Origin of the sequence: Agrobacterium vacciniicorymbosi (genome assembly GCF_040427045.1) — a bacterium.
Lineage (GTDB): Bacteria > Pseudomonadota > Alphaproteobacteria > Rhizobiales > Rhizobiaceae > Agrobacterium.
On record NZ_JBETMF010000002.1, the window covers coordinates 332767 to 387632 of the forward strand.

Annotated in this window: 61 protein-coding genes, 1 tRNA gene and 1 pseudogene (2 of these 63 only partly in view); 39 read left to right on the forward strand and 24 right to left on the reverse strand. The window is 56.8% G+C overall.

The window, feature by feature from the left end; all coding sequences use genetic code 11:
* Both ABUK73_RS04875 and ABUK73_RS04880 read right to left on the reverse strand, forming a co-directional pair.
* Nucleotides 1-12: the 5' end (the start) of a glycosyltransferase family 39 protein gene (locus ABUK73_RS04875; RefSeq protein WP_353576281.1), read on the reverse strand. It extends 1482 nt beyond the left edge of the window; 12 of the gene's 1494 nt are visible here — the first part of the coding sequence; the start codon lies at nucleotides 10-12; its stop codon lies off the left edge, out of view.
* A 6-nt stretch (nucleotides 13-18) separates the two neighbouring features.
* Nucleotides 19-993: a glycosyltransferase family 2 protein gene (locus tag ABUK73_RS04880; RefSeq protein WP_353576463.1), complete on the reverse strand. Its 975-nt coding sequence runs from the start codon at nucleotides 991-993 to the stop codon at nucleotides 19-21.
* A 124-nt stretch (nucleotides 994-1117) separates the two neighbouring features.
* Between ABUK73_RS04880 and ABUK73_RS04885 the strand changes: the two genes are divergently transcribed.
* A complete protein-coding gene (locus ABUK73_RS04885) occupies nucleotides 1118-2068 on the forward strand; it encodes a lysylphosphatidylglycerol synthase domain-containing protein (RefSeq protein ID WP_353576282.1) in 951 nt (316 codons plus the stop codon).
* On the opposite strand, the gene vapC is transcribed toward ABUK73_RS04885, so the two are convergent.
* The 3 genes from vapC to amn form a co-directional block, all read right to left on the reverse strand.
* Nucleotides 2069-2458: a type II toxin-antitoxin system VapC family toxin gene (gene vapC, locus ABUK73_RS04890; RefSeq protein WP_353576283.1), complete on the reverse strand. Its 390-nt coding sequence runs from the start codon at nucleotides 2456-2458 to the stop codon at nucleotides 2069-2071.
* Nucleotides 2455-2685 (reverse strand): type II toxin-antitoxin system VapB family antitoxin, encoded by a 231-nt coding sequence (locus ABUK73_RS04895; protein WP_353576284.1) that lies wholly within the window; start codon nucleotides 2683-2685, stop codon nucleotides 2455-2457. The genes vapC and ABUK73_RS04895 overlap by 4 nt, the downstream gene beginning before the upstream one ends.
* A gap of 63 nt (nucleotides 2686-2748) precedes the next feature.
* Nucleotides 2749-4254 carry an AMP nucleosidase gene (amn, locus tag ABUK73_RS04900; protein WP_353576285.1) on the reverse strand — a complete coding sequence of 502 codons (1506 nt, stop codon included), beginning with the start codon at nucleotides 4252-4254 and terminating at the stop codon, nucleotides 2749-2751.
* A 180-nt stretch (nucleotides 4255-4434) separates the two neighbouring features.
* On the opposite strand from amn, the gene ABUK73_RS04905 reads away from it, so the two are divergent.
* The gene (locus ABUK73_RS04905) at nucleotides 4435-5046 is read left to right on the forward strand and encodes a LysE family translocator (protein ID WP_353576286.1); all 612 of its coding nucleotides are present in this window, start codon (nucleotides 4435-4437) and stop codon (nucleotides 5044-5046) included.
* A gap of 25 nt (nucleotides 5047-5071) precedes the next feature.
* Here ABUK73_RS04905 and ABUK73_RS04910 read toward each other — a convergent pair whose 3' ends face one another.
* Nucleotides 5072-5242, reverse strand: a complete 171-nt coding sequence (locus tag ABUK73_RS04910) for a hypothetical protein (RefSeq protein WP_353576287.1) — start codon at nucleotides 5240-5242, stop codon at nucleotides 5072-5074.
* 318 nt (nucleotides 5243-5560) lie between these two features.
* Between ABUK73_RS04910 and ABUK73_RS04915 the strand changes: the two genes are divergently transcribed.
* Together ABUK73_RS04915 and ABUK73_RS04920 are read left to right on the forward strand one after the other, a co-directional pair.
* Nucleotides 5561-5980 carry a GNAT family N-acetyltransferase gene (locus tag ABUK73_RS04915; protein ID WP_353576288.1) on the forward strand — a complete coding sequence of 140 codons (420 nt, stop codon included), beginning with the start codon at nucleotides 5561-5563 and terminating at the stop codon, nucleotides 5978-5980.
* Between the two features lie 57 nt (nucleotides 5981-6037).
* Entirely contained in the window at nucleotides 6038-6496 is a 459-nt protein-coding gene (locus ABUK73_RS04920) for a type VI secretion system tube protein Hcp (RefSeq protein ID WP_353576289.1), read from the forward strand.
* A 63-nt stretch (nucleotides 6497-6559) separates the two neighbouring features.
* Here the strand turns inward: ABUK73_RS04920 and ABUK73_RS04925 are convergent, their stop codons facing one another.
* Nucleotides 6560-7675, reverse strand: coding sequence for an esterase (locus tag ABUK73_RS04925; RefSeq protein ID WP_353576290.1), 1116 nt, complete (start codon nucleotides 7673-7675; stop codon nucleotides 6560-6562).
* Nucleotides 7676-7962: 287 nt separating this feature from the next.
* On the opposite strand from ABUK73_RS04925, the gene ABUK73_RS04930 reads away from it, so the two are divergent.
* Nucleotides 7963-8175 (forward strand): hypothetical protein, encoded by a 213-nt coding sequence (locus tag ABUK73_RS04930; protein WP_112500132.1) that lies wholly within the window; start codon nucleotides 7963-7965, stop codon nucleotides 8173-8175.
* Nucleotides 8176-8250: 75 nt separating this feature from the next.
* Here the strand turns inward: ABUK73_RS04930 and ABUK73_RS04935 are convergent, their stop codons facing one another.
* Together ABUK73_RS04935 and ABUK73_RS04940 are read right to left on the reverse strand one after the other, a co-directional pair.
* Nucleotides 8251-10161, reverse strand: coding sequence for a PhoX family protein (locus ABUK73_RS04935; RefSeq protein WP_353576291.1), 1911 nt, complete (start codon nucleotides 10159-10161; stop codon nucleotides 8251-8253).
* A gap of 196 nt (nucleotides 10162-10357) precedes the next feature.
* Nucleotides 10358-10696 carry a DUF2147 domain-containing protein gene (locus ABUK73_RS04940; RefSeq protein WP_353576292.1) on the reverse strand — a complete coding sequence of 113 codons (339 nt, stop codon included), beginning with the start codon at nucleotides 10694-10696 and terminating at the stop codon, nucleotides 10358-10360.
* Between the two features lie 508 nt (nucleotides 10697-11204).
* On the opposite strand from ABUK73_RS04940, the gene ABUK73_RS04945 reads away from it, so the two are divergent.
* Together ABUK73_RS04945 and ABUK73_RS04950 are read left to right on the forward strand one after the other, a co-directional pair.
* The gene (locus ABUK73_RS04945; protein ID WP_113087161.1) at nucleotides 11205-11471 is read left to right on the forward strand and encodes an SEL1-like repeat protein; all 267 of its coding nucleotides are present in this window, start codon (nucleotides 11205-11207) and stop codon (nucleotides 11469-11471) included.
* Nucleotides 11472-11625: 154 nt separating this feature from the next.
* The gene (locus ABUK73_RS04950) at nucleotides 11626-12174 is read left to right on the forward strand and encodes an NUDIX domain-containing protein (protein WP_353576293.1); all 549 of its coding nucleotides are present in this window, start codon (nucleotides 11626-11628) and stop codon (nucleotides 12172-12174) included.
* A gap of 3 nt (nucleotides 12175-12177) precedes the next feature.
* On the opposite strand, the gene ABUK73_RS04955 is transcribed toward ABUK73_RS04950, so the two are convergent.
* Nucleotides 12178-13290 (reverse strand): pyridoxal phosphate-dependent aminotransferase, encoded by a 1113-nt coding sequence (locus ABUK73_RS04955; RefSeq protein ID WP_353576294.1) that lies wholly within the window; start codon nucleotides 13288-13290, stop codon nucleotides 12178-12180.
* 134 nt (nucleotides 13291-13424) lie between these two features.
* Nucleotides 13425-13778 carry a hypothetical protein gene (locus ABUK73_RS04960; protein ID WP_113087158.1) on the reverse strand — a complete coding sequence of 118 codons (354 nt, stop codon included), beginning with the start codon at nucleotides 13776-13778 and terminating at the stop codon, nucleotides 13425-13427.
* Between the two features lie 282 nt (nucleotides 13779-14060).
* Between ABUK73_RS04960 and ABUK73_RS04965 the strand changes: the two genes are divergently transcribed.
* Nucleotides 14061-15278: an NAD(P)/FAD-dependent oxidoreductase gene (locus ABUK73_RS04965; protein ID WP_353576295.1), complete on the forward strand. Its 1218-nt coding sequence runs from the start codon at nucleotides 14061-14063 to the stop codon at nucleotides 15276-15278.
* A gap of 10 nt (nucleotides 15279-15288) precedes the next feature.
* On the forward strand, nucleotides 15289-16083 hold the full coding sequence (locus ABUK73_RS04970; protein WP_353576296.1) for an HpcH/HpaI aldolase/citrate lyase family protein: 795 nt from the start codon (nucleotides 15289-15291) through the stop codon (nucleotides 16081-16083).
* Between the two features lie 6 nt (nucleotides 16084-16089).
* Here ABUK73_RS04970 and ABUK73_RS04975 read toward each other — a convergent pair whose 3' ends face one another.
* Both ABUK73_RS04975 and ABUK73_RS04980 read right to left on the reverse strand, forming a co-directional pair.
* The gene (locus ABUK73_RS04975) at nucleotides 16090-16266 is read right to left on the reverse strand and encodes a hypothetical protein (protein ID WP_353576297.1); all 177 of its coding nucleotides are present in this window, start codon (nucleotides 16264-16266) and stop codon (nucleotides 16090-16092) included.
* 102 nt (nucleotides 16267-16368) lie between these two features.
* Complete coding sequence (locus tag ABUK73_RS04980) at nucleotides 16369-16719, reverse strand: hypothetical protein (protein WP_353576298.1); 351 nt, start codon at nucleotides 16717-16719, stop codon at nucleotides 16369-16371.
* Between the two features lie 226 nt (nucleotides 16720-16945).
* On the opposite strand from ABUK73_RS04980, the pseudogene ABUK73_RS04985 reads away from it, so the two are divergent.
* From ABUK73_RS04985 to ABUK73_RS05055, 15 genes and pseudogenes are all read left to right on the forward strand, one after another.
* Nucleotides 16946-17221 (forward strand): annotated as a pseudogene (locus ABUK73_RS04985) (Arm DNA-binding domain-containing protein); the annotation flags it as partial.
* A gap of 27 nt (nucleotides 17222-17248) precedes the next feature.
* The gene (locus ABUK73_RS04990; RefSeq protein WP_353576464.1) at nucleotides 17249-18112 is read left to right on the forward strand and encodes a tyrosine-type recombinase/integrase; all 864 of its coding nucleotides are present in this window, start codon (nucleotides 17249-17251) and stop codon (nucleotides 18110-18112) included.
* 272 nt (nucleotides 18113-18384) lie between these two features.
* Nucleotides 18385-18588: a helix-turn-helix transcriptional regulator gene (locus ABUK73_RS04995; protein WP_353576299.1), complete on the forward strand. Its 204-nt coding sequence runs from the start codon at nucleotides 18385-18387 to the stop codon at nucleotides 18586-18588.
* On the forward strand, nucleotides 18588-19676 hold the full coding sequence (locus ABUK73_RS05000) for an AAA family ATPase (protein ID WP_353576300.1): 1089 nt from the start codon (nucleotides 18588-18590) through the stop codon (nucleotides 19674-19676). The genes ABUK73_RS04995 and ABUK73_RS05000 overlap by 1 nt, the downstream gene beginning before the upstream one ends.
* A 193-nt stretch (nucleotides 19677-19869) precedes the next feature.
* Nucleotides 19870-20160 carry a hypothetical protein gene (locus ABUK73_RS05005; protein ID WP_353576301.1) on the forward strand — a complete coding sequence of 97 codons (291 nt, stop codon included), beginning with the start codon at nucleotides 19870-19872 and terminating at the stop codon, nucleotides 20158-20160.
* Nucleotides 20150-20395: a hypothetical protein gene (locus tag ABUK73_RS05010; RefSeq protein WP_353576302.1), complete on the forward strand. Its 246-nt coding sequence runs from the start codon at nucleotides 20150-20152 to the stop codon at nucleotides 20393-20395. Before ABUK73_RS05005 ends, ABUK73_RS05010 begins: the two co-directional genes overlap by 11 nt.
* 127 nt (nucleotides 20396-20522) lie before the next feature.
* Nucleotides 20523-20852 carry a hypothetical protein gene (locus ABUK73_RS05015; RefSeq protein ID WP_353576303.1) on the forward strand — a complete coding sequence of 110 codons (330 nt, stop codon included), beginning with the start codon at nucleotides 20523-20525 and terminating at the stop codon, nucleotides 20850-20852.
* 209 nt (nucleotides 20853-21061) lie between these two features.
* Entirely contained in the window at nucleotides 21062-22663 is a 1602-nt protein-coding gene (locus tag ABUK73_RS05020) for a terminase large subunit (RefSeq protein ID WP_353576304.1), read from the forward strand.
* 10 nt (nucleotides 22664-22673) lie between these two features.
* On the forward strand, nucleotides 22674-22961 hold the full coding sequence (locus ABUK73_RS05025; protein ID WP_353576305.1) for a hypothetical protein: 288 nt from the start codon (nucleotides 22674-22676) through the stop codon (nucleotides 22959-22961).
* Between the two features lie 241 nt (nucleotides 22962-23202).
* The gene (locus tag ABUK73_RS05030; protein WP_353576306.1) at nucleotides 23203-24372 is read left to right on the forward strand and encodes a phage major capsid protein; all 1170 of its coding nucleotides are present in this window, start codon (nucleotides 23203-23205) and stop codon (nucleotides 24370-24372) included.
* A gap of 1 nt (nucleotide 24373) precedes the next feature.
* Nucleotides 24374-24652 carry a head-tail connector protein gene (locus ABUK73_RS05035; protein ID WP_353576307.1) on the forward strand — a complete coding sequence of 93 codons (279 nt, stop codon included), beginning with the start codon at nucleotides 24374-24376 and terminating at the stop codon, nucleotides 24650-24652.
* Complete coding sequence (locus tag ABUK73_RS05040) at nucleotides 24649-25191, forward strand: HK97 family phage prohead protease (protein ID WP_353576308.1); 543 nt, start codon at nucleotides 24649-24651, stop codon at nucleotides 25189-25191. Before ABUK73_RS05035 ends, ABUK73_RS05040 begins: the two co-directional genes overlap by 4 nt.
* Nucleotides 25178-26383, forward strand: coding sequence for a phage portal protein (locus ABUK73_RS05045; RefSeq protein ID WP_353576309.1), 1206 nt, complete (start codon nucleotides 25178-25180; stop codon nucleotides 26381-26383). The genes ABUK73_RS05040 and ABUK73_RS05045 overlap by 14 nt, the downstream gene beginning before the upstream one ends.
* Nucleotides 26380-26724: a phage head completion protein gene (locus ABUK73_RS05050; RefSeq protein ID WP_353576310.1), complete on the forward strand. Its 345-nt coding sequence runs from the start codon at nucleotides 26380-26382 to the stop codon at nucleotides 26722-26724. The genes ABUK73_RS05045 and ABUK73_RS05050 overlap by 4 nt, the downstream gene beginning before the upstream one ends.
* Nucleotides 26721-27029, forward strand: a complete 309-nt coding sequence (locus tag ABUK73_RS05055; protein WP_353576311.1) for a hypothetical protein — start codon at nucleotides 26721-26723, stop codon at nucleotides 27027-27029. The genes ABUK73_RS05050 and ABUK73_RS05055 overlap by 4 nt, the downstream gene beginning before the upstream one ends.
* Nucleotides 27030-27075: 46 nt before the next feature.
* Here ABUK73_RS05055 and ABUK73_RS05060 read toward each other — a convergent pair whose 3' ends face one another.
* Both ABUK73_RS05060 and ABUK73_RS05065 read right to left on the reverse strand, forming a co-directional pair.
* Nucleotides 27076-27441, reverse strand: coding sequence for a response regulator (locus ABUK73_RS05060; RefSeq protein ID WP_353576312.1), 366 nt, complete (start codon nucleotides 27439-27441; stop codon nucleotides 27076-27078).
* A 382-nt stretch (nucleotides 27442-27823) separates the two neighbouring features.
* Nucleotides 27824-27914 (reverse strand) — tRNA-Ser (locus ABUK73_RS05065).
* A gap of 600 nt (nucleotides 27915-28514) precedes the next feature.
* Between ABUK73_RS05065 and ABUK73_RS05070 the strand changes: the two genes are divergently transcribed.
* Both ABUK73_RS05070 and ABUK73_RS05075 read left to right on the forward strand, forming a co-directional pair.
* Complete coding sequence (locus tag ABUK73_RS05070) at nucleotides 28515-29636, forward strand: porin (protein WP_353576313.1); 1122 nt, start codon at nucleotides 28515-28517, stop codon at nucleotides 29634-29636.
* Between the two features lie 316 nt (nucleotides 29637-29952).
* Nucleotides 29953-31062 carry a porin gene (locus ABUK73_RS05075; RefSeq protein WP_353576314.1) on the forward strand — a complete coding sequence of 370 codons (1110 nt, stop codon included), beginning with the start codon at nucleotides 29953-29955 and terminating at the stop codon, nucleotides 31060-31062.
* 172 nt (nucleotides 31063-31234) lie between these two features.
* Here ABUK73_RS05075 and ABUK73_RS05080 read toward each other — a convergent pair whose 3' ends face one another.
* The gene (locus tag ABUK73_RS05080) at nucleotides 31235-33307 is read right to left on the reverse strand and encodes a lytic transglycosylase domain-containing protein (protein WP_353576315.1); all 2073 of its coding nucleotides are present in this window, start codon (nucleotides 33305-33307) and stop codon (nucleotides 31235-31237) included.
* 378 nt (nucleotides 33308-33685) lie between these two features.
* Between ABUK73_RS05080 and dapA the strand changes: the two genes are divergently transcribed.
* Together dapA and smpB are read left to right on the forward strand one after the other, a co-directional pair.
* Nucleotides 33686-34570: a 4-hydroxy-tetrahydrodipicolinate synthase gene (dapA, locus tag ABUK73_RS05085; RefSeq protein WP_113087138.1), complete on the forward strand. Its 885-nt coding sequence runs from the start codon at nucleotides 33686-33688 to the stop codon at nucleotides 34568-34570.
* 111 nt (nucleotides 34571-34681) lie between these two features.
* The gene (smpB, locus tag ABUK73_RS05090; protein ID WP_113087137.1) at nucleotides 34682-35164 is read left to right on the forward strand and encodes an SsrA-binding protein SmpB; all 483 of its coding nucleotides are present in this window, start codon (nucleotides 34682-34684) and stop codon (nucleotides 35162-35164) included.
* A 33-nt stretch (nucleotides 35165-35197) separates the two neighbouring features.
* Here smpB and ABUK73_RS05095 read toward each other — a convergent pair whose 3' ends face one another.
* The 3 genes from ABUK73_RS05095 to ABUK73_RS05105 form a co-directional block, all read right to left on the reverse strand.
* On the reverse strand, nucleotides 35198-37234 hold the full coding sequence (locus tag ABUK73_RS05095) for a GAF domain-containing protein (RefSeq protein WP_353576316.1): 2037 nt from the start codon (nucleotides 37232-37234) through the stop codon (nucleotides 35198-35200).
* Nucleotides 37235-37475: 241 nt separating this feature from the next.
* Entirely contained in the window at nucleotides 37476-38972 is a 1497-nt protein-coding gene (locus ABUK73_RS05100; protein WP_353576317.1) for a methyl-accepting chemotaxis protein, read from the reverse strand.
* Between the two features lie 175 nt (nucleotides 38973-39147).
* Nucleotides 39148-39720 (reverse strand): LabA-like NYN domain-containing protein, encoded by a 573-nt coding sequence (locus tag ABUK73_RS05105; protein ID WP_113087134.1) that lies wholly within the window; start codon nucleotides 39718-39720, stop codon nucleotides 39148-39150.
* Between the two features lie 283 nt (nucleotides 39721-40003).
* Here ABUK73_RS05105 and rpoZ point away from each other — a divergent pair, with 283 nt between their 5' ends.
* From rpoZ to recO, 11 genes are all read left to right on the forward strand, one after another.
* Nucleotides 40004-40399 carry a DNA-directed RNA polymerase subunit omega gene (gene rpoZ / locus ABUK73_RS05110; RefSeq protein ID WP_113087133.1) on the forward strand — a complete coding sequence of 132 codons (396 nt, stop codon included), beginning with the start codon at nucleotides 40004-40006 and terminating at the stop codon, nucleotides 40397-40399.
* Between the two features lie 131 nt (nucleotides 40400-40530).
* Complete coding sequence (locus ABUK73_RS05115) at nucleotides 40531-42765, forward strand: RelA/SpoT family protein (protein WP_353576318.1); 2235 nt, start codon at nucleotides 40531-40533, stop codon at nucleotides 42763-42765.
* Between the two features lie 188 nt (nucleotides 42766-42953).
* Nucleotides 42954-43100, forward strand: coding sequence for a DUF3563 domain-containing protein (locus ABUK73_RS05120; protein ID WP_077106133.1), 147 nt, complete (start codon nucleotides 42954-42956; stop codon nucleotides 43098-43100).
* A 122-nt stretch (nucleotides 43101-43222) separates the two neighbouring features.
* Nucleotides 43223-43801 (forward strand): DUF2062 domain-containing protein, encoded by a 579-nt coding sequence (locus ABUK73_RS05125; protein ID WP_113087131.1) that lies wholly within the window; start codon nucleotides 43223-43225, stop codon nucleotides 43799-43801.
* On the forward strand, nucleotides 43798-44202 hold the full coding sequence (gene acpS, locus ABUK73_RS05130) for a holo-ACP synthase (protein ID WP_113087130.1): 405 nt from the start codon (nucleotides 43798-43800) through the stop codon (nucleotides 44200-44202). Before ABUK73_RS05125 ends, acpS begins: the two co-directional genes overlap by 4 nt.
* Before the next feature lie 222 nt (nucleotides 44203-44424).
* Entirely contained in the window at nucleotides 44425-45171 is a 747-nt protein-coding gene (gene lepB / locus ABUK73_RS05135; RefSeq protein WP_113087129.1) for a signal peptidase I, read from the forward strand.
* On the forward strand, nucleotides 45168-45887 hold the full coding sequence (gene rnc / locus ABUK73_RS05140; protein WP_113087128.1) for a ribonuclease III: 720 nt from the start codon (nucleotides 45168-45170) through the stop codon (nucleotides 45885-45887). The genes lepB and rnc overlap by 4 nt, the downstream gene beginning before the upstream one ends.
* 10 nt (nucleotides 45888-45897) lie before the next feature.
* Nucleotides 45898-46857 (forward strand): GTPase Era, encoded by a 960-nt coding sequence (era, locus tag ABUK73_RS05145; protein ID WP_353576319.1) that lies wholly within the window; start codon nucleotides 45898-45900, stop codon nucleotides 46855-46857.
* Between the two features lie 80 nt (nucleotides 46858-46937).
* Entirely contained in the window at nucleotides 46938-47690 is a 753-nt protein-coding gene (locus ABUK73_RS05150; protein WP_353576320.1) for a Crp/Fnr family transcriptional regulator, read from the forward strand.
* 148 nt (nucleotides 47691-47838) lie between these two features.
* A complete protein-coding gene (locus ABUK73_RS05155) occupies nucleotides 47839-48201 on the forward strand; it encodes a response regulator (RefSeq protein ID WP_113087125.1) in 363 nt (120 codons plus the stop codon).
* A 62-nt stretch (nucleotides 48202-48263) separates the two neighbouring features.
* Nucleotides 48264-49001: a DNA repair protein RecO gene (recO, locus tag ABUK73_RS05160; protein ID WP_113087124.1), complete on the forward strand. Its 738-nt coding sequence runs from the start codon at nucleotides 48264-48266 to the stop codon at nucleotides 48999-49001.
* A 9-nt stretch (nucleotides 49002-49010) separates the two neighbouring features.
* Here recO and ABUK73_RS05165 read toward each other — a convergent pair whose 3' ends face one another.
* The 5 genes from ABUK73_RS05165 to ABUK73_RS05185 form a co-directional block, all read right to left on the reverse strand.
* Nucleotides 49011-50234 carry an MFS transporter gene (locus ABUK73_RS05165; RefSeq protein ID WP_353576321.1) on the reverse strand — a complete coding sequence of 408 codons (1224 nt, stop codon included), beginning with the start codon at nucleotides 50232-50234 and terminating at the stop codon, nucleotides 49011-49013.
* A 169-nt stretch (nucleotides 50235-50403) separates the two neighbouring features.
* The gene (locus ABUK73_RS05170; RefSeq protein WP_353576322.1) at nucleotides 50404-50886 is read right to left on the reverse strand and encodes a lipocalin-like domain-containing protein; all 483 of its coding nucleotides are present in this window, start codon (nucleotides 50884-50886) and stop codon (nucleotides 50404-50406) included.
* Between the two features lie 242 nt (nucleotides 50887-51128).
* Nucleotides 51129-51974, reverse strand: coding sequence for an MOSC domain-containing protein (locus tag ABUK73_RS05175; protein ID WP_353576323.1), 846 nt, complete (start codon nucleotides 51972-51974; stop codon nucleotides 51129-51131).
* An 8-nt stretch (nucleotides 51975-51982) separates the two neighbouring features.
* Nucleotides 51983-52624 (reverse strand): HD domain-containing protein, encoded by a 642-nt coding sequence (locus ABUK73_RS05180; RefSeq protein ID WP_353576324.1) that lies wholly within the window; start codon nucleotides 52622-52624, stop codon nucleotides 51983-51985.
* A gap of 53 nt (nucleotides 52625-52677) precedes the next feature.
* Nucleotides 52678-54866: the 3' portion of a DUF2339 domain-containing protein gene (locus tag ABUK73_RS05185; protein ID WP_454892329.1), read on the reverse strand. It continues 571 nt past the right edge of the window; the window shows 2189 of its 2760 coding nt (coding positions 572-2760); its start codon lies off the right edge, out of view — the gene reads right to left on this strand; the stop codon is at nucleotides 52678-52680.

The following is a 54866-nucleotide window of genomic DNA, read 5'->3' on the forward strand; positions in this document are numbered from 1 at the left end:
ATACCTGCGCATTGACGATCACTCCGCGGTGTAGACCTTGCCTATGATGTAATTCGGGTTCTGCTCGTCGCGGTAATAGAGCCGCGCGATCATCTCCGCCAGAATGCCCGTGGTGATCAGCTGGACGGAGGACAGTAGCAGCACGACGCCGACCATGAGCATCGGGCGTGTGCCGATATCATTGCCCAGCAGAAACTTATCGACGAAGAGATAGAGCATGATGATGCCTGAGAGGGCACCCAGACCGAGGCCCAGCGAGCCAAAGAAATGGCCGGGCCGTGCCTTGTAGCGCATGAAGAACATGACCGACAACAGGTCGAGAATGACCCGGAAGGTGCGGGAAATGCCATATTTCGATGCGCCGAACTGGCGCGCATGGTGCGTGACCGGCATTTCGCCGATGCGCGTGCTGGGCACCACGCCTGCCACCCAGGCAGGGATGAAGCGGTGCATCTCGCCCATCAGCTTGACCTGCTTGATAACGGAGGCGCGGTAGATCTTCAGGCTGCAGCCGTAATCATGCAGGCGAACGCCGGTAATCTTGCCGATCAGCCGATTGGCGATCCAGGACGGAACCTTGCGAAGGAAAAGCCCGTCCTGACGATTCTTGCGCCAGCCGACCAGAAGGTCGAGTTCGCGCCGCTCCAGCTCCGAAACCAGCATGGGAATGTCTTTGGGGTCGTTCTGAAGATCGCCATCCAGCGTGGCGATCAGGCGGCCCTTGGCGGCATCGATGCCTGCCTGCATGGCCGCCGTCTGGCCGAAATTGCGCTGCAAGGCGACAATCTTGAGGTTGAGACCGGCGCGGCCGACATATTCCCTTGCATTGGCAATGGTCGCATCCGTGCTGCCATCATCCACAAGAATGAGTTCCCACGGCGAGGCGTAACCCAGCATGGCTTCCATGACTCGATCGATCAGCGGAACGACGCTTTCCTGCTCGTTGAAAATCGGCACGACCAGCGACAGTTCCAGCGCTTCTGCCGCGGGCATAATGTTTTCAATGGCGGCAGTTGTCGGCACGGGTGCTTTCTCCTAAAGAAGGCGGCGGAATTATATGCAAGCAAGCCCGATAGACCCCACGGCTATGTTTGTCCAGACGAGGCATATGCCCCACATGACCGGACCCGATATCCCAAAAGCTTCGTGGCTTTCGCGCAACAGGATGACCGTTTTCACCGGACTTATTCTGCTGGCCTATGCCGCGTTCATTCAGACCGTCTGGGGCTGGGGCTCGGTGTTGGCGGTGTGGGAAGGGGCGGGGCTTTCCGCCATCGCACTGGCGCTCGCCCTTTTGCTGGCGACTTATGTGCTGCGCACCTGGCGGGTTTATGATTATTTTCCGCAGGAAACACGCGGCCACTTCATGCCGCTGTTTCGCGTGGTGCAGGTCCATAATCTGCTGAATGTCATGCTGCCCTTCCGCTCCGGCGAAACCAGTTTTCCGCTGCTGATGAAGAAGGAATTCGACGTGCGCTTAGCGCGCGGAACCTCCGCTCTGCTGGTGATGCGCCTGTTCGATCTGCACGCGCTGCTGGCCGCCGCAGGCCTTGGGCTGGTGCTGGAGAAAAATGCCGTATTCGTCTGGATTCTGTGGGCCACATTTCTGCTTTTGCCGGTGGTTGCCTTTGCGGCTAGGAACCCCGTCTTCCGGCTGGCTCGCCATATCGCGCCTAAGAAAGCACAGGGCATCATCCATGAATTGCAGGCGGGTCTGCCGCTTGATGGCCGCGCCTTCACGCGCGCCTGGGGCGTGACCATCATCAACTGGTTCGTCAAGATCGCCGTTCTGGCCTGGGTGCTGGTGCTGATGGGCAAGATAAGCCTGCCCGCAGGTTTCGGCGGCGCGCTGGGCGGCGAACTCTCCTCCGTTCTGCCCATCCACGCTCCCGGCGGTGTCGGAACCTATCCCGCCGGCATCACCGCCGGCGCCCTTGGCTTCGGCGCGGCGGCGGATGAGGTTGCTCTGTCCTCACTCGGGCAAGCCGCCGTCAACGTGCATCTGCTGGTGATAGTGTCGTCACTGGTGGGGACGGCGCTCGCGCTGTTCGTGCGGGTGCGGAAATAGTCAGGCGATGCGCAGGCCGAGATGTTCCGCCATGGGCGTGAAGTCCCGGTCGGAATGCAGCAGAGCGTGGCCGTGCTCTATGCAGTAGGTACCGATGATGAGATCGGTGGTTTTTCTGATGGTGATTCCACGCTGACGCAGGTGCCGGTAGTTCTTCGCAGCCTTGAGGGCCAATGCGGGCGACGACATTGTGGCACAAGGAAAAGCGCGAAACTGCCGCTCCAGCATGTCAGCGTGACGATCGCTCTGCGCACCCTGAAGAACTTCAAGCAGGATGACATCGCCGATCATGATCAGGCCTTCCGGTATATAAGATCGCAGCCTTTCCGTGACATCGCTGTGCGCGTGGCGAATAAGGGAAATCCATACGGACGTATCGACAACGATCATTTGCTGTCTTCAAGGCCCCAATCGACGCTGGGCGACCAGTCGTTGCGCATTTTATCGAGATCGCCTTCCCAACCCATCCCGCTAAGGGCGTCTATGGCGTCTCGTTGTCTTCTGATCCGCACATATTCTTCCAGAGCGCGCTGAACCATCGCCTTTTTCGTGGAAAGGCCAGACATCCCCATGGCCTCAGCCATCAATGCGTCATCAAGCTCAATATTCGTGCGCATAGTCGGCGTCCTTGGTGTATCAATTCTTGAAGTTATACACCAAGGAAATCTCCGCCGCAAATCCTACTGGAATGCCGTCTCGTAGAAGCTTCGCAGCTTGCGCGAATGCAGCGTTTCCTTCTGCATGGCCGCCAGCTTCTGCACCGCGCGGATGCCGATTTGCAAATGCTGAGAAACTTGAGTTTTGTAGAACTCCGTCGCCATGCCGGGCAACTTCAGCTCACCATGCAGTGGTTTGTCGGAAACGCAAAGCAGGGTGCCGTAGGGCACGCGGAAGCGGAAGCCGTTGGCGGCGATGGTGGCCGATTCCATGTCGAGTGCAATGGCGCGCGATTGTGACAGGCGCTTGACTGGTCCTGCCTGGTCGCGAAGTTCCCAGTTGCGGTTATCGATGGTGGCGACGGTGCCGGTGCGCATGATGCGCTTCAGCTCGAAACCTTCGTAGCCAGTGACTTCCGCGACTGCGCCTTCCAGCGCCAGTTGCACTTCCGCCAGCGCCGGGATCGGCACCCAGACAGGCAGGTCGTCGTCCAGAACGTGGTCTTCCCGCACATAGGCATGCGCCAGAACATAATCGCCCAGCCGCTGGCTGTTGCGAAGACCGGCGCAGTGACCGACCATCAGCCAGGCATGCGGGCGCAGCACGGCGATGTGGTCCGTGATCGTCTTGGCATTGGACGGGCCGACGCCGATATTGACCAGCGTAATGCCCGCATGGCCCTTTTTCTTGAGGTGGTAGGCGGGCATCTGCGGCAGACGCCCCAGCGTCATGTCGGTCTCGGGCCGGTCAGAACCAGCATGGGTGACGATATTGCCCGGCTCCACGAACTCCGTATAGCCCTCGCCACCATCCGCCATCATCTTGCGCGCCCATGCGGCGAATTCATCGATGTAGAACTGGTAGTTGGTGAACAGCACGAAGTTCTGGAAATGGTTGGCGCTGGTGGCTGTGTAATGGCTGAGGCGCGCCAGCGAATAATCGATGCGCTGTGCGGTAAAGGGCGCAAGTGGCGCGGGCTCTCCCGGCACCTGATCATATTCGCCATTGGCAATCAGATCATCGGTGTTGTTGAGGTCGGGCGTATCGAACAGATCGCGCAGGGGCACATCCGACAGCGACGAGGCCGCAGCCGCTTCCACATAGGCACCTTCGCCAAAGGCGAAATGCAGCGGAATGGGCGTGGCGGATTCGGCCACCGTGACATGAACGCTGTGGTTCTTGATGAGAAGGCCCAACTGCTCTTTCAGATAATGCCGGAAAAGCTGCGGACGGGTAACCGTGGTCGTGTAGACACCGGGCGAGGTGACATGGCCGTAGGAGAGGCGCGAATCCACATGGCCGAAGCTCGATGTCTCGATGCTGACCTGCGGATAACAGGCGCGGTACCGGCCTTCGATTGGCGCACCCTGCGCCAGATCGGTGAAGGATTTAATGAGGAAATTCGTGTTGCGCTCATAAAGCGCCGTCAACGCATCCACGGCCTCTTTCGGATCAGTGAAAGTCTGCGGCGCGAAGGGCTCCGGCGTGATGAAGGCGAGGGGAGGAATCGTGTGCTTTGCTATTGTCATGGCCTATTATAGAGAGCCAATTTCGACAGGCAAGCGACAGAAATATGAGCGTTTGAAAAAGTAGCGGAAAACTCCTGGAGTTTCAGATCGTCAGAACAAACCCTTCTGTATTGATGAAAAAACCGCGTTACAACCTTTAGCAATACTTGCTTTCGCAGTTGCAACGGATAACGTCTGGCTATGACTTTGATGGCGCTTTTGATCTTCGCCGGAGCCCTGATTGCAGATAGCATCAGCCCCGGGCCTACCGTTGCAGCATTGGTTGCACGCGTGCTGTCCCGCGGTGCACGTGATGTGCTGCCATTTTTGATCGCAATCTGGATTGGGGAGGCGATCTGGCTCAGCGTTGCACTCGCAGGATTGGCAGCGCTCGCTTCGACTTTCTATGTTCTGTTTGAAGTCATCAAATGGTTGGGCGTCGTCTACCTGTTCTATCTAGCTTGGACGCTGTTCACGGCAAAGCCCGATGTTGCGCAGGGAGAGCTTCCTGTCAGAGGACGCGGCCTGAAGGCGTTCCTTTCAGGACTGTCGGTATCTATTGGCAATCCTAAAAACATGCTGTTCTATCTGACGTTGATGCCGTCATTGATCGACATACAGGGTGTAACGGCCATGGGCTGGGCGCAATTGCTGGCAACCCTGCTTATAACGCTGATCGCCGTCGATCTCTCATGGGTATTTCTTGCATCCAAAGCCCGCAGGTTCTTGCAAAATAGCCGCACGATCCGCCGTATCAATCAAATCAGTGGCGCGGCTATGGCATTGGCAGCCGCGGCGATCGCTGCGCGTTGAAAGCGCAAACCTCCCGGTAAAGCGGTTAGAGCGTCATGTGGCAGTTTGCAGAAAGACTGGTCTGGCAGGCAATTGATGCGCCGACATTGACACGCTGAAAGCTGCGATTGGGATTGACCACCAGCGCCGCAAAGGACATCGCGAAAATTGCCATCAACAAAACGATGATGCTGAACCGCCGTACCAAGATTGCCATGCCCGTTCCCCTTTGCGTCACGTTTTTCCCTAACGTTGAACACGACATTGCCACAGTGGGACTGAACCAACCCTGAGGGCGAGGTTCATGTGGGGTTCAGGGTGGTTAATGGGGCCGCAAATACGTCGATGAAACTAATGCCTGGGAAAATTTGTTTTCTGGAACGGTGCAATCCGCCGGACATGGTCCATGTCGGACACGTCATTTTCGAATGAGGTAGTTTCTCAGTCCCACTTTTATGATCGCTGTCGGCCAAAGCGTTCTTTGAACTTACGCAGAGGTCCTCTAAGTTCGGCACGTCAAAAACCGGGTATACAAATGAAGCAAGCCGAATACACCACCATGCCTAAGCTGCCATCCGTCGAAGAATATTTGCATCTTCGTGCGGTGGCGGGTCTCAGTGCGTTTTCCGAAGATGCCGCAAGAGCAGGGCTTCCTGGAACGGTCTATTCTGTGATGGTTATGCGCGATGGAGTGGCGGTCGGAATGGGCCGACTGATTGGCGACGGAGGGTGCTTTTTTCAGGTCGTGGATATCGCCGTTCATCCCGACCACCAGGGTCGTGGAATCGGAAAAACCATCATGGATGCGATCATGACCTATGTGTCGGAGGAGCTGCCCACGACCGCCTATGTGAGCTTGATCGCTGACGTTCCCGCAAACAAGCTCTATGAGAAATTTGGATTTCTAGAGACCGCACCGAGATCGCTTGGTATGGCATTTCGCGTCAAACGTTAGTCGGCCGGGAAGTTTCCTGATAAAAGGGTAAAGTTATCGAGAGAAAAGGAGTGTTCTATGCCGATTTACTTGGAAATTGAAGGATTCCACGGCGATGTCGTGGCCGAACAATACTCTGGTTGTATCAGCGTGGATACGCTTCAGCTCCACGTCAATCGCGACATTCCGAGTTCACTGCGGACAGACTTTGAAACAGCGCCAGTGCCTATCGTCTCTGAGTTGCGAATGGGACGGGAGAGCGATGCGCTTTCAGCCGCCTTATTCAGCATGGCCGAAAGCGGTTATCTGGGCGACAAAGCTGTTGTCCATCTTCTATCAGCGCCGGGTCACACGGATATCAAGTTCGACCTTTCAAATCCGTCATTGGTATTTTCGGCAGATGATACAGGTGCGAGCGAAACCTTGAGCATCGGCTTCAGCAAAATAGACATTTTAACAACGGTTTACGATGATGCTCAGGGCTCTGTTGGGCGTTGGGTGTCTGGGTACGACCTGAGCGCCAACCAAGTTTTCTGATAAGCTCGTGGCTTTGTGGTTGCCGTCTCGCTCTTCTGAAGCGAGACGGCCCGCTGCTTTCCGCTACTTCTTAAAAACCTTCCCCAAAAACGCCTCGAATGACGGACGCCACACATCCATCTCGTGGCCAAGGTCTTTGTATTCCACGTATTCGTGCTTGATCTTGTTGTCGTCGAGGATTTTCTTGAGGCCTGCGATGTCCTTGCCCGTTACCACGTCTTTGGTGCCGGCGGTGACGGTGAAGTTGCGCAGTGCCTTGTTGATCTTGTCGGGCTCGTTCAGCGTGGCTTCCACGATCTTGTTGGGAACCGTTGTGGTGGAGACGCCGCTGAAATTGGCGATCCAGCCGAAGGTGTCGAGGTGGGTGAGGCCGGAGACGAGGGCCTGATAGCCACCTTGCGACAGGCCGACGATAGCGCGGCTGTCGGCGTCGTCGCGCACGCGGTAATGCTGCTTCACGTAGGGAATGAGATCCTGCGTCAGTTCGCGGTCGATGGCATCGGCATTGATCGGGTAGAAGTTCTTGCGACGGTCGGCGCCGGGGAAGTTTTCGGCGATGGCTTCCGGGATATCGGCTTCGGTGTCGGGGATGACAACGATCATCGGCTCGATCTTCTTTTCAGCCAGCAGGTTGTCGAGAATCTCAGGCGCACGTCCCTGGGTGACCCAGGATGCAACCGTATCGCCAAAGCCGTGGTAGAGATACATGACCGGCAGAGGTTCGGACGTGTCGCTATAGCCCGGTGGCGTGTAGACATAGGTCGCGCGCTGCGATTTCAAGGCCTTGGACGGGATGGTGACGAGGCGAAGCTCGCCATGCGGCACATCGCGCACATCCAGAATGCTGCCGGGCACGAGAATGAGGCTGGTGTTCACCTGCCGCTGCGGCTTGGGATAATTGGTGCCGGTATCGATGCTGCGGAAACCGTCTATGTTGAAATAATACTCATAGAGATTGGGCTTTTGCACGTCGCTCTTGACGCTCCAGACGCCACTTTCGGCGCGGTTCATTTCCAGCGGCGCATTGCTGCCGAGCGTGACGGATACGGCCTTGGCTGAGGGTGCGAAGAGGCGGAAGGTGATCGATCCGTCTTTCTCGACAGCCGTGACGAATTCGTTCAGCGGCCTGTCTGCCGGTGGCGATGCGGGCGGTTCAGCAGCGAAAGCGGGTGCGGTCATGATGCAACTGGCCAAAAGGATGCAAGGCAAAAGCATACGCATAAAAATATGTCCTCCAAATTACGTTACCCCCGGGCCGAAATTGACAGATGCCCCTTAGCTTTTCAACCGGGCATTGGCGGAGCGAGAATAAAGGTGGGGCTGCTTGCTGAAACAGACGTTCCCGGCTAGGACCGGGTCTGGCTCCTGCTACAGAGGCTCTCATGCGCATATATTGCGACGGAGTTGGCATGGGTCGACATTCATATGCGTAAGGAAATAGCGTGAAAATTATAAGAGTTCTGACGATGGTCGTGATCTTCGCCGTCGTGATCTTCGGTTACCGCTGGTATAGCTACGTCACCAACACCGAGAGCCCGTACAATGAAGTCGGCATCGAGCTGAACAGCCGCATGCCAGCGCCAATCAGAAAATGGGGCTGTGACAAGCTGCACCAGACCTTCGCCAATGTCCTGCCGCCTTATGGCTGCCAGGCTGGTGACGGCACGCAGTGGCTCTGACGGGTCTTTAAAGTCCTGAAGCAGAATCAAAAAGGCGCCGCATGAACGGCGCCTTTCTTATGTCTGGCGTAGCAATCAGCCGATCATGGCGTTGTCGTCGCGCTTGACGGCGATGAGGGCCGAGCGGGGCAGCTTGCCTTCGCCATCCGGGAAGGGGGCGTCGGGGTGCTGGATACCGACGAAGTGGGTACGCTTGTCGGCAGACCATGTCTGGCCTGTGACTTCCGCGCCCTTCGGTGCCGTCAGGAAGCGCTCGATGCGGCCTGTGACGGGGTCGCCTGCCAGCATCTGGTTGTTGCCCTGTCCGGCATACTGACCGTCATTGCTGTCTTCGCCGTCTGTCTGGATCCACAGAAGGCCAGTCGAATCGAACATCATGCCATCTGGCGAGTTGAACATGTTGCCGGAGTTGATGTTGGAGGAACCTGCATAGGCATCCTTGTGAACATCCGGGTTGCCAGCCATGCAGAACAGGTCCCACTTGAACTTGGCATCCGCGTGATCGTCGTTCTCAGGATACCAGCGCACGATCTGGCCGTATTCGTTCTTTTCGCGCGGGTTTGCGGCGTTGAGCGGCATGGCATCGCCACCGCCATTGGTGCGCAGCTTGCCGTCCTTCATTTCGCCACGGCGGCTGTTGTTGGTCAACGCGCAATAGGCTTCAATGGCCACGGGGTTGATGGCGACCCATTCCGGGCGGTCCATGGTGGTGGCGCCCACCTTGGAAGCGGCCTGACGGGTGAAGACGCAAATCTCATCCATCTTCATGCCGGTCGATTCTGGCGTCAGCGCAACCCATTCGCCATTGCCGTCGTCGGTGAACTTGGCAACGTAGAGCGTGCCTTCGTCCAGCAGCTTGGACGTATCGCCACCCGGCACGTAGATGCCGTTGGAGATGTACTTGTAGAGGAACTCGCCACGCTCGTCGTCGCCCATATAGACGACCACACGACCATCGCGCGCGATGACGACGGCGGCATTTTCATGCTTGATGCGGCCAAGCGCTGTGCGCTTGATCGGTGTGGAGGATGCGTTGGACGGATCGATCTCCACGACGTAACCGGCACGGCGTGGCTCGTTGGGGTGCTTGGAGACATCGAAGCGCTCATCGAAAAGCTCGTAGCCGTAACGGGTTTCGGCAGCGATACCGTAACGCTTGTAGTCGTCTGGCATTTTGAAAGCGGCATCGGTGGAGCCGAAATAGCCGTTGAAGTTTTCTTCGCAGGTGAGGTATGTGCCCCACGGCGTGCGGCCCGCGCCGCAATTGTTGAAGGTGCCGAGACAGTCGATACCGTTCGCATCGGTCTTGGTCTTGACCAGTTCGGAGCCAGCAGCAGGGCCGGACAGCTTCATTGGTGTGTTGTGGTGAATACGGCGGTTGAACGGGCTGCCGACGACGATCTGCCAGCCATCATTGCCTTCTGCCACTTCCATGACGGTGACGCCCTGCATGTGCTGGAGGATTTTGACTTCGTCCAGATTGGCAGGCATGCCCTTTTCACGGTGGGGCAGGTTGGTTTCGTTGTTCACATATTCATGGTTGACGGCAATCAGCTGATGGCTGCCGACCACGAAAAGCTCCATGCCATCGGTGTTTTCGCCGAAAACCTTGTCGGAGTTCTCAAGGCTGACACCCTTGACCGGGTCGATATCTGACACGTTGGGAAATAGCGGCTGGCCCCACTTGGCAACAGGCTTCCAGCTGTAACCCTCAGGCACATGGATGGTGTTGTCAGTGGTGGCAGCGATAGGCTTGAACGGAAAGCGCGAGGCTGCTTCCTGCGCCTGTGCAGATGTGGACGATGCCAGATTACCGAGCGTGCCCAGAGCGGCAGCCGCAGAACCGAATGCCAGAACGCCACTAAGGAAACCGCGACGCGAAATCGCCGATTCCACCACGCGGTCGAAATCCGTCACAGCCGGTGGCGGGTTCTGCAATTCGTCCCACTCATCCCAGCTCAGCTTGCTCGTGTCGATCTTTGTCATAGCGCTCTCCATCCGCTCGTAGTTTGGAACAATTCCAGACAGGGCAACTAAAGAGGGTTTATTACAGCGATATGACGGAGAAAATTCGATTTAACGCATATATTACAACTAAAAGTAATTGTTAGATGGGAGTCAAAACAAATACAGGCGGGGTTGAGCCCGCCTGCAAACATGCGCTTAGTCCATGTCGTGTTGATTACAGACGCGACCATGTCTGGGACTTGCACAGCACCTTCAGCACGCAGCCCTTCATGCTGAGCGAGCTGCCGGAAACGGTGCCGGTGCCGGAATAGGTCTTATCATTGGCAGGGTCGGTGATTTCGCCGGAATAGCTGTTGCCGGTGCCGCTCATCTTGCCGATCTGCTTTCCAGCGTGCTTGCCGGTTTTCAGCGTGACGCAAAAGGCGGAGCCGCAGGGGGCGATGACGGCGGTCTCGCCGCTGGCGGTTTTCCAGTTGCCTTCGATAGCTTCTGCGGCAAAGGCGCTGCTGCCCATCAAAAATGCAGAAACGGCAAGTATCAACGTTCTCTTCATATGGACCTCCCAATCCAGCTTTGGCTTACCCGTGCAATCATTAAGGGTTCAGCGCTCGCAACTCCTCATGCGAATGCGCAGATTTATAGTTGACGTGGACGTAAAAGGAAATATGGGCTGCGGCGAAATTCGGCGCTTTTTCACGCCTTTGCGCCGCGAAAAATCATCCATCGAAAAATGTCGAGTTGGGACGTGGTTACGAAAGGGTTGAATTTCATCCGTAAACTTTTCGTAAAATTGTCCGCAAAGTCCTTAATTTCCGGGCCTTGTGATATTTAACAAAAACCCAACTTTACCAATCGTTTGGACTTTGTTTGTCCCCTATTAATCATGGATTTTAAGCGCCCGTTGAAGCCCGTTTGGCATAGTGGGGACATCGAAAGAGCAGGGAAAACCTGCCGACGGAAAAGGCCAGAACAAGCCGCAGAAGACGGTAAGGCCTTCAAACCGGAAAGCTCCCGCAGAGGAGCCAAGACAGAGAGAAAACGGGCAAACAGGATAAAGAAAAATGGCACGCTTTGAAGTTCGCGATATCGAAATGGCAGTCGCCGGTGGCCAAAGCCGCGCGGACGTCTTCTGCAACCTCGGCCTGATCTACGCGACAGGCCGCGGCTGCCCGGTGGACCTCATTGCTGCCCACAAATGGCTCAACATCGCCGCTATCAAGGGTTCGGAACGGGCAGCTTCGCTGCGCGCCGATCTGGCCCGCAACATGAACAAGGCAGACCTCGCAACGGCACTGCGCGCCGCCCGCGACTGGATGACCACACACTAACAATCGAGCACCGGACCAACCGGCGCCAGATAAAAAGACAGAGCGGTTAAAAGACCGCCATTCTCACCGGCAGGTTTCCTCCAGTCCCGGCCGGATACAAAAAGAATACTCCCGAAAAGGGACAGCTCAGATCCACGCTGAAAAACATCAAACCGTGACCGGCAGAAACAAGGCCGGCACGGTTTTTTTGTTTTGTCAGAATGTGATCTTAAACCGCGATTATGTTGCTGGCAGTCTATTAATGGGCATCGGCTTATCCATGGCATCCTACATCGCGGCAATTCGGGACAAAATCGGCGCTGAGCTTTTGATCGTGCCGTCAGTTGCAGCCGTCATCCACGATGACGAGGGGCGCATATTGCTTCAGGGAAAGGCATCGGGTGAGGCGTGGAGCCTGCCCGCAGGCGCAATTGAACCGGGTGAAACGCCGCGGCAGGCTATCATCCGGGAAGTCAGAGAGGAAACTGGCTTCGAGGTGAGTGTCCAGAAAATCATCGACGTCTTCGGTGGCCGGGATTTCCGATATGTGTATCCGAATGGCGATCGGGTTGAATATGTGGTGACGCTTTTTGCATGCCGCATCGAACGAGGGCTGTCGGCGCCATTGGATAGCGAGACCAAATCGATCAGATATTTTTCACTGGCCGAAATGCCGCCATTGGCGCTTCCATATCCAAAAGCATCGCTGTTCGATCTTGGGTAGGCCTCAACCCAACCCCGTCAGCACCTTCGGCAGCGCTTCGGCAAACAAATCCAGCTTGGCGTCCGGGGCCGCACTCACGCGGATGCAGCGGTTCAGCGGTTCTACGCCGGGCATGCGGACGAAGACGCCGTGTTCCATCAGGCCGTCCACGATGGCTTTGGCGTAAGCGCCGTCCTTGTGGCAATCGATGGTGACGAAGTTGGTGGCGGAGGGAAGGGGGGAGAGGCCATTCTGGCGGGCGATGGTGGAGATGCGCTCGCGGGCGTTGGCGATGCGTTTGACCACATCGCGCAGATAGGCCTGATCCTTCAGAGCTGCCAGCGCGGCTGCGACCGACACGCGGGGCATGCCGAAGTGATTGCGGATTTTATCGAAGGCCTGCGCATTGCCCAGCGTGCCGATGGCATAACCCACGCGTGCGCCTGCCAGACCGTAAGCCTTGGAGAAGGTGCGCATGCGCAGCACATTGGGCATGCCGATCATGGCGCGGACGCTGGGAACGGCGCTTTCCGGCGCGGTTTCGCAATAGGCCTCATCCAGCACCAGCAGACAGGTTTCCGGCAGGGCCTTGGCGAACGTCAGAACCTCGCTTGCTTCCCACCAGCTGCCCATGGGGTTATCCGGATTGGCGAAATACACCAGCGGCGCGTTTTCCTTTTTGACCTGATCGAGCAGGCCATCCAGATTTTCATGGTCATCGAAATAGGGTGTGGTGACCAGACGACCGCCAAAGCCATTCACATGGTAGTTGAAGGTGGGGTAACCGCCATAGGAGGTGACAACAGGCGTGCCGGGTTCCACCACCAGCCGCACGATTTCTCCCAAAAGTCCATCAACGCCGTTGCCGATGGCAATATTATCGCGCGAAACGCCGTGGTAGATGGCGAGCGCTTCCCGCAATTCGAAGTTTTCCGGGTCGGAATACATCCAGGTCTCGGATGCCGCCTGCTTCATGGCCTCCAGCACCGAAGGCGCAGGGCCGAAACCGCTCTCATTCGCGCCGATTCGTGCCTTAACGGCGAGCTTGCGGTTGCGCTCTATCGCCTCTGGCCCGACGAAAGGCACGGAGGAAGGAAGCGAAGCGGCGAGCGACGTAAAGCGCGAAAATGCGGACATTTCAGAGAGTTCCGTTATCCGTTGAAAGACGGGCCTCACAATAGAATCAAAATTGGCCCGCGCAAGGCGGGCCGGAAACATTGCCGTTGTTTTTTAAAGGGGTGTTTGGCGCGCAAGGCAGAACGGACTGGCCGTCAAACCGCCGTTTCAAAGCTCAGGCGGCGAATATGATGCAGGAATTCCGCGTCGATCAACATATTGAAGCCGACCGTTGCCTGTTCCACTTCACGCCGGATCAAAGTGCAGCCGATCTCATCGCGAATGCCCAGCACTTCCAGATAGAAATTACTCGGCAAATCCAGATGCGGGCTGACTTCTATATCCGCACCATAAAGCGAGATATTGCGGATGAGGCAGCGCATGGTGTTCTTGGCGCTGAGATGGTGGCCGATAAAGGTTATCTTGCCGGGACGATCCACACTGTATTTTTCATACATCTCGTCCTGTGGAACGGCGTCGTTCGCATTAATGTTGATATTGAGCGCCATGACAACCTCCCGATTGCCTTTTTGTTCTTGATACAATCTTACGCCCGCTTCATTGCCGAATGCTGAATGGAAACGTTCAAATTGCAACGTTTCTGGCCTGTTTTGCCACAGCGCTTCCTGCCGATGACGCGGACGCCCGTGCTGAAACGTGTTTAGTCCCAGAAGGTTGCGCAAAACTGTTTCGCCGAAGCGTCTGGCCAGCAGGGCGGGCGGTCAATGTGGTTGACGTGCTGCGTACTTGGCGTTACGCCTTGGTGAACTTTAGGACTGATGGAGCAGCATATGGCAGGCACACTCGTCATCGTTGGTGCGGGCCAGGCCGCCTTTTCCCTTGCCGCCAAACTGCGCGCGTTAAAGGACGAGCGGCCAATTACCATTGTCGGCTCCGAGGCGGTTCTGCCTTACCAGCGCCCACCGCTTTCCAAGAAATATCTGATGGGCGAAATGAGCTTCGATCGGCTGGAGTTTCGGCCTGCCGAATGGTTTGCCGAAAACAATGTCGATCTCCGTCTTTCTACCTGGGTCGAGGAGGTAGACCGCAACGCCAAGACCGTGCGCATGCAGGATGGCAGCCGCCTTTCCTATGACAAGCTGGCGCTGGCCACAGGCGCCACGCCCCGCACCTTACCGGCGGGCGTGGGCGGCGATCTGGATGGCGTGCTGACCGTTCGCGACAAGCGCGATGCCGACCGGCTGATGGAAGAAATGCAGCCGGGCCGCAAATTGCTGGTCATCGGTGGTGGCTATATCGGGCTGGAAGCGGCAGCCGTTGCCCGGCAGCTGGGGCTGGAGGTCACGCTGATTGAAATGGCGGACCGGATATTGCAACGCGTCGCCTCTGCCGAAACCGCCAGCATCATGCGCGACATTCACCAATCCCGCGGCGTTACGATTCGCGAAAAGACCGGGCTGACGCGGTTGATCGGCACGGATGGGCGCGTGACCGCCGCAGAGCTTTCCGATGGCACGATGCTCGAGGTGGATTTCGTTATCGTCGGCATCGGCGTCATCCCCAATGACAGGCTGGCGCGCGATTCGGGGCTGGATATCGGCAACGGCGTTCTGGTCGATGCCTTCACCCGCACGTCCGACCCGGATATTCACGCCATGGGTGATTGCGCCCTGTTACCGCTGAACGGCCAGAATGTCCGGCTGGAATCCGTGCAGAATGCCGTGGATCAGGCCGAGGCCGCCGCCGTTGTTCTGGCGGGCGAGGACAAGCCCTATCAGCCGAAGCCGTGGTTCTGGTCCGACCAATATGATGTGAAATTGCAGATTGCCGGTTTCAACATGGGTTTTGACGAGACCCTGCTGCGCCCCGGCCAGCGCGAAGGCAGCCATTCTATCTGGTATTTTCGGCAGGGCCAGTTCGTTGCCGTGGATGCGATCAACGATGCCAAGGCCTATGTCAGCGGCAAGAAGCTGCTCGATACCGGCAAGCAGCCGAATCGCGCTGTCCTTGCCGACCATTCCGCCGACCTGAAATTGCTGCTTTCTTAAAGGACTTTCCATGCCCGTCTCAGAAAACCGCTTCAAGACCGCCATTCATCAGGGCAAGCCGCAAATCGGCCTGTGGCTGGACATGGGCGAGGCCATTACCGCCGAGATTGCTGGAACCGCCGGTTTCGACTGGTTGGTCATCGACGGCGAGCATGGGCCGAACGATCTGCGCAGCATCATTGACCAGTTACGGGCGCTTGCCACATCCCCAGCCGAGCCGGTGGTGCGGGTGCCGACGGGCGAAAGCTGGATCATCAAGCAACTGCTGGATGCCGGTGCACGCACGCTGCTCATTCCCATGGTCGACTCGGCGGCGCAGGCGCAGGAACTGGTCGCGGCCATGCATTATCCACCGCGCGGCATTCGCGGCATGGGCGCTGCCGTGGCGCGGGCATCGGGTTTCAACACGATAGAGAATTATGCGCAAAGCGCCTCAGATGGCCTATGCCTGTTGGTACAGGCGGAAACGCGTGCAGCCATTGCCGATCTCGATAACATCCTCGAGGTCGATGGAATCGACGGCGTTTTCATCGGCCCGGCAGATCTGGCCGCCGATATGGGCTATCTCGGTCGTATCGATGAGAAAGAAGTGCAGGATGTGATCGAAGGCGCGATCCGCAAAATCGTGGCGGCAGGCAAGGCCGCTGGCATTCTAACCTTCAACGAGACCTACAATAAGCGCTATCTGGAGCTTGGCGCGTCTTTTGTGGCTGTAGGTGCTGACGTTACGGAGTTTTCAAACGCTATCCGCGCGCTCTGCGCCCGCTACAAGGGCGGGGAAGCCGTGAAGGCTTCCAGCTACTGATTCTACTCAGTCATCATTGCTGGCATTGAGCTTTGCCGGATGGATGCCTTCCTCGCCGGAAAACAGAAAGCCCTCGCGGATCAGCCATTCTCTCAAAATGCGCTGGATCGCCTCTTCGCGGCCCAGATTGCTTTCGTTGGCAAAGGCGGCAAGGGCGGTTTCCAGTTCTTCGGTAAAGTGCATCGCGGTTCTCCCTTAAGATCGTGCTGGAGCATTGGCGCTCCAGAATAACAAAAAAGGCAAGGAGAGCGATTCTCCCTGCCTCTCATGAATGGTTATGAAAAATCAGCGCCAGCGATAAATGCTGCTGCTCTTCTGCTCATTGGCCGCTGTCGCGACGAAATAGCCGAGAGCAAAGCCCAGCGCGCCGACAACTGTCAGCAGCGATGTTGCCGTGCCTGGATTTTCCTTCACGGCTTCAACCACATTGTGGCCCTGCGCCTTCACCGTCTGAGCGGCGGTCTGTGCCACGCGCTGCACACGGCCACGTGCTTCGTCTACGAATTCAGAAGCATCTTCGGAAAAAGTGCCCGCACGCGCCGAAACGGATTTGGAAAGCGAAGAAATCTGCGAACGCAGCTCTGCAATCTGATTCTCGACTGTGTCTTCCACAACGTTCAATTTGGTCTGAGCCATTTGAAATCACCTCTTGCTGTTGGTCGAGGTGGTAACGCAGTAGGCCCACGAATGTTCCGCAGTGCAGCGACATTGATATAGGGGAAATGTAGGGGGATTGTTTTGATGGCGGAGAGGATGTCCGTTTGCCTAGCCAATATGCGTAAAATACGTATCGAACCGCTTGTTTTTTCTCCAGTTTTACGTATTTTTTCGTTGCTAGGTTATGACGAAAGAGACATCGGAAATGGCGCGAAACCTCCTCACTGAAACGAAAATCAAGAAGCTGTCGGGCGCTGGAATTTATTGCGACGGTGACGGATTGTTCCTCCGTATAAGAGATACAGGCTCACGTTCATGGGTTTTCGTTTGGCGACGCAAGGACTCGCGCACCGGAAAAATCAAGCGCCACGAAAGAGGCCTTGGCGGGTACGATAGCGGCACCGCGCCTGTCTCTCTGTCATTGGCACGGGAAAAGGCAGCAGAGTTGCGCGAAAAGCTTGCAAGAGGCGGCGACGCGAGCGACCAAACGAAGACGTTCAAAGACATCATGGATATCGTCATCGACAATAAGGCCGCAGGCTTGAAGGGAGAGGCATCCAAGGCTCAATGGTCTATGACACTGAGGGAGTATGCGAAGCCACTCCACGGCCTTCCCCTGTCCGCAATAACGACTACTGACGTTGTGAACTGCCTTGCGCCCATTTGGAGTGAAAAGGTTGAGACTGCCAACCGCACCCGAAGCCGGATATCCGCTGTCTGGCAATATGGTAAGGCTGAAAAAATGTGCAGCGGCGACGATCCGGCAGACAAAAAGGTTATTGAAATCCTTATGCCGAAGCGCACGAAGCGCATTGTGAAGAACCATGCCGCACTAGATTACCGGAACGCACCGGACGCCATCAAGGGCCTTCGTAAATCCAAAGGTACGGCAGCGCGAGCCGTGGAGTTTCTTGCCCTGTCTGCCGTTCGCTTTTCTGAGGCCTTGAATGCGCCATTTAGCGAATTTGACATGAAGGAAAAGCTATGGACGATCCCGGCAGAGCGGATGAAGGCCCATGTGGAACACATCGTTCCTTTAACCCCGCGCATGATTGAGATAATCGAAGAGCGGCGGAATCTGGCAACGTGCGATTTCCTGTTTGAAGGTCATAAGGGCGGTCAGCCAGTTACGGGCGTTGCCATGACGAAAGCCTTGCGCCTTGCCAGCGGTGATAAGGTGGCGACGTTGCACGGGCTGCGCTCTATGTTCCGTGATTGGGCTGGAAACGAGACTACCCACGCCCGTGAGACAGCCGAAGAATGCTTGGCGCATATGGTCGGAAACAAGGTCGAAAGGGCCTATCGTCGGTCAACAGCCATGGATAAGAGGCGCGCCCTTATGACGGACTGGGGTGTCTATCTGGAAGGCTGAACACAGCAACTTCACTATTTTTCATATATTGCTGTAAATTGAGTTGACGCGCAATAATCTTGCGTGGTAGTGAACCCTCGTTGCCCGAAGCGCGGAAGCCCTGCACGTCTTGAACGTTGCCTGCATTATGCGTGGACCCCGACACAATCTTTACAATTTGAACCCTGTACCGGCTCGACCGGCTGGATATCTGCGCGGCCTAAAGGCCTTGCTGCTGCCCGCCCCGTCTCCGCTGGTGAAAGGAAACCATACGAAACAGCAAAGGAGAACCCATGTCCGAGAATGCCCAACCGCGTCTAATTTCTGCCAAGGATGCGGCAACCGAAACGACGCTTTCAACCGTTCAACTGGCCGCAATGGCCGCTGCCGGTCTATTTCCGAAACCTATCCAGATAAGCGAGCGACGGTTTGCTTACGTTCGGTCTGAGGTCACAGGCTGGCTTGATGAGCGGATCGCGTCTCGCACCGCGCACTGATGACGGAATCGCATGCAGAAGATGACGGCCACGGCTGGAAGGGCAAGTTCAACTTCGAGAAGCTAGGAGCGCGATCAGCCCGAAGAACAAAAGCGCGGGACGAGAAGCCAAAGCCCGAATTTGAGGAAGAGCCAGAAGAAGTCAGACTGACAGCAAAGCAATTGATGCGACGCAGGTTTGAAAAGCCGCGCCAGATCGTAGAGGGGTTGTTCCCTGCCGGGTGCTTGCTCCTAGTCGGTCCGCCGAAGCAGGGCAAGTCATGGCTTTCGCTACAGCTTGCGCGCTGTGTTGAGGCTGGCATTCCATTTATGGGGCATAGGACGGAGCAAGGCGACGTTTTGTATCTTGCGCTCGAAGACGGCTTTATTCGCCTTCAGGATCGGTTGGGAAAGCAGGAAATTGAAGGCGCGGAATCATTCACGGATGCGCTCGACTTCCAAATCCAGATACCTACCGCAGAGAAAGGCGGGCTGAAGGAGGTGGAAGAGTGGTTGCAAGATCATCCTGACGCATCGTTGGTCATCGTGGACGTTCTCAAAATGTTTCGAGAGCCACGGAAGGGCAAAGTTGATCCTTACGAGCGGGATTATGGCGACGTGCGGCCTCTAACGAAGCTGGCGAACAAGTATCGCGTTTGCATTGTCATCGTGCACCACACGAACAAGGGCAGTGCCAGCGCGGTTGACCCCTTCGACCGCGTGAGCGGGACGGGCGGCATTTCGGGCGCGGCGGATGGAACGATATTGCTTGTCCCAAATGAAAATGGCGATTTGGAGCTTTATGGCCGTGGTCGCGACTTTCAGGAATTCGACTTCAAGGTCCGGTTCGACGCCGACGCTTGCGTTTGGGAAATGGATACCGAAAGCGACGATAGCGACCGTAGGGAATACGGCGACGTAACGGCGAAGATTTTGGAGCAGCTTGGGTTCATGAACGGCAACGCTATTGGACCGAGCGAACTGGCAGCGGTTATCCACGAAAAGCCTCTTGATGTTTCGAAGAGCCTCAAGCGGTTGAGCCAGAGCCATAAGGTTACACGGGTTGGACGTGGCAAATGGGTTCTGCGCGGCCTAGAGCCGAAAAGCTAATGACGAACGAAACTACCATACCATGAAGTAGGAACGGTAGTTACGGTAGTTTCAACATTGCTAATATTTGGACTGATTAGCTAAGTCCTTCTAGCATCACATTAAATAGTATCGGTAGTAAGGGTATTTCGGTTTGTGCAAACTACCGTAACTACCGCTTGTACCTATCATTTAGACGAAGGGAGAATACGAAATGGAAAAAGCAGAATGGTGGAATGGCATGTATCTCATAGACGATGAGCTTGTATCAAATCGAAAGCCACGCGCTTACGAGGTCATTGCGGTTGAGGATGGCTACTACCTTACGATGCGGTCTCGGTTGTTGGGCGGCAAGCTGGTTAGGGAGGAAGAAGGTCAAGTCCACGAGTTTCATGTGAGCGGCGAAAGATTTGCTCGCGCCATCAAGGGTGCCGATAAGGCGAAAGAGGAAATGTCGGAGAGGCTAGAGCGTCACGAAAAACGGAGGGCGAAATATGCACGTTGAGAACCAAACCGTAATCAACGCGCTGGTCGGCAAGCCGGTCGCATGGAGTGGATTGGCTGAACCTGACGAGAAGGTGCTTACGATCCTGCGCAAGCGGACCTTACCGGCATCACCCGTCAACCTAGGGCGTCTAGCTGGCTACACCCGGATTCAAATGAATGAAATCCTGTTGCGTCTGAAGCGTCGTGGTCTGGTCGAATGTTTGGCCCGTGGTCGTTGGATTGCATTGCAATGAAGCGCTCCAGCTATAATCGTCAAGTGTGGGCGCACAATAGCAGGAAAGGTCGGTTGCCCAAACAGCACCAGCCTATTCCGGTCAAGGTGATCAAGGTTCGGGCTACGCCCGAAGCTGCCCGCCCCTCATGAGCAAATGGCCCTATTGCACGGCGCAATGGCAGCGGTTGCGTATTGCGAAGCTGATGGAATGTCCGGTCTGTGAGCCGTGCCGTGCGCGTGGTGTCATCGTCATTGCTGAAGTGGTTGACCACGACAAGGCAATCAATGCGGGAGGCTTGGCCTTTCCACCCACGTCCGGGCTAACCAGCATGTGTGCAAGCTGCCATAACCGCAAGACCAATGCGAAGGACAGGAAGACAGCCAAGACAGGCAAGAGCAGCGGCTTCAGGCGGGCGTGGGCTGGCTTCGATGTGGATGGCAATCCGATTGACCCTGAAGGCTGGAGTGACGCCTGACGGGCCTCTCTGGCCGAATGCAGGACCGGGGGGCCTCTTAAGACGGAAGTCAACGGCTCTGGGATCGGCGTGGGGCATTCGCGCATACATAATTTCAAAAATTTTGATCGCACAAGAGAAAGGATCAAGAAAATTGATACCTGAAAGGAGGTGTTTTGTTGGGCAAGAGAGGCATCGGGGCCAAGCCGAAAGGTCGGTCAGGTGACATAATGGGCGGGCAGCAGCACCGTAAGGTGCTCCCTTGGGAGGTCGAAGGCCTCACAAGATTGGAAGCCGTCGTCGCATTCGTCAATGACATGAAAATCACACAAGGCAAGCTCGCAGGCCAGAACATGCAGCTTCGTGAATGGCAGATCAAAGAGTTTCTTGCGCCGATTTACGCTACTGACGAATATGGCCGTCGTCCTGTACGAACTGCCGTCTTGTCTATGGGCCGCAAGAACGGAAAGACCGGATTGAGCGCGGCGCTCGCACTTTGCCATCTTGTCGGACCTGAAGCCGAACAGCGCGGGGAATTGTACTTCGGTGCGATGGATAAGATTCAGGCCGGTAAGGCGTGGGCGGAATGCAAGGCCATGCTGGAGGCTCATGTCGAGCTTTCGGAACGTGTGAACATTATCAAGTTCTCAAAGGAAATCGAAGTCGAGGCCGGTTATCCCGGTGAAGGGTCCGTTCTGAAGGCTGTGAGCGCGGATGCTGATTCCAAGCTTGGTTTGTCGCCATCATTCTTCCTTGCCGACGAAGCGGGATATTGGCCGAAGCGCGACCTGTTCGACGCAATGGATTCCGCCCTTGGTGCGCGTGATGAGCCGCTAATTGTTGTGATCAGCACACAGGCTAAAGATGACACCCATTTCTTTTCGGAGATGATCGACTATGGCTTGAAGGTCAAAACGGGCGAGATTGAAGACGAAACCTTTCATCTAGCCTTGTTCACGACTGACCCGGACGACGATCCTTGGGATTACGATACGTGGATCAGGGCCAATCCAGCGCTAGGCGACTTCCTGCAACTGGAGCAAGTTGAGCGCATGGCGGGACAGGCAAAGCGGATTCCATCGAAGGAAGCCGATTTCCGAAACAAGATTCTCAACCAGCGGATTGACGGCACCGTCCGATTCATAGCGGCGCGGGAGTGGAACGATTGCGATCTAGGCCCGATTGACGACACCGCGCTTGAGGGCAGGGAATGCTATGGCGCTCTTGACCTGTCGGCGGCACGAGATTTGACGGCCTTCGTTTTGGTTTTCCCGGAAGAGGATGGCCGCTCTACGGTGTTGCCACGGTTCTTTCTGCCGGAGTTCGATATCGCCGGGAAAAGCGAGAATGACCGCGTTCCTTATGACATTTGGGCGCGTCAGGAGTCGTCACGGCTCACGCTGTTGCCCGGAAAAGTCATCGATCCGCAGGCCGTGGCCGAATACATCGCAGACGAGGCCGGAAGGTTCGATATCAAAGAGATTGCCTTTGACCGTTGGCGCATTGAGGACTTACGGCGCGAACTGGCGAAGGCTTCGATTGATTTGCCGCTTCAGCCGTTCGGGCAGGGCTACAAAGACATGTCTCCAGCCGTTGACATGCTGGAAGTCGCGGTCGCGCAACAGAAGGTGAATCATGCTGGAAACCCGCTCATGAAGATGTGCGCTGCCAATGCTGTCATTACGAAAGACCCGTCCGGCGCACGAAAGCTTGATAAGTCGAAGGCCTCCGGGCGCATTGATGGACTTGTAGCACTCGCCATGGCGTTGCAGACTGCGGCGCGACACACGGAAGACGACGCTCTTCCAGCGTGTCTTATGGAGGATGCTTAAGGAGGAAGTAATGACAATAGAAGGCAAAGGTTTCTCGCTTGAAACGGTTATTCTGAGCAAGTGGTATAGCGGAAACGTTAATCATAATTCAGTGGTAGACTTCGTTTGTACTAGAGATGACTCGGACGGCTGGCATTTTGAACCGATACAATACGAACCCGGACGTGTGCCTGAAGGCAGAGTACAGGGAGAAGAAGGCTTTAACGTTCCCGCGATCAGCACGGCAGCGACGGGCTTTGATGTGAACGTAGAGCTAACCAAAAAAATCCAGTCGGGTGTTTTGTCAAGCAAACGATGAAGAAATATACTTCGTTGCTTTTCGCGTTTTACTGTTGATCAGCAAGAAAAACGGAGTATAACCACAATCACCGGACGCAAGCACAAGACTTGAACCGGCGAGCCTGTCCCGAATGAGGGGCGGGCAGCATGTTGCCGCAGGCAACACCTACGACAAACAATAACATTGTTGCGCCTACCCAATCCGAGCAATTCCGCGTCGGCGTGGCTCTTTGCGCGCTTATCCAGAAAAGGAGACCTATTTGACCAATCTTTTCCACCTCCGTGAAACACGCTCGACCAAACTCGCAGCCATCAAGGCTCTTGGCGAAAACCCGGACACAGCCGCGTTCACGGCACTGGAAACCGAAATCCGCGCTCTTGATGGTCAGATCAAGAATGCAGCAACCATCGCAGAATTCGAGCGCCACGAAGCCGCACCGGCTGATAACGGCATGGCTCGCGAACTGCGTTCCTATTCTGTTTCCAAGGCGATCCGCGAAGGCAATGGCGATAGCCTGACCGGCGTTGAACGCGAAGTACATGACGAACTTTCCAAGGGTCGCGAAGTGCGCGGCGTTATGGTCCCTACGTCGCTTATCTTCGGTGAAGAGAACCGCGCCATGCTGACTACCGGCACCGCTGGCAACACCGTCGCAACGAACATGGGTGGCCTTATTGACCGTCTTCGTCCAGTTCTCGCAGTCCAGTCTCTTGGCGCAACAGTCATTTCTGGCCTCACGGGCAATCTTGACCTTCCTCGCCTTGCATCTGGCCCGCAGGCCTATTGGGTGAATGAGGACGAGGCAACCACGGCAAGCGATGCGACCTTTGATAAGGTGTCGCTGTCTCCGAAGACGGTTTCTGGCGAAATGTACCTGTCTCGCCGCTTGCTGCTTCAGAACGGCGTGGCGCTCGAAAACGTACTTCGTCAGGACTTGGCATTTGTGCTTGCGCAGGCTCTCGACAAGGCCGCTATCAACGGCACCGCTGCCGCAAAGCAGCCGGTCGGCATCCTTACGCAGATTCCAGAAAGCGCAACCACGGCAACGGACCTGAGCGACATTGCGGCGGACCTTATCGCGGCGCTCCAGATTGACGACGTAACCGGCACCACAGGTTTCTTGACCAATCCGGCCTTGATGGCCGTTGCCCGCAAGCTGAAGGACGGCCAGCAGCGCAATCTTACCACGGCTGAGACGTTCCACGGTGAGCGCGTCGTTGCCACGAATCAGGTTCCGACGATTGCCGGTGAAAACCCACTGATCTTCGGCGCATGGGCAAACCTTCTTATCGGCTACTGGTCGGGCGTTGATATTCTCGCCAACCCGTACACAGACGCTTCGAAGGGCGGTCTCCGCCTGCATGCGTTCCTTGATGCTGACGTGGCGATCCGCCATCCTGAAGCATTCGCATGGAAGGCCGTCGCCTAATATGGCGGCTGTCTCGCTGGCCGAGACTAAGACTCACCTCCGCGTAGATTACGCGGAGGATGACACTTACATCTCAGGTCTGATTCTTGCGGCTGAAGGCTACGTTTCGGAAATCGGCGTCACCATCGCCAGTCCGGCACAGCCTCCCGTAAAACATGCAATCCTCCTTTTGGTCGGCCATTGGTATTCGTACCGCGAAGCCGCAGCGGAGAAACCACCACAAGCAATCGCATTCGGCGTTGACGCCCTTGTGCAGCCATTCAGGGAGGTATCATTTTGAGCAACTTTGAAAAACGTGCGGCAACTGACGTTAAGGCCGTAGGAAAGAAACTGTCCGGCTATGTCGCCACATTCGGCCATGAAACCCGGATTGGCGATTTCAGCGAAGTAATTCAGACAGGCGCTTTCGGTGCTTCGCTTCGTTCGAACCCGGATATTCTCGCTTTGGTCGATCATGACCCCGGCAAAGTGTTGGGCCGTAGTGGGTCGGGTAGCCTGATCCTCTCAGAGGATCAGAAGGGACTCCGGTTCGAACTGGACCTTCCAGACACACAGCTAGGCCGTGATATCGCTGCGCTCGCTGCCCGCTCAGACATTGGCGGAATGAGCTTCGGCTTCAACGTGCCGGAGGGCGGCGAAGAATGGCATGGCGAAAAGCGGACACTGAAGGCCGTTGACCTTCGCGAAATCAGCGTTGTGCAGGCGTTTCCGGCTTATTCCGGCACGTCGCTTGCTGTCCGGTCGCGCAAGCCAATGACAGACGCGCAACGACGCATTCGAATCTTGGAACTGGAAGGAGGTGAATATGTGGCCGTTTAAATCGCAAGAAGCACGGGCCGTAGCCTCAAGCGACCCGTTTCTAGGTGAATTCCTTGGTGCGCGCTGGCAGGCCCGTGCCGATATCGAGAAGGCTTCCGGCCATGCCGTTGCCCATCGGTGCATCCAGCTTGTCGCGGAGCAACTGGCGGCGGTTCCGCTGAAGGTCTACCGTAAAACGGATGACGGTGGCCGGGAAACGGCTTCTGATCATTCGCTTTATACAGTGCTGAAGGATTCGTTTTCGCCCTTCCTGACCGCGTTTGAAGGCCGGGAATGGATGAATGTGGCCGCGCTGATGTACGGCAACGCTTATGCCCGGATCGAACGGAATGGCCGTAGCCAGATTATCGCGCTGCATCCTATCCCGTCGCCTTCTGTCACGGTGGAGCGGCTTTCTACCGGACGCCTTCGCTATAAGGTCGCATTGCAGAACGGTGGAACGCAGACATACACGCAAGACGAAATCTTGCACGTACGCTATCGGACCACAGACGGCGTTCTAGGCCTTTCGCCTATCCAGATCGCAAACGCTACCTTCGGGCTGGCCTTGGCTCAACAGGACACGGCAGGCGCGGCAGCTGAAAATGCTTTCCGTCCGGCTGGCGCACTGATCTTCCCGGAAAAGCTCGCAGGCAACGGAAAAGAATCAGCGATTGCCAAGTTCAAGGAGCGTTTCGTCGGTCAGTTAAAGGCGAACGAGGTCATGGTTTTGGATGGTGGCGCGAAATTTGAGACGTTCCAGTTTTCCGCAAAGGACTCGGAATTCCTCGAAAGCCGTAAGCTGTCCAATCTCGATATCTGCCGCGTGTATGGCGTCCCGCCTTCCGCAGTCGGTATCACAGACGATGCGACCTATAGCAACATCGGTGAAGAAAGCCGCGCTCTCGTGACTCGAGTCCTTGCGCCATGGGCCAAGCGAATCGAAAGCGTCTACAACGTTACGCTGCTTTCGCCTGAAGCTCGCAAGACACACTATATCGAGCACGATTTATCGGGGCTTCTGCGAGGTGATCTTGCTACCCGCTACGCTGCTTACAAGATTGGCCGTGAAGCTGGTTTCTTGTCGGTTGATGAGATTCGCGGCTTTGAGAACATGAGCAAGGTTCCCGGCGGCGATACCTACATGGAGCCGTTGAACATGGCCCGTCTCGGCGTGTCACAAAATGCCCAGGCATCGGAGGTACAGCAATGACTGGGGGCGGCGATCTTCGCCGTTCCTTCGGCTTCTGGAAACCAACTGATTCGGATGACGGTTTTGGGACCGTCATTCCCGGCGCTGGCCCGCCTGCTTTGCAATTCACCACTGCCGGACGATTCGACGTTCGGACAGGTGATCAAATCGTACTTAACGGCATTCCTACCGGCGTTCGCACCGTGGAAATCACAATCCGCATGCAGCCGAAAGCCAAGGCCATCAACACGACATGGTACATTCGCGATACCCGCGAAAACCGCAGATACAACGTCAAACTCATCAATCCTTCTCAGAAAGGGGATTTCGTCACAATCATTGCAGAGGAGGGCAAGCCTTGAAGATTAAGACAATCAGCATTGAGCCAATTAGCGGTCATGATCACAATACAGGCTTTCGAAAGCTGGCGAGAGTTGAGGTGTTCCTAACCGATTTGCAAATGACTCTGCGCGATATCGTTCTGTGTCACGATCACGAATATGGGTTTATGGTGACTTCAGTAACGCCGAAGACAGGCCAGTCTCCCGTGAAGTGGGTGGACGGTTCGCCCTTCGCGAAGGCCATCGCTGAAGCCGCCGCCGCTTCCTACAGCAGCATGTTGGCCGAGGACATAAAAGAACTGAAGGCGCTATACAAAGCCGCCTAACCAAAGCCCTACGGTTCGCCGTGGGGCTTCTCGTCGTTTGCGCACCCTAAGACAAGGCTGCTCGAACAGTTTCGGCTATCTGTTGGAACCCGAATGGTTTGCTGATGAAATCGCAACCGCTAGGCAGATCGACCGGGCCGGGTGTAATTCGTCCTGACGCAATGATAATTTTTATCGGTGGCCAGCGGTCCCTTACGAACGCAGCCAACTTGAGGCCGTCCATGGTTCCGGGCATCTCGATGTCAGTGACGACCAGCCTTATTTGAGGGTTTCTCTCCAGAAGAAAGATAGCACGATCAGCGCTATCAGCTTCCTCCACAACGAAGCCTTCTGACATCAGCTCGTCTACTAGAGCCATCCGAATCAGAGGTTCGTCTTCCACGACCAGAACCGAAACATTTCCGTTCAGCATTGCCATACCCTGCATCATTAGAGGATTGGCTCTGCTTCAAGCCCTTGTACGATACCGTACGAAGCAACTGGTAGCAGTTTAAGTTGCATGATGTTGCCAATTTTCCAAAAAAAAGAAAACCCGCCGCGCTGGTTAGAGCGAGGCGGGCCACAGAAAAGAAGAAACGGAAAGAAGCAAGAAGAGTGAAAAGACCATCGCACGGGACCGGGAAAACCGCAATAAAGTTTACCTCCGGGAGGGCGGGCAGTCACCGCGAAGCGGTGGAAGGCTGGATATGGCGCGATTTTCGCCAAAAGACGCGATCAAGCGGGCAATAAAGCCACGATCAAGAGTATGACGAGAAAGATATTTGAGCCAGATTATGCAATGAAATCAATGGTCATGGCGGAGAGGATGGGATTCGAACCCACGATACGCTTTTGACGTATACTCCCTTAGCAGGGGAGCGCCTTCGACCACTCGGCCACCTCTCCGGTGCCGCCTGATTATTGTGTAAAAAAATTGAATGCAAGGCCTTTTCTATAAAGAGACGAAAAAGAACCATTCCTTTGAATGTTTTCCACGTCTGTTGGAGGCCCGCTGCCAAGGAAACGTAGCGAGCCGATTCGTACCGTGGCGAATCGAGGCAAGATGATTCTGTTGCTGATGGGTGCGGCGCATGACTGTTATCGACCATATCGAGATCGGAGAGCCGGATGGATTGCGTACCTTAATACAAAGCGAAGCACCAAAGACGCTGCCTTATAGCGCTTTTCTAATATATCCGATGCCCCGCCAATTTGTTTCCAGTCCCTTTAAGTCTCGGATTCACAACGCATTTTTTAAGCTTTCGTAAACTTTTGCACCACGCTGCTCACCCAAATGTGTTTTTTGGGCAACATGCTAAAATGAAGCAGGCTGGGAAAACTGTCATAACTGCTTTTGCGGATTGCAAGCGCGCCAGCCTTTTGTATTTTCACCAACGAAAGCGAGGCGGTGGATCGTCCGTTTTCAAAAAACACGGGAATGGGGCAGGGAATGCTGTCCTTCAGCTTAAGAACCCAGACCCTTTTGAAACTTGACTGGAGGTCAACATGAACATCAAGAGCCTTTTGATCGGCTCCGCTGCGGCTCTCGCAGCAGTATCTGGCGCCCAGGCTGCCGACGCAATCGTCGCTGCTGAGCCAGAGCCCCTCGAATACGTTCGCGTTTGCGACGCTTTCGGCACAGGCTTCTTCTACATCCCAGGCACCGAAACCTGCCTGAAGTTCTCTGGTTACATCCGTTTCCAGACAACTGTTGCTCGCGACGCTTCCGGTACGTCTGACTGGGATTCGTTCACACGCGCTCAGTTCAACGTTGACACCCGTTCGGACACCGAACTCGGCGCTCTGCGTGGCTTCATCGAATTCCGTGGCGATGCTGACCGTGATGGCGATTCCGGCCTCAACATTCAGCAGGCATTCATCGAACTCGGTGGCCTGAAAGTCGGTAAGTTCTACAGCTGGTGGGACGACAGCCTGTCTGGCGAAACCGACTACATCAACTCCGCTACGCTGTTCAACTCCGTTCGTTACACATACGACGCAGGCTCTTTCTGGGCTGGCGTTTCGGTTGATGAGCTGGAAGGCTTCGGTAGCCGTGTTCGTCCAGTTGTAACTACTCCGGTAGGTGCGTTTGCTGGTCCGTCCGAGACTGATAACAACGTTGGCATCGCAGCAGGCGTTGGCACAAAGCTCGGCGGTTTCACGCTTCAGCTGATCGGCGGCTACGACACCGACCGTGAAGAAGGCGCTGTTCGTCTGATGGGCACTGCTGACATCGGTCCTGGCACACTCGGCCTAGCTGGTGTTTACTCCTCCGGCGCAAACGCATACTACACGCGCTCTGAGTGGGCAGTTGCTGCTGAATACGCAATCAAGGCAACTGATCGTCTGACGATCACCCCTGGCGCTCAGTGGTTCGGCAATGTTGCTGATGCAGTTCGCATCAACTCTGCTGGTGCTGCCACCGGCGTTCTCGGTACTGCAATCTCCAGCGACTCTTCCACAGTTCGCAACTCGGATTGGTCTAACCGCGATGCTTGGACTGCTGGCGTAACGGTTGACTACAAGATCACTGACGGCCTGACAACGAAGGTAACTGCAAACTACTACGACGAAGATGGTCGTGACGATCAGGTCACCGGCTTCGTTCGCCTGCAGCGTAACTTCTAATAATCTGATCTGACTTTTGTCAGTGAAGGAAAACCCGGCTTTCGAGCCGGGTTTTTTCGTTTGGAGCTGTGAGAAAAGTTTTATGGCGGACGGTTTTCACAAAGGCTTGCGTTAATGGTTGGGTAACACTCTCACGTTGCAAGGATCAATTTGTAGCGAATTGGCAACAGCGTGGCATGAAGCGGACTGCATTGTGACGAAATTGTTTCCTTCACGATTGCGCGAATCTCACCTTTTCAGTTTAATCAATCACAGAGCAGCACAGCAATTTCTGCATTCCCACTGTTGCTTGAACCACTTTGACTGGAGGTCAACCATGAACATTAAGAGCCTTTTGATCGGCTCCGCTGCGGCTCTCGCAGCAGTATCCGGCGCCCAGGCTGCTGACGCTATCGTCGCTGCTGAGCCTGAGCCCCTCGAATACGTTCGCGTTTGCGACGCTTTCGGCACTGGCTTCTTCTACATCCCAGGCACCGAAACTTGCTTGAAGTTCGGCGGTTACATTCGTTTCCAGACAGACTTCGGTCGTGACGAATCCGGCACGTCTGATTGGGATTCCTTTACACGCGCCCAGTTCAACGTTGACACTCGCACAGACACCGAGCTCGGCGCTCTGCGTGGTTTCATCGAGTTCCGTGGCGATGCTGACCGTGATGGCGATTCTGGCCTCAACATCCAGCAGGCATTTATTGAGCTCGGCGGCCTGAAGGTCGGCAAGTTCTACAGCTGGTGGGATGATGATCTCTCGGGCGAAACCGACGTTCTGTCCACGAACACACTGTTCAACTCCATTCGTTACACCTACGATGCAGGCTCTTTCTGGGCTGGCGTTTCGGTCGACGAACTTGAAGGCAAGAACAACTTCGTTACCGGCGTTACTTTCGTAGGTGGCGCACCTGTATTCACCACAGCTTCGCGCGAAGCTGACAACAACGTTGGTATCACTGGCGGCGTTGGCGCAAAGTTCGGCGCAGCTACCCTTCAGCTGATCGGTTCTTACGACGTAGATCAGGAAGAAGGCGCGGTTCGCGCGATGGTATTTGCTGACATCGGTCCTGGCACTCTCGGCCTGGCAGGTGTTTGGGCTTCCGGCTACAACGCTTACTACGCTGAATCTGAGTGGGCCGTTGCAGTTGAATATGCAATCAAGGCAACCGACAAGCTGACGATTACGCCTGCATTCCAGTATTCTGGCAATGTTGCGGACACCACAACGCTTGACACTGCACCTGGCGTACTTGGTCTTAACACCACGTCCACCTACTACCTGAACGACTTCACGAACAACGACGAGTGGCGCGCTGGCGTAACGGTTGATTACAAGATCACCGATGGCTTCTCCAGCAAGGTTACTGCTAACTACGTTGACCGTGACGGTTCTAAGGACCAGGTCACTGGCTTCGTTCGCCTTCAGCGCGACTTCTAATCTGATCTGACTTCCAGTCAGTGATGGAAAGCCCGGCTCTTGAGCCGGGCTTTTTCGTTTTCAGTTGGCGCGTGTGCACTTCGAGCTGGTTGAAGCGAGCAACCAGCGCTGGCGAACAAAAAAAGCGCCGATCTCTCGGCGCTTTACATCTTGCTCGCCTCTTGCGTGTCACTCAGCCCGGGCGGCCGTTCCTTAGGTCGGAGACGATGTCGGCTTTTTCGCCGAGGCGGGTTTTGTAGATTTGGTAGTTTTCCATCACCCGCTGCACGTAGTTGCGGGTTTCGGGGAAGGGGATGCGTTCGATCCAGTCGACCACGTCGTCGATGGGTTTGCCGCGGGGGTCGCCGTAGCGGGTGATCCATTCTGGGACGCGTTTGGGGCCTGCATTATAGGCGACGAAGGTGAGGATGTAGGAGCCGCCGAAGCTGTCGATCTGTTCGCCGAGATAGTGCGCGCCGAGCGTGGCGTTGTAGCCGGCGTCGGTCGTCAGCTTGGCTTGGGTGAAGTCCATGCCGTGGCGGCTGGCGACGCCTTTTGCGGTGCCAGGCAGAAGTTGCAGGAGGCCGCGCGCATTGGCAGGGGAGACGGCTGCGGGGTTAAACGCGCTTTCCTGTCTGGCGATGGCATAAGCCAGCGCCTTGCCGGAGCCGGAAATATTGGCGCTGCCGGGAATAACGCCAATGGGATAGGCGAGGGCTGCGGCATCGATACCGCGGCTGAAGGCGGTCTTGCCGATTTGCAGCGAGACCTGATGATTGTTGTTTCTTTCCGCACGCGCGGCGAGAATCGCGAGTTCGCCGGGGCTGTCGATCTGTTCGGCCAATGCACGGTAGAGGCTATCTGCGCGCCAGCTATAGCCAGCCGCTTCCAGCCGCTCTATCGCGCGCACCGCTTCGCGGTCGGCAAAGGTATGTCTGTCCGCGTCCGTGGGGGAAGGGTAGGTGACATTGATCGTCGTCGTGCCGATTCGCGCTGCCGCCAGCTGGCCGTAGAATGTGCCGGGGTGGGCTGCTGCCTTGGTAAAAAAGTCACGCGCATTGCCAGGCCCGCCAGCTTCGGCGGCGCGGCCCAGCCAATAATAGGCGCGCGACGATGAAAGTGGACGGTTCGAAGTCGCGAGTAGCGCGTTGAAATGTTTCGCCGCCGCAGCCGGGTTTTGCAGCGCCCGCAGCGCGTACCAGCCGGCGTGGAATTCCGCATCGGCAATATCCACCGCCGATGTCGCCGAGTGGTTGGCGGTGATGAGGTAGGCCTGCTTGAAATCGCCGAGATCGGCCAGCCCGCGCGCGATGATTCGCCGCTCGTTCCACCATTCACCGGGATTGACGAGTTTTGCCTGATCGTTCGGCGCTTGCGCCAGCAGCTTTGCGGCGTCCTCGTATTTCTGCTGATGGCGGAGGCTTTCCACGCGAGCAAATAGATAGGCGGGATCATTGCGCAGTTCGGGGCTGACGGCAGTGAGTGCTGCCGGTGCATTCTTCGTTCTTTGCAGCACGGCGGCCCATGCGGTGTAGAGCGACGGCGCCTTGCCGAGATCGCCAAAGCGCTTCGCCTGGCTCACGCGGCTGCGATACATCAGGTAATCCATGCGCGCCTTGTGATCGACAGCCGAGAGAAGGCCGGGAAACTGGGCCATGACCCGATCTTCCAGATCCGTATCCATGCCTTCGCTGGCCCATAGCTGGCGGATGAGCTTTTGCGCCTGCGCCGAGTTGCCGGATGCGTTCAGCGCCAATGCAAGCGCAATCGTGCCTTCCGGCGTTTCCGGGCTGGTGGTGCCGAAGGTGGCGATGACCTGCGCTGCGGGCGGGTTTTCCCGCAAAAGTGCGCGTTCGGAATTGGCGCGGAAGGTAGCGACGCCCGGCCAACCGGCGAGTTCCTTCTGGGCGATGGCGATTTCGCTGGACGCAACATCCTTCTGGCCAGAGATCGCAATGGCCCATGTCAGAATGTGACGGTCGAGGCTGGTGGCGGGCAGGGCGTTGCGAATGGAAATGGCGCGCAACGCATCGCGGCTGGACAGAGCATCGAGACCGGCCTTCAGGTCCGATACGTCAAGCGGGGCGTTGGGGCGAATGATGGAGCCGGTAACATCGGGTGTCGCAGGCAAAAAGGCAGGCACGGTGGGTGCATTCGGTTTGACGTAGGGCAAGGGCACAACGCCGTCAGGGGCCGGGCCTGCCCAGGCGCTCCACACGGTTGCGGCAAGGCCCGCGGCCACCAAGCTCAAAGCTGTTTTCTTCATGCCTCTACTCGCGACTTCGGAACGGCTCGCCTCAGCCACCCCAAGTTTGTGTTCAAGCCTGCACCGGAAACCGATCTTTGCGGGCCGATCTCTGGCGGATCATATGCCTTCCATTAGCCGCTTTCAGCATTAACGAAACCTTACCGAGACACCTCGCATTCGATCAAATTTCGGTCAGAGACGGCTTTGTTAGGCGCTTTGCCCGTTGTTTGTCGGGTGCAATTCCAGCGTATTCACAAGCTCTGAAACTATTTGCGTTTCGAGGCTCAAAAGACGCTTTTGCCCGCTTGTCGGTGGCTTTGCCCCACACTAATGTGACATCGTTTTAATCATGGAATGCGGCTGAAGCATGAACTGGCTCACCGCAAGGAGTTTTGCATGTTCAAGGGATCCATTCCCGCCCTCATTACGCCGTTCACCGCCGATGGCGCTGTGGACGAAACGGCGTTTGCCGCCCATGTGGAGTGGCAGATTGCCGAAGGCAGCAGCGGCCTCGTGCCTGTCGGAACCACAGGGGAATCTCCAACCCTGTCCCATGACGAGCACAAACGGGTCGTTGAACTGTGCGTGGAAACGGCGGGCAAACGGGTTCCGGTCATTGCTGGCGCAGGCTCCAACAACACCCGTGAAGCCATTGAGCTTGCCCTGCATGCGCAGGAAGTGGGCGCAGATGCGCTGCTGGTGGTGACGCCCTATTACAACAAGCCGACGCAGAAGGGCCTGTTTGCGCATTTCTCCGCCATTGCCGAAGCGGTGACGCTGCCCATCATCATCTACAATATTCCGCCGCGCTCCGTCATCGACATGTCGCCGGAAACGATGGGCGCGCTGGTCAAGGCGCATAAGAACATCGTCGGCGTCAAAGACGCGACCGGCAAGATCGACCGTGTGTCGGAGCAGCGCATTGCCTGTGGCAAGGACTTCGTCCAGCTGTCTGGCGAAGATGCAACGGCGCTCGGCTTCAACGCCCATGGTGGCGTTGGCTGTATCTCCGTTGCGGCCAATGTCGCGCCGCGTCTCTGTGCGGAGTTTCAGGCGGCAACGCTTGCCGGAAATTATGCACTGGCGCTGGAATATCAGGATCGCCTCATGCCGCTGCACAAGGCCATCTTCATCGAGCCCGGCGTTTGCGGCACGAAATATGCTCTGTCACGCACCCGCAATGGCAGCCGCAAGGTCCGCTCGCCACTGATGGACACGTTGGAACCAGCAACGGAAACCGCCATCGACGCCGCGCTGAAACATGCAGGCCTGATCAACTGAAATAAAGCCGAGGTGCGCTGGTAACGGCGCACCTTCACTTTCGGCACCTTTGCCACTACATAGGGGACCGAACCGCAGATCATTGCGGATGAATAAAAGACGGATTGAAACATGGCCCCCAAAGGCAGTCAGCGTGTCGTAAACAAGATCGTTGCGGAAAACCGCAAGGCTCGCTTCAACTACGAAATCCTCGATACATACGAGGCTGGAATCGTGCTGACTGGCACGGAGGTCAAAGCCCTGCGCGATGGCAAGGCGAATATTGCCGAATCCTATGCGTCGGATGAGGGCAATGAAATCTGGCTGATCAACTCGCATCTGCCGGAATATCTGCAGGCCAACCGTTTCAACCACGAGCCGCGCCGCCGTCGCAAGCTGCTGTTATCCAAGCGGGAAATCAACCGCATGCGCGTGGGCATCAACCGCGAAGGCATGACGCTGGTGCCGTTGAAGATTTACTTCAACGACAAGGGCCGGGCGAAGCTGGAACTGGCGCTTGCCAAGGGTAAGAAGCTGCACGACAAGCGCGAGACGGAGAAGGAACGCGACTGGAACCGCCAGAAATCGCGTCTTCTCAAGGGCGGCGCGAGCTAAGCCGCGTCCCTCAGCGCTGATTATTTTCTGAGATTACTCGCCGAGTTCCATGACAAGCGATAGCGGCGCGCGGAAAGTCGCGATCAGGCCGCTTGGCGTGAAGTTTTTCTCCACATCGCCCGTACCGGCAATGCCCATACGGATGAGGCGAGAGCCGAAGCCGCGACGTTCGGGCTCGGCGGCGGGCGGGCCGCCTTTTTCTTCCCATTTCAGCGTCAGAATGGGCTTTTCCGTATCATCCGAAACATGCCAGCTGATGTTCACCACGCCTGCATCGGTGGAAAGCGCGCCGTATTTGATGGCGTTCGTGCCCAACTCGTGCAGCAGCAGGGAGAGGGAAAGACCGGCTTTGGGTCCAAGCGGAACCTCCGGGCCGGAAATGACGATTTTGCCATCGCCAGCATGAAGATGCATGACCTTGCCGATGACATCACGCAGCCGCGCTGTGGACCATGATTGCTGAAGCAGAACGTCATGGGCGGAGCTGAGCGCGTGAAGGCGACCGTTGAAAGCAGCGACGGCGTCTTTTTCGGTGACGTTGCGCAGCGTCTGCGCGGCAATGGCCTGAACGATGGACAGTGTGTTCTTGAGGCGGTGGCTGAGCTCCTGATTGAGCAGCCGCTGTTCCGATTCGGCATTCAGCCGCGCAATGGCGGCATAAGCACGGTCGGCTACACCCCAAGCGAAATCGAGCTCCAGCTTGCTCCAGAAACGCGGTCTGGAATCATGGGCGAAGAGCACGCCGACAAGCACGCCCCGGTCGATGATGGGCACCATGACGAAGGAGCGCACGCCCATGGCGATATAGGCGTCCAAATCCTCTTCCAGCCAGCTGGCGGCGTTGATGTTGGGTACGGCCAGCGTATCACCAACCTCAAGACGGGTAATCGTGGCGCTAAAATCGCTTGCCGAATGATGACCGGCAATCGAGGGAACATTGGGCGCCAGCCAATTGAATTCAACGAAGAAATTGTCGGTGGCGCTGTTGACTGTCGCATATCCGGCGCGGCTGACGGCAAGGCCTTCGGCCAGAATTTCAGCGGTGATGCGGGAAATATCCTCCACCGTCTTGCCGACACGCAGACGGTCGCCAAGGGTCAGAAGCGCGGCGATGCGGGCATCCTTGCGCTTGGAATCGGTGACATCGATGACGATGCCGATCATCTTGGTCGGCTTGCCGAACTCGTTTTCGATGAATTGAGCGCGCCGCGCCACCCAGCGCACACGCTGGTCGTTGCCACGGCGAATGCGATATTCCACACTCAGCGGCGCGTTGGTATCGCCCTTGATTGCGGCTTCCGAGGCGGTCTTCTTGTCCGCGTCGATAATGAGCTTCTGGAATACGGATGCCTGATAATTGCGGTGTTCCGGCACGCCGAAAATGCGACAGAATTCTTCGGAAACGATCATGGCGTCTGTTTCGAGATCGACCTCGAAAATGCCGATGCGCCCTGCATCATGAGCCGCCTTGGAGCGGGCGTCGTTGACCAGCAGTTCTTCGTTCTGTGCGCCGACCTTGCTGGCGCGAATCTGTCTCTTTGCTGAAAGGCGGCGCTCCAACGCCAGATCATGCGACATGCCCTGCATGGTGCGTCGCAACTCAAGCTGCGACATGACCTGGCGGGCGAGGGCCTTTAGCGACGCCTTTTGCGACTCCGACAGCTCCTGCGGCTCATAGCCCAGCGCGCAAACCGTTCCGATGGCCAGGCCATCGTCGGATTTCAAAAGCGCGCCAGCGTAGAAGCGGATATGCGGCGCGCCTGTGACGAGCGGATTGCAGTCGAAGCGCGGGTCTTTGGTCGCGTCCGGTACGACCATGAAATCCTGTTCGAGAATGGCTCTTGCGCAAAAAGAACTGTCTAGCGGCGTTTCGCGCACGCCCAAACCTACTTCGGCCTTGAAGAACTGCCTGCCATCGCCAATCAGGTTCACCACCGCAATGGGGGTGCCGCAAATGGCGGAGGCCAGCTGCGCAATGTCATCGAAATCCTGCTCTCGCGGCGTATCAAGGACATTGTAGCTTTCGAGCGCTGCCAGACGACGTTGTTCTTTAGAAGCGATACCTTCCATGGGCCTTTGTAATCTGTTCTTTTTATTGCCGCGCCGATCTCAAATCAGCCTGTTATCCGGCCCATTTGATACAATTATCCGCAGCATTACCATAAGAAAAAACGAATGAACTAAAATGTTTTCAATATCGACAGATGACCGTTCACGGCAGATTGATACACTATGGGCGAATGAACAAAACGCCGTGTGATCCATCGGGATCGCACGGCGTTTTTCAACGTAACATTAGAGGCAGGGACGGTCAGGCGGCTCGATAACTCGGCTGCTCGTAGCGCATGGATTTCTGCACGTTGAAGCGGCTGACAAGGGCGGCGAGATTGTTGCTGACATCGCTCAGGCCATGGGTGGCGGCGTTGGTTTCTTCGACCATGGCGGCGTTTTGCTGGGTCAGCTGATCCATGCTGCTAATGGCGGCATTAATTTCCTGAATGCCCATGGCCTGCTCCTGAACGGCCTTGGTAATGGCGCCGATATGGTCTTGAATATGATCGACCTTGCCGCCGATGGAGTTGAGCGCTTCGCCGGTGCGGTTCACCAGCGATACGCCATTGGTTACGTCCTGCGACGATTTGTCGATGAGAACACGGATTTCCTTGGCGGCGTTGGCGCTGCGCTGGGCCAGTTCGCGCACTTCCTGCGCCACGACCGCGAAGCCCTTGCCAGCTTCCCCGGCACGCGCGGCTTCCACTCCGGCATTCAGCGCCAGAAGATTGGTCTGGAAGGCGATTTCATCGATGACGCTGACGATCTGGGTGATCTTTTGCGACGATTGTTCGATGGCGCTCATCGCTTCCACGGCTTCGGTCACCACGTGGCGTGAGCGTTCGGCTTCCTCGGCGGAACTCTTGACGATGTTCTGCGCCTGCTGGGTGCGCGCGGCGGATTGCTGCGAGATGGTGGTGATCTGGTCGAGAGCGGCAGCCGTCTCTTCCAGAGATGCGGCCTGCTGCTCGGTGCGGCGGGCCATGTCATCTGTGGAGGCGGTGAGTTCGCGGGTGTTTTCGGAAATCTTGTGCGATTCCTCGATGATTTCAGAAAATGCGCCCGAGAGTTTGCTGATCGCCACGTTGAAATTGTTTTTCAGCTCGTTGAATTCGGCCGCAAGATCGCCATCGAGGCGCGATGTCAGGTCGCCCTGCGCCATGTGGTTCAGCGCGGTGTTGAGAACGGCAAGCGCCTGCGCCTGTTCTTCCTTCATGCGCTGCTGTTCGCTTTCGGATTTCGCACGCTCTTCGGCCAGGGCTTCGAGATAGACCGAGATCGAATAGTCCATATCCAGAAGCGCGGCCTTGATGGCAATGGTCATGTCCTTGGCGACCTTCTTGCCCTTCTTTTCGACCATGAAACCTTTCAGTTCCGATTCGATGATGGCCTTGATGATGCCTTCCAGAATGAGGGCGTAGCCGCCAATGTACCAGCGCGGCTCAAGGCCCAAGCGGGCATGGGTGCGGCCAATGGCGGTGACGGCTTTGGTGTAATCGCTGTCAAAAGAACCCGAGGAAATGCGCGACCAATGCTGGATCTGCATGGTTTTGGCATGCTGGATATGGGCTTCATTGTTGAAGAACTTTGCCGTGTCCGTTACGGCGCGTGCCTTTTTATAAAAGGCATCCAGCGATCCATCCAGCGAGGCCGTGATGGTGGGCTTCAGTGCGGCAAGATCCTGTCGCTGTTGCGGGCCAAGACCCAAAAACTCAAGTCTCTCCGCAAGCTGTTGCCCGCCCGTTTGTCCGCTCATTCCGTAGTCCCCTAAACCATCGTGACACGACCCCAAATCATGTCAAAGTGGAATGTAGAGAACACTTTTATGCTTAATGAAGAGCTAAAATTATATTCAATTTTATTATTGAAAACGAAAAAGCGCGTATTCCATTTAAGGGATACGCGCTTTGATATTACAACTTGGCGAATTGTTACTCGACTGATTCGGTCGGTTCCGCAACGCGATGTGCGCGTTCACTCGGATCGCGACCGATTTCTGCTTTCAGCGACAGAAGATCGATGAAGTGATCGGCCTGGCGACGCAGGTCATCAGCAATCATCGGCGGCTGTGTCGACATGGTGGAGATGACGGAAACCTTGCGGCCCCGGCGCTGCAGCGCATCCACCAGCGTCGTGAAGTCACCGTCACCGGAAAACAGCACCAGATGGTCCACCGTTTCGGACTGTTCCATGGCATCGACAGCAAGTTCGATGTCCATGTTGCCCTTGATCTTGCGGCGGCCCATGGCGTCGGTGAATTCCTTGGCAGGCTTTGTCACGACCTTGTAACCATTATAGTCCAACCAGTCGATCAACGGGCGGATCGAGGAATATTCCTGATCTTCGATGAGCGCCGTGTAATAGTAAGCGCGCAGCAGATAGCCGCGCTTCTGGAACGCTTTCAGAAGCTTGCGGTAATCGATGTCAAATCCGAGGCTTTTTGAAGCGGCGTAGAGATTGGCCCCATCGATAAAGAGTGCAATTTTTTCGCGTGGGTCGAACATTAAAACTAAATCCTCCTAGGCGAGCTCCCCGCCAATAATTCAAACAGTAACAGGCTTGCGAATATAAACGCATGAGTCAGTACATTATTAAGCATTCATATAAGCGTCATTATCTCCCAGTCCAGCCCCTTTCAAACAATTATGGATAAAGTTTAATCCAATTGGCGGAAATGGAGGCAAGAGGGGCTTGTGAACGGCACGGATGAGGAAAAACTTGAAATCTGTGGCCAATGCCTGTATCGGGACGGGTAATCCGCGACATTAAGACCGCAAAGGACAGGCAATGGCCCGTGTCACCGTAGAAGATTGCATTGATAAAGTAGACAACCGTTTCGAACTGGTTCTTCTTGCCAGCCATCGTGCGCGCCAGATTTCTCAGGGGTCGCAGATCACCATCGATCGCGACAACGACAAGAACCCTGTTGTTGCGCTGCGCGAAATTGCAGACGAAACGCTGTCTCCTGACGACCTGAAGGAAGACCTGATCCACTCGCTGCAGAAGCATGTGGAAGTGGACGAGCCAGAGCCCGATCCGGTTTCGATTGCCGCCGCCGGTTCTTCCAGCGACGCAGAAGACGACGATGCGCCAGAAAGCATCAACTTCGACCAGATGTCGGAAGAAGATCTTCTGGCCGGTATCGAAGGCCTTGTGCCGCCGGAAAAGAACGACGACTATTGATTAACCGAAGCGCAGCCGGGCAGGGTACCGGTTACGCTCTGTAAAGCTTTGTCGTCATAATCTGAACCCAGATTATGCAGCAGTGTGCGTCGGTCTAGATCGGCGCACTTTTTTTTCGGGGCATCCCATACATGATGCGACAGTACGAACTCGTCGAGCGGGTTCAAAAATACAAGCCTGAAGCCAATGAGGCCTTGCTGAACAAGGCCTATGTCTATGCCATGCAAAAACATGGCCAGCAAAAGCGTGCCAACGGCGACCCCTATATTTCGCATCCGCTGGAAGTCGCGGCCATCCTCACCGAAATGCATCTGGACGAATCGACCATTGCGGTCGCGTTGCTGCATGACACGATCGAAGATACCAGCGCCACGCGCGCGGAAATCGATGAGCTGTTCGGCGAAGACATCGGTCGCCTCGTGGAAGGGCTGACAAAGCTCAAGAAGCTCGATCTCGTTACCAAGAAAGCCAAGCAGGCCGAAAACCTGCGCAAGCTGTTGCTGGCGATTTCCGATGACGTGCGCGTTCTCCTCGTCAAGCTGGCAGACCGCCTGCACAATATGCGCACCATGGAGCATATGCCCGAGGACAAGCGCAGCCGCATTTCAGAAGAGACGATGGAAATCTATGCGCCGCTTGCCGGACGCATGGGCATGCAGGACATGCGCGACGAGCTGGAAGACCTCTCGTTCCGCTATCTCAACCCGGAAGCCTTCGATACCGTGACGAAGCGGCTTCAGGATCTGGAAGAGCGCAATCAGGGCCTCATCAAGAAGATCGAAGACGAGCTGCGCGAGCTCTTGATCGCCAATGGCGTTGAAGGTGCCTACGTCAAGGGACGCCAGAAGAAGCCGCATTCGGTTTTCCGTAAGATGCAATCCAAGTCGCTGTCGTTCGAGCAGCTGTCGGATGTCTACGGCTTCCGCATTCTGGTGCAGGATATTCCCGCCTGTTATGATGCGCTGGGCATCGTCCACACCCGCTGGCGCGTGGTGCCGGGCCGCTTCAAGGACTACATCTCCACCCCGAAGCAGAACGACTACCGCTCCATCCACACCACCATCGTCGGTCCGTCGCGCCAGCGTATCGAGCTGCAAATCCGTACCAAGCGCATGCACGAGATCGCTGAATTCGGTATTGCTGCGCATTCGCTCTATAAGGATGGCGAGATTGGTGATGGCGATGTGCTGTCGCCGGAATCCAACGCCTATTCCTGGCTGCGCCACACTATCGAGGCGCTGGCGGATGGCGATAGCCCGGAAGAGTTTCTGGAGCACACCAAGCTCGAACTGTTTCAGGATCAGGTCTTCTGCTTCACGCCCAAGGGCAAGCTCATCGCGCTGCCGCGTGGTGCGACGCCTATCGACTTCGCCTATGCGGTTCACACCAATATTGGCGACACAACGGTTGGTGCCAAGATCAATGGCCGGATCATGCCGCTGGTGACGCGCCTCAACAATGGCGACGAGGTGGAAATCATCCGCTCCGGCGTGCAGGTTCCGCCTGCCGCGTGGGAAGAGGTGGTCGTGACCGGCAAGGCGCGCTCGGCCATTCGCCGCGCAACCCGCATGGCCATTCGCAAACAATATGCCGGTCTCGGACATCGCATTCTGGAGCGCACCTTCGAGCGCGCCGGCAAGCCGTTTTCGCGCGAAGGCCTGAAGCCCGTGCTGCACCGGCTGGCGCAGAAGGATGTCGAGGATGCGATTGCCGCCGTTGGTCGCGGCGAGGTTTCTTCGCTCGATGTGCTGCGTGCCGTCTATCCTGATTATCAGGATGAACGCGTGACCGTGAAGATGACCGGCGACGATGGCTGGTTCAATATGCGTAGCGCGTCTGGCATGATCTTCAAGATACCGGGCAAATCCCGCTCCGTGCTGGAAGATGACGGTGCTGCCGAAGTGCTGGATGGACCTGATCCGCTGCCGATCCGTGGCCTGTCTGACAATGTCGAGGTGCATTTCGGGGCGGCGGGTGCCGTGCCGGGAGACCGCATCGTCGGTATCATGGAAAAAGGCAAGGGCATCACCATCTACCCGATCCAGTCGCCTGCGCTGCAACGCTTCGATGACGAGCCGGAACGCTGGATCGATGTGCGCTGGGATCTGGATGAGGCGAATAAATCCCGCTTCATGGCCCGGGTGATGATCAATGCGCTGAACGAACCCGGTACGCTGGCATCCGTCGCCCAATCCATCGCCACGCTGGACGTGAATATTCGCGGACTGAACATGGTGCGGATCGGCACGGACTTTTCCGAACTGGCACTCGATGTCGAGGTCTGGGATTTGCGCCAGCTGAACCAGCTTCTGTCACAGCTCAAAGACCTGGACTGCGTCTCTACGGTTAAACGTGCCTTCGATTGAGGCAGTTTTGCCTAATAATTGACACTCAAGGCCGTCGTTATGCGCTCAGCGCATGGCAGCGGCCTTGTCCTGTCTGTAGTCATCGGCGGTAAACGGAACTATCTTCACTCCAGAAATCAAGAGCAAGACAACGGCCAGCCGGGACAGACCCGATGATGTGGCCGATGTATCTGGAAAAGGAAAAGAAGATGTTTGGACCCCTTCGCAAGATCGCCCGTGCCGTTCGTGGCAAGACCACTCAGGAACGTGAATTCGATTACCTCAGCGACTCCGTATCGCGCATCGACCTGGAATTCCGCCAGCGCGAAGTCGATCGCGGCATGTTCCGCAAGTAATGCAAAAACGCATACCGGCCATGCCGGTGTGGAATGATACGGAGCGCAAATGAAATGCGCTCTTTGGGTTCAGCCTGCGGTTTGCCCTTGGCGTATTCGAAACGATGCAATAAGTTCCTCTGATGCCGTTTCGCCGCCGTAAACCCGCTGGACCACTTGAACGATTGCGCGCCGCTCTATGGCCGCGCATGGGTTTTCGCCGTTCGCTTCGGTACTTGAAGCTGAGGCTCGTGCGGCTGTCTGCATCTCCCTATTCCGTGGCGGCGGGTGTGGCGATTGGCGTGGCAGTCGCATGGACGCCCTTTCTCGGCGTGCATATCATCATCGCCATGGTTCTCGGCTTCATTCTCAGAGCCAATCTGGTGGCAGCCGCCCTCGGCACGACCTTTGCAAATCCCCTGACATTTCCGCTGATCTGGGCTTCGACCTGGGAACTCGGTCACTTCATCCTCGGGCGGGGAGACCGTAGCGCATCCCCGCACGTGGATTTCGTGTCGCTCTTCAGCCATATGAATTTCCTGCAACTGTGGCGGCCCGTGCTGGAGCCGATGACGGTCGGCGCAGTCATTCCGGCTGTGCTGTCTGCCATCATCGCCTATGTCAGCGTTTACGCGATCATCCGCAGTTTCAGGGCGCAGAAGCACCACATGCTGGCGCAGCATGTGGCCAACCGAAAATCCGCTTTGGGTATGACTGAATGATTATAGGCATGGGCAGCGATCTCATCGACATCCGTCGCATCGAGACCTCCATCTCCCGCTTCGGCGACCGTTTCACCAATCGATGCTTTACCGCCGTCGAGCAGGCGAAGTCGGATGGCCGCAAGAACCGCGCCGCTTCCTACGCCAAGCGCTTCGCCGCCAAGGAGGCCTGTTCCAAGGCCTTGGGCACCGGTCTGGCGCAGGGCGTTTTCTGGAAGGACATGGGTGTCGTCAACCTGCCCAGCGGCAAGCCGACCATGATCCTGACCAATGGCGCGGCGACGCGTCTCGCCAAGCTTTTGCCCGCCGGGCATGAGGCTGTCATCCACCTCACCATCACCGACGAGTTTCCTTACGCGCAGGCCTTTGTCATAATCGAGGCCCTGCCGGTAACCAAATAACGCTGAATTGCGCGGTTACAGGGGGTTACGGCTGGCTGGCAGCATGGAAACGCTTTCTTTTGTTTGGGAAACGCTCTAAAGCATGTCGCCAAAAGTGCGCATCGATTTTGCAAAGACGACATGCGCCAGAACACAGATTTAAAGCCTGAGCGTCACCTTTCTTCACGCAGCAGGCTTTACAGAAGTCCGTTGAAATTGAAGAACGAGCAGGCAGGTCTTTAAGTGTCCGAAAAAGCTGAAAAGAAGCAGAGCGCCCTTTGGGAAAACGTCAAGGTCATCGTGCAGGCGTTGCTTCTGGCAATGGTCATCCGCACAGTCCTGTTCCAGCCCTTCACCATTCCGTCCGGCTCTATGATGCCGACATTGCTGGTGGGCGACTATCTGTTCGTCAACAAGTTCTCCTACGGCTATTCGAAATATTCGCTGCCGTTCTCCCCGAACCTGTTTTCGGGCCGTATTCTCGAGTTCAGCGAGCCGAAGCGCGGTGACGTCGTTGTCTTCCGCCTGCCGCCGAACCCTGATGTCGATTACATCAAGCGCCTCGTCGGCCTGCCGGGTGACCGCATTCAGGTCACCAATGGCGTGCTGTTGATCAATGGTCAGCCGGTGCCAAAGCAGGCCGATGGTGTCTTCACTTCCGATTACCGTGCCGATCCCGGCGCAAACGTGCCCGTTTTCCGCGAAACGCTGGATAATGGCGTGACCTATGACACGCTGGACCAATCGCCAGACTCGCGCGGCGACAACACCCGTGAATTCATCGTGCCGGAAGGCCATTATTTCATGATGGGCGACAACCGCGACAACTCGCTGGACAGCCGTTTCGACGTCGGTTTCGTGCCTGCTGAAAACCTGATTGGCCGCGCAAGCGTTATCTTCTTCTCGCTGGGCAACGACACGCCGTTCAGCCGCGTCTGGGATTGGCCAGCCAATATGCGTTGGGACCGCCTGTTCAAGGTCGTCAAATGAGCAAGACCAAACCGCTTTCGATGGAGGAAATCGGTCGTCTGGAAGCCCTCATCGGATATAATTTCAGAGAAAAGGCCCGGCTCGACCGGGCCTTGACCCATGCAAGCGCCCGTTCTTCCAAGGCCGGAAATTATGAGCGTCTGGAATTTCTGGGCGACCGTGTTCTCGGCCTCTGTGTCGCCGAACTGCTGTTTTCCACGTTTCGTTCGGCTAGCGAGGGTGAGCTTTCCGTTCGCCTCAACCAGCTGGTAAGTGCCGATTCCTGCGCGGCGATTGCCGATGAGATGGGCCTGCACCTGTTCATCCGCACCGGCTCCGACGTGAAGAAGCTGACCGGCAAGACCATGTTGAACGTGCGTGCCGACGTCGTGGAAAGTCTGATTGCCACCATCTACCTGGATGGCGGGCTCGAGGCTGCGCGTAGCTTCATTTTGAAATACTGGCAGAAGCGGGCAACGAGCGTGGATGCCGGTCGCCGTGATGCCAAGACGGAATTGCAGGAGTGGGCGCATGCAAAATTTGCGACGACTCCGCTTTACAGGATTGACGACCGCACCGGACCGGACCACGATCCGAGTTTCACGGTGACGGTGGAAGTACCCGGCGTTGCGCCGGAAACGGGCGTAGATCGCTCAAAGCGTGCCGCAGAGCAGGTGGCCGCGACAAGACTTTTGGAACGCGAAGGCGTTTGGCAGAAATCATCTGCCGCAAACTGATTGGATACCCATGACAGAGAATGAATTCGACGCCGCGCCGGGTGAAGACAACGGTACAGACGCTGGCGAAACCAGACCGACCCATTCCGGCTTCGTCGCGCTGATCGGCCCGACCAATGCTGGCAAGTCCACGCTGGTCAACCGCCTCGTTGGCGCCAAGGTTTCCATCGTCAGCCACAAGGTGCAGACGACGCGCGCGGTAATGCGCGGCATTGCGATCCATAACAATGCCCAGATCGTTTTCATGGACACGCCCGGCATTTTCAAACCCCGCCGCAGGCTGGACCGCGCCATGGTCACCTCCGCATGGGGCGGCGCCAAGGATGCTGACGTCATTCTCTTGCTGATAGACAGCGAACGTGGCCTGAAGGGCGATGCGCAGACGATTCTGGAAGGCCTGAAAGACGTCAAGCAGACAAAAATTCTCTGCCTGAACAAGATCGACCAGGTGCAGCGCGAAGACCTGTTGAAGCTGGCCTCTGCCGCAAACGAGGTCGTGTCCTTCGACCGGACCTTCATGATCTCGGCCACCACCGGCTCCGGCTGTGATGATCTGATGAATTATCTCTCGGAAGAGTTGCCGCAGGGGCCGTGGTATTACCCGGAAGACCAGATTTCCGACCTGCCAATGCGTCAGCTGGCAGCCGAAATCACTCGCGAGAAGCTGTTCCTGCGCCTGCATCAGGAGCTTCCCTACGCCTCCCACGTCGAAACTGAAAAGTGGGAAGAGCGCAAGGACGGCTCTGTTCGCATCGAGCAGGTCATCTATGTGGAGCGCGACAGCCAGAAGAAGATCGCGCTCGGCAAGAACGGCGACGCGATCAAGGCGATCTCGACTGCATCCCGCAAAGAGCTTTCGGAAATCCTCGAGCAGCAGGTGCATCTCTTCCTGTTTGTGAAGGTGCGTGAGAACTGGGGCGACGACCCGGAACGTTTCCGCGAAATGGGTCTGGAGTTTCCGCGAAACTGATTGTCCGCAACGGAACCGAAAGCGGGTGTACGGGTTGAAGCCTTTGATAGCGTTATCGGTTTTGTTGTTTATGGATATTCATGTCGCCCAAAAAGCCCAACGGAATTTCGACCACGCCCTGCGAGCAATGTCCCTTGCGCGGCCTCAAACATTTCCGGGATTTTTCCCCGCCTGAGCTGGATTTCGTCTCCCGTTTCAAAACGGGGGAACTTTCCGTGGAGCCGGGCGCCATTGTGCTGATGGAAGGCTCCCACAGTGCCCACCTTTATACCGTGCTGAATGGATGGGGTTTCCGCTACAAAACCCTGGAGGATGGTCGCCGCCAGATTCTCAACTATCTGATGCCGGGTGATCTCGTTGGTTTACAGGGTACGGTGATGGGGGAGATGCAGCACTCCGTGGAGGCGCTGTCTCCCGTGACGTTGTGTGTGTTTGAACGTGGCCGACTGAACAGTCTTTTCGGCGATCACCCATCCCTTGCCTATGACATTACCTGGATTGCCGCCAGCGAAGAGCGCATGCTGGACAGCCATCTGCTGAGCATCGGCAGGCGCACGGCGCTGGAGCGGGCGGCCTATCTGCTGGCGTTTCTTTACAATAAAGCGGCGCGTGTTGGGCTTCTGGAAAAGGACGGGCCAATTCCGGTCACGCAGCAGCATGTTGCTGATACGCTTGGGCTTTCCATCGTTCATACAAATAAGACACTTCGCAAACTTGCGGATCGTGGTCTCATTCGTTGGACGGACAAAGGATGCCTTGTGCTGGACAATGACGGATTGGCGCAAGCTGCCAGTTGGGAGCCGGATAACCGCAAGGCGAGACCGTTTATTTAGTCTTTCCTGATGTATTCTCCATTCGTTCTGCTATGTCTTTTTTAAATGACTAGCACCAGCCTATCTGCGATGTCATAAAACCATTGATTCCGCAGTCGCGGAAATTTATTGCAGTCGCGGTTGCGTCGCGCCTTGAGGAAGATAAGAAATGTTGCCTCAACGGGTTCTCATCGTCGAGGACGAATATTTAGTTGCGATGGATGTCGAGACGTCCCTTCAGTCCATGGGCGTGAATACCATCGATATCGCGACAACGTTGTTTCAAGCCAAGGAATCACTTTCGCGGGCGCGGCCTGACTGTGTTCTTCTGGACGTTAGCCTGTCCGATGGCATGAGCTATGAGCTTGCGCGGCATTTGCGCGAGCATTCGATTCCCTTCGGCTTCGTCAGCGGCTATGGCGATACCAGCGGCTTTCCGCCGGATTTCGCCAATTCCCACCTTCTGGACAAGCCGTTTGGCGAAGTGGAACTGAAGGCTTTCGTCACCCGCATCATGGGCCACGAAAGTTAAGCGCCGCAGCACCGGATCGGTTATAATCCCTGCTTGAAGCGGCACATTGAGCGAACCATTCCATGCAGTGGCAGGACGATGCTATTATTCTGGGCGTAAAGCGCCACGGCGAGACGAGCGTCATTGCCGAGCTGATGACGCGCACCCGTGGTCGCCATCTTGGTCTGGTGCGTTCCGGTCGTTCTCGCGCCATGCAGCCGGTGCTTCAGCCCGGCAACCGTGTCGATGTGACATGGAGGGCGCGCCTTGATGACCATCTGGGCGACTTCCGTATCGAACCGCTGCAACTGCGTGCTGGGCAGCTGATGGAAACGGCAACCGCCGTTTACGGCGTGCAGGCCATGGCAGCGTTGCTGCGCCTGTTGCCGGAGCGTGACCCGCACCCGCATCTTTACGACGCGCTGGATGTCATTCTCGACAATCTCTCCGACCCTGCCGATGCGGGGGAACTCTTCGTGCGCTTCGAACTGGCTGTTCTGGATGATCTGGGCTTCGGGCTCGATCTCAACGAATGTGCGGCCACTGGTCTGCGCAATGATCTGGTCTATGTATCGCCCAAGACGGGCAGGGCGGTGTGTCGTACCGCCGGTGCGCCCTATGCCACGCGCTTGCTGACGCTGCCGCAGTTTCTCAGCACCGAACACTCCAAGGCAGCCGACAGCGAAAGCCTGGCCGCCGCCTTCCGTCTGACGGGACACTTTCTGCACCGGCATGTTTACGAGCCGCGTGGCCTCAACGAAAATGCCACCCGCGACGGTTTCGTGCAGGCGGCATTGAAGGCGTTGGATAAGGCTGGCTGAGACTGGTCGTCAGGCGATAGCCGGTCGAACCACGGCGCGCTCTTCGATTGGCCAGTGCACGACGGCGGCAAACAGTCCCATCACGACACCCAGCCACCACACGACGTCGTAAGAGCCGAGCTTGTCATAGAGGAAGCCACCCAGCCACACGCCGAGGAACGAGCCGATCTGGTGCGACAGGAACACGACGCCGCCCAGCATGCCGAGGTGGCGTGTGCCGAACATGATGGCGACGAGCCCGTTCGTCGGCGGTACGGTGGACAGCCACAGAATACCCATCACGGCTGCGAAAATGATGACCGAGAGCGGCGTCTGCGGCAGCAGCAGGAATGCGGTGACGGCAATGGAGCGGCCGATATAGATGTAGGCCAGAAGATAGGGTTTGGAATAACGCTGGGCGATGAAACCGGCAGCCAGCGAGCCCGCGATATTGAAGAAGCCGATCAGCGCCATGGCGATGACCGCATAGCGCGGCTCGATGCCGATATCGCCGAGATAGGCGGGGAAGTGCGCGGTGATGAAGGCGACCTGAAAGCCGCAGACGAAGAAGCCCGTGGTCAGCAGGAGGTAGCTCTTATGGCCCAGCGCTTCTTTCAGCGCCTGTGCGGCTGTTTGCTTGAACTGCGCCTGAGACTGCGTGCCGGATGAGGAATTGCCTCGCAACGGCCACGCCAGCAGCGGCACAATCAGCATGATTGCCGCCAGCCACACAAGGCTGTCCGACCATCCATAGCTGGAAATCAGACCCTGGCTGATGGGCGCAAAGATGAACATACCGGCAGACCCGGCAGCCGTGCCGATGCCGAAAGCCATGGAGCGCTGCTCCGGCGTGACATGCCGCGCAAAGGCCGAGAGAATGACGCTGAACGAACCTGCCGCAATGCCAAGCCCGACAAGAACGCCGCCACCCAGATGCAGCCACAGCGGAGATGTGCCCACCGACATGCAGACAAGCCCCGCCGCGTAGATCAGGCCCGATAGGACCAGCACACGGCCCGTGCCGTATTTATCCGCCAGTGCGCCAAAGAACGGCTGGCCAAGACCCCAGAACAGGTTCTGCAGAGCCATGGCGAAACCGAAGGTGGAGCGATCCCACCCCGTATCTGCCAGCATGGGCAGCTGAAAGAAACCCATGGCCGAGCGTGGGCCGAAGGTCAGCACGGCAATCAGCGAGCCAGCGACGATGATGAGCCACGGCATAGGCTGGCTGGTGAGTCGTTTTGTATTGGACATGGATGTTCCCCGGTCGATCGGGGAATATTAGCCCTTGTTCACCGATCTCTCCAGCGACTTTTCTTGAAGATGGAATGAGAATGACTGATGGGGCTGTTTCAGGTGTCGAGCGGTGCGCAATCCCATGAAAGAGCCCCACCTGATGATGGAGCCCTTCTTGAGTTGAATTTTATTTGTCGCGCGTGAACACAACGATGGAACGCGTCGTGCCAGGCCAATTCGGCATCTGCCGCCAGGGGGTGAACACCTCCAGCCGGTCGCCGGTGCGACGGAATTCGCGACACTGCGTTGTGCCGACCCATTCCGGGTTCCATGACGCTTCGACATGGGTGCACCATTCATTCGTCTTGATCGTCTCTATACCAGTATAGGCAACCAATGTGTTTAACAGCGCCGCCTTATCTGCGTCCGTGCCGCCAGCTTTCCTGCCTTCTCCTGTTAGCACGAAGGAAACGCGGTGATCCTCTGTGAAAATAACCCGCCCGGACGGACGATCGCCCATTGCGGGAATTTTTTTACCGGTGGATTGGGATTCGACCTCATAGCTTACAAGCTTCCATGAGCCCGTCAGCGAAGTATCTTCAGCGTGTGCATGCCCCATTGGCATAGCCAAAAGCGCCATTACAGTCATCGTCCAGATTTTTATCTTCATCTTATTTAGATCTTTCAAATATTAAATGTAACTTTAATTAAAATACATTGACCTAAAATAACGTGAATCCGAATAGTAAATAAAAATAATAATTCCGGAAGCTTAAATTAAAATTGTACGGATTTAGACTTATATAAAAATCGTCTATATGATTTTGTATTGGGTGCCAAATAGTGCATCCCCATGCGCAGGGTGCTCAATAAAAGTCTTTTCTAAATAAGGCGATCAACGGGAAATGGAGTTCATCCCCGTCGTTTGAACGCCCAACCTTCCACACGCTCTTCTACAACGCGCGCCACATCCCCCACCGCAATCGCGCCTTCGCCGCGCGGCGTCACGTTCCAGCCGAACAGCGGCCCGGGAACACGGCAGTCGGCGGACATGCGCAGGCGGCCCATGGCTTTCATGGGGGAGGGTACGTCGCGGGAACCGGTCGTCTGATCCTGCGTGGTCATGATGCAGCGGGCGCAGGGTTTGACGAGGTCGAAGCGGATGCCATTGATCTCAAGCGCGGCCCAGCGGTCTTCTGCCCAGGGCTCGTCCGTTTCCAGCACGATATTGGGGCGGAAGCGCTCCATGCCGACATGGTCTTCGCCATTGGCGTCCATGTTCTCGTTGAGCGCGGCAAGCGATGCCGTGGTTGTGACGAGGATTTGGTAGCCGTCTGCGAAAGTGACCGGCGAGTCGTTTCCTGCCCATTCCGGGCTGGCGATGCGGCTGGACTGCTCATCGAAAAAGACGAGCTTCACATCCCGCCCAAGCCAGCCGGACAGCGTGAGGTTGACGTCATCCGTGGCCACGGCGGCATCCACCACGGACTTCCAGACCGTTGCGTCGATGCGATTGCCGGATGGCAGAGCCAGAATTTCACCCTTGTCATCAATGGCAAGATGGAAACCCGCTCCTTCAGCCTTGACGATGAGTTGGGCGATCTCGGGCAGTTCGCGCTGGGTGATGAATTGGCCGGATGGATCGACCAGCATGGCGCGGCGGTCGCCAGGCAGGCCTTCCGCTGTGATACGGCTTTTGGCCAGCGAAATGCCGCGGGCGCTTTTCAGCGGGTAGATGTTGAGTTCGGTAATGCGCATGATGGGCCTCATATCTCATCCAGAAACAGGTCGAGAACCTGCTTCAACCGCTCGTGCCGTTCCTTGGCGATCTGCCGTCCGGCTTCAGTCTGGAAACCGTCCGCCAGCTTGAACAGCTTGTTTTCGAAATGGTCGATGGCAAAGCGCCGGTCGTCAAGCGGGCGGTTTTTTGCCAGCGGATCGGCGGGATCGTAAAGGGCTGAGCCCATGCGTCCTGCAATGTAGAAACAGCGGGCCGCACCCACCATGCCGATGGCATCCAGTCGGTCCGCATCCTGAAGGATTTTGGCCTCCAGCGTTTGCGGCGCGATATTGGCGGAGAAACTATGGGTCAGAATGGCGTGCGCGACGGCCTCGATATCCGCGTCTTCCCAGCCAAGATCACGCAAAATACCGGAGGCTTTTTCCGCCGCCAGCCGCGAGGCCTGAGCGCGCAGTGGGGAGTTCTTTTCCACGGCCACACAATCATGCAGCAGCACGCTTGCCGACAGCACGGGGCCGTTGCCGCCTTCCTGCGCGTGAATGCGCATGGCATTGCGGAACACGCGGTGGATATGCGCAAGATCGTGTGATCCGTCGTCGCCTTCCGCCGCATGCGGTATCAGCGTTTCGGCAAGCTGTTCGTAAGGCGCAAAGGCTTGTCCCTGCATGTGATTCCCCCGTCTCGACCGTTGCTTTTAAGACGCGGGGAAAGCAGGCGCAATCACCCCTGCGCTTCCTCCGGCTTGGGTTGGGCGGTCAATATCTTCTGGTAGAACAGGCCGATGCCGATCAGCACGACGCCAAGACCAATGAAGGAGAGGGCGCGCAATACGCCTTCCAGATTGCTCATATCGATGAGGAAAGCCTTGGCGACGGCCAGCAGAACGAGAGCTGCCGAGGCAAGCCGCAGGCTCTTGGCATTGAAACGGGAGCCGAGAACGAGCAGCAGCACGCCAATGACCAGCCAGACGACGGAATAGCTGTAGGTTTCGCCCTGAAGAAAGCCCTTCCAGTCCGCAATGTTCTCGCCCTGCCAGAATCGGCGCACGGACAGCGTTGCCCAGGCAAAGCCCAGTGCTGCACCCGAGAGAGCCAGCAGCGTGACATAGGCCACAGGGCGTTTGCCGCGCGCATACCAGGCCAGCCCGGCATAGGCGATGGCCGGAAGCAGATAGCCGATCAGCAGCAGGTTGAGGAACGGCCAAGGCCCGGTGTTTTCGCCGGTGAAGTAAGGGTTGAGCACAAAGAAATGCGCGACCAGCACATTGAACATGGCGATGACGCCCGCCAGCATGGAGCCATAACGGAAGATCGGGCTTGGGCTTTTCAGATCCAGCGTCATCAGCACGCCAGACATGCCGATGGTCAGCAGCGTGTAGATGGACTGTTCGCCGAGCGTCGGCACGGTGTCGTTGAGAACGCCGCCATTCATGGCATGGCGCACGAGGATGGCGACGGCCAAGAGGCCCATGAGGCTGGCGATGGCCTGCAGAAAATTCCTTGCCCGCACACCCGGCCAGTCGCGCAACAGCCATGCGGATGCGATGGCGAGCAGGGCCGGAACACCGTAACCGGGCAGCAGCGCATTAAAGACCGGCGTCGTGCCAAGGTTCTGCGGGCCGACAATGGTCGGTTCCCACGCAATGCGACCGAGAACGATGAGGGAAGCCAGCGCCATGACCCATGGCAGTGCTGCCCAGGAGCAGCGCCGCGCGCACAGCACATAGGCAAAGCCGATGACGGGGATGAGGATGGTGGTCGCAAGTCCTTCGGTGACCGTATGGACGAGGAAGGTGAAGGCAAGAAACGAGCCGAACACCATGACGTTAATAGGCCCGACGAAAGCATCATCCGCCTTGCGGTCCAGCCGGTAAGCGCTGCCCAGCAAAACGAGCCCGACCGCCAGGCCATAAGCGGCATGCAGCCAGTCGCGGGAGAGGTTGCCATATTGCACGAAGCTGATGATGCCGAGACCCAGCGGGACGACCGAGCCAATGATGGCCCAGAGTGTGCCGAAGGATGGGTCGTTTGACGTCTTGCTGCGCACGGCCTGCCAGGAAAACAGCAGGAAGAGAATGCCCAATATCCGCGTAACCGGTCCTTGCACAGCAACCGCGTCAGCAGTGGAAAGCGCGGTCGTCGCATCACCCAGCATGGGCATATAATTGATGCCGAAACCGGCCAGCAGATTGGCGCAGCCCAGCGCTGCGAGGGACGCGAAAATGGCGGGCCATACGGCGTAGTTGCGTCCCGCGCCCAGTGCCGCCAGACCCAGAATGAGAACGGCCATGGCAAAGGCCGGGTGCATCGTGATGGCGGTTTCAATGACGGAGAAGGCGAGCGCCGGAAGGATGACGGCCAGAGACAGGGTCACACCAAGGCTTGCTGGTGGGCGGCCAAGCAGTTCTGCGACAACGGGAAGATAGCTGTCGGAACGCGGCGCATAAATGGTCATGTCACGCGGCTGGCCGGGGTATTTCCCGGGCCAAATCCAGATCGAACCGGCAATCATGGCGATCAGGCTGGCGACAACAGGTTCGGCCTCGATAATGGGCGCAAACACCATGTAGCCAATGGCCCAGAGGCCAAGCCCGATATTAGCAAGTGCCGGAACCACATGCCAGCGCTGGCTGCGCGAGGCCGCAGCCGTGGCAAGCCACGAGGCGGTGAGGAAGCCGAACAGCGCCCAGATATTCGGGCTTTCGGTGGAAATCAGCACGGGGGTGACCATGGAGCCGAGAAGGCCAAGCCCAGCCAGCGCCTGCCCATGCAGCAGCGAAAGGGCGATGGTGGCAAAGCCGACAAGCGCCAGCAGAACGAATGCCGTGGTTGGCCCGATATAGTCGTAAATGCCGTAAGCCGCGTAGGTGACGCCGAACAAAGTCAGCGCGCCCGCTGCCGTCAGCACGC

Coding starts and splice junctions, on each gene's coding strand:
- ABUK73_RS04995 (WP_353576299.1), top strand. CDS start 18,385: ATGTCCGAGAATGCCCAACCGCGTCTAATTTCTGCCAAGGATGCGGCA.
- ABUK73_RS04975 (WP_353576297.1), bottom strand. CDS start 16,266: ATGCACTTTACCGAAGAACTGGAAACCGCCCTTGCCGCCTTTGCCAAC.
- ABUK73_RS05075 (WP_353576314.1), top strand. CDS start 29,953: ATGAACATTAAGAGCCTTTTGATCGGCTCCGCTGCGGCTCTCGCAGCA.
- ABUK73_RS04935 (WP_353576291.1), bottom strand. CDS start 10,161: ATGACAAAGATCGACACGAGCAAGCTGAGCTGGGATGAGTGGGACGAA.
- ABUK73_RS04930 (WP_112500132.1), top strand. CDS start 7,963: ATGGTCGTGATCTTCGCCGTCGTGATCTTCGGTTACCGCTGGTATAGC.
- rnc (WP_113087128.1), top strand. CDS start 45,168: ATGAGCAAGACCAAACCGCTTTCGATGGAGGAAATCGGTCGTCTGGAA.
- ABUK73_RS05070 (WP_353576313.1), top strand. CDS start 28,515: ATGAACATCAAGAGCCTTTTGATCGGCTCCGCTGCGGCTCTCGCAGCA.
- ABUK73_RS04945 (WP_113087161.1), top strand. CDS start 11,205: ATGGCACGCTTTGAAGTTCGCGATATCGAAATGGCAGTCGCCGGTGGC.
- ABUK73_RS05180 (WP_353576324.1), bottom strand. CDS start 52,624: ATGCAGGGACAAGCCTTTGCGCCTTACGAACAGCTTGCCGAAACGCTG.
- amn (WP_353576285.1), bottom strand. CDS start 4,254: ATGACAATAGCAAAGCACACGATTCCTCCCCTCGCCTTCATCACGCCG.
- ABUK73_RS04965 (WP_353576295.1), top strand. CDS start 14,061: ATGGCAGGCACACTCGTCATCGTTGGTGCGGGCCAGGCCGCCTTTTCC.
- acpS (WP_113087130.1), top strand. CDS start 43,798: ATGATTATAGGCATGGGCAGCGATCTCATCGACATCCGTCGCATCGAG.
- ABUK73_RS04920 (WP_353576289.1), top strand. CDS start 6,038: ATGCCGATTTACTTGGAAATTGAAGGATTCCACGGCGATGTCGTGGCC.
- ABUK73_RS05025 (WP_353576305.1), top strand. CDS start 22,674: ATGACAATAGAAGGCAAAGGTTTCTCGCTTGAAACGGTTATTCTGAGC.
- ABUK73_RS04940 (WP_353576292.1), bottom strand. CDS start 10,696: ATGAAGAGAACGTTGATACTTGCCGTTTCTGCATTTTTGATGGGCAGC.
- ABUK73_RS05170 (WP_353576322.1), bottom strand. CDS start 50,886: ATGAAGATAAAAATCTGGACGATGACTGTAATGGCGCTTTTGGCTATG.
- ABUK73_RS05050 (WP_353576310.1), top strand. CDS start 26,380: ATGACTGGGGGCGGCGATCTTCGCCGTTCCTTCGGCTTCTGGAAACCA.
- recO (WP_113087124.1), top strand. CDS start 48,264: ATGCAGTGGCAGGACGATGCTATTATTCTGGGCGTAAAGCGCCACGGC.
- ABUK73_RS05005 (WP_353576301.1), top strand. CDS start 19,870: ATGGAAAAAGCAGAATGGTGGAATGGCATGTATCTCATAGACGATGAG.
- ABUK73_RS04980 (WP_353576298.1), bottom strand. CDS start 16,719: ATGGCTCAGACCAAATTGAACGTTGTGGAAGACACAGTCGAGAATCAG.
- ABUK73_RS05165 (WP_353576321.1), bottom strand. CDS start 50,234: ATGTCCAATACAAAACGACTCACCAGCCAGCCTATGCCGTGGCTCATC.
- ABUK73_RS05020 (WP_353576304.1), top strand. CDS start 21,062: ATGGGCGGGCAGCAGCACCGTAAGGTGCTCCCTTGGGAGGTCGAAGGC.
- ABUK73_RS05010 (WP_353576302.1), top strand. CDS start 20,150: ATGCACGTTGAGAACCAAACCGTAATCAACGCGCTGGTCGGCAAGCCG.
- ABUK73_RS05000 (WP_353576300.1), top strand. CDS start 18,588: ATGACGGAATCGCATGCAGAAGATGACGGCCACGGCTGGAAGGGCAAG.
- ABUK73_RS05115 (WP_353576318.1), top strand. CDS start 40,531: ATGATGCGACAGTACGAACTCGTCGAGCGGGTTCAAAAATACAAGCCT.
- ABUK73_RS04960 (WP_113087158.1), bottom strand. CDS start 13,778: ATGGCGCTCAATATCAACATTAATGCGAACGACGCCGTTCCACAGGAC.
- ABUK73_RS04910 (WP_353576287.1), bottom strand. CDS start 5,242: ATGGCAATCTTGGTACGGCGGTTCAGCATCATCGTTTTGTTGATGGCA.
- ABUK73_RS05155 (WP_113087125.1), top strand. CDS start 47,839: ATGTTGCCTCAACGGGTTCTCATCGTCGAGGACGAATATTTAGTTGCG.
- dapA (WP_113087138.1), top strand. CDS start 33,686: ATGTTCAAGGGATCCATTCCCGCCCTCATTACGCCGTTCACCGCCGAT.
- ABUK73_RS05035 (WP_353576307.1), top strand. CDS start 24,374: ATGGCGGCTGTCTCGCTGGCCGAGACTAAGACTCACCTCCGCGTAGAT.
- ABUK73_RS04925 (WP_353576290.1), bottom strand. CDS start 7,675: ATGACCGCACCCGCTTTCGCTGCTGAACCGCCCGCATCGCCACCGGCA.
- ABUK73_RS05045 (WP_353576309.1), top strand. CDS start 25,178: ATGTGGCCGTTTAAATCGCAAGAAGCACGGGCCGTAGCCTCAAGCGAC.
- rpoZ (WP_113087133.1), top strand. CDS start 40,004: ATGGCCCGTGTCACCGTAGAAGATTGCATTGATAAAGTAGACAACCGT.
- ABUK73_RS04955 (WP_353576294.1), bottom strand. CDS start 13,290: ATGTCCGCATTTTCGCGCTTTACGTCGCTCGCCGCTTCGCTTCCTTCC.
- ABUK73_RS04895 (WP_353576284.1), bottom strand. CDS start 2,685: ATGCGCACGAATATTGAGCTTGATGACGCATTGATGGCTGAGGCCATG.
- ABUK73_RS05095 (WP_353576316.1), bottom strand. CDS start 37,234: ATGGAAGGTATCGCTTCTAAAGAACAACGTCGTCTGGCAGCGCTCGAA.
- ABUK73_RS05150 (WP_353576320.1), top strand. CDS start 46,938: ATGTCGCCCAAAAAGCCCAACGGAATTTCGACCACGCCCTGCGAGCAA.
- ABUK73_RS05125 (WP_113087131.1), top strand. CDS start 43,223: ATGCCGTTTCGCCGCCGTAAACCCGCTGGACCACTTGAACGATTGCGC.
- ABUK73_RS05120 (WP_077106133.1), top strand. CDS start 42,954: ATGTTTGGACCCCTTCGCAAGATCGCCCGTGCCGTTCGTGGCAAGACC.
- ABUK73_RS04905 (WP_353576286.1), top strand. CDS start 4,435: ATGACTTTGATGGCGCTTTTGATCTTCGCCGGAGCCCTGATTGCAGAT.
- ABUK73_RS05015 (WP_353576303.1), top strand. CDS start 20,523: ATGAGCAAATGGCCCTATTGCACGGCGCAATGGCAGCGGTTGCGTATT.
- ABUK73_RS04885 (WP_353576282.1), top strand. CDS start 1,118: ATGACCGGACCCGATATCCCAAAAGCTTCGTGGCTTTCGCGCAACAGG.
- ABUK73_RS04970 (WP_353576296.1), top strand. CDS start 15,289: ATGCCCGTCTCAGAAAACCGCTTCAAGACCGCCATTCATCAGGGCAAG.
- ABUK73_RS05105 (WP_113087134.1), bottom strand. CDS start 39,720: ATGTTCGACCCACGCGAAAAAATTGCACTCTTTATCGATGGGGCCAAT.
- ABUK73_RS04880 (WP_353576463.1), bottom strand. CDS start 993: ATGCCCGCGGCAGAAGCGCTGGAACTGTCGCTGGTCGTGCCGATTTTC.
- era (WP_353576319.1), top strand. CDS start 45,898: ATGACAGAGAATGAATTCGACGCCGCGCCGGGTGAAGACAACGGTACA.
- ABUK73_RS04915 (WP_353576288.1), top strand. CDS start 5,561: ATGAAGCAAGCCGAATACACCACCATGCCTAAGCTGCCATCCGTCGAA.
- ABUK73_RS05100 (WP_353576317.1), bottom strand. CDS start 38,972: ATGAGCGGACAAACGGGCGGGCAACAGCTTGCGGAGAGACTTGAGTTT.
- ABUK73_RS04990 (WP_353576464.1), top strand. CDS start 17,249: ATGGATATCGTCATCGACAATAAGGCCGCAGGCTTGAAGGGAGAGGCA.
- ABUK73_RS05080 (WP_353576315.1), bottom strand. CDS start 33,307: ATGAAGAAAACAGCTTTGAGCTTGGTGGCCGCGGGCCTTGCCGCAACC.
- ABUK73_RS05175 (WP_353576323.1), bottom strand. CDS start 51,974: ATGCGCATTACCGAACTCAACATCTACCCGCTGAAAAGCGCCCGCGGC.
- smpB (WP_113087137.1), top strand. CDS start 34,682: ATGGCCCCCAAAGGCAGTCAGCGTGTCGTAAACAAGATCGTTGCGGAA.
- vapC (WP_353576283.1), bottom strand. CDS start 2,458: ATGATCGTTGTCGATACGTCCGTATGGATTTCCCTTATTCGCCACGCG.
- ABUK73_RS05060 (WP_353576312.1), bottom strand. CDS start 27,441: ATGCTGAACGGAAATGTTTCGGTTCTGGTCGTGGAAGACGAACCTCTG.